Genomic DNA, 57,671 nt, shown 5'->3' with positions numbered 1-57,671 from the left:
CGGAAAGGGATTTAACACCTTCACCGCCGAATTCGAACACAACGCCTACGCCACCTTTAACGGTTTTGATTTCCAGCAGCTTGAGGATGATATCTTTAGCAGAAGCCCACCCGGACAGTTCGCCGCTGAGTTCTACCTTAACAACCTTGGGCATGGGGATGGAGTAAGGCTGTCCGGCCATGGCCAGCGCGACGGAAAGACCGCCTGCACCCATGGCGAGAGAGCCGAGGCCACCCGCAGTAGGAGTGTGGCTGTCAGAACCGATCAGGGTTTTGCCGGGTTTGGCAAAGTTTTCCAGATGCAGCTGGTGACAGATGCCTGTTCCGGCAGGGGAGAACACAACTCCGTGTTTGGCTGCTACAGTACGAAGATACTGATGGTCATCCGGGTTGCGGAAGCCCATCTGGAGGGTGTTGTGGTCCACGTAACTTACAGAAAGTTCGGTCTGGACTTTATCAATACCCATAGCTTCAAATTGCAGATAAGCCATCGTGCCGGTGGCATCCTGAGTAAGAGTTTGATCAATTCGCAGGCCGACTTCTGTGCCCGGCTCCATTTCTCCATTTAAAAGATGAGCGGATATGATCTTTTCAGTAATGTTTAAACCCATGATACCTCCGGTGTGATTGTGCTTTTCGTAAGCTGATTTGAAACTAAGTGTCCTGTGGTACGTGCATTCCCGCATACTTCATAAAGTGCCCGCTAAAGCTGTTATGAGGGGCGGGGTCAGTTATCCTTCCATTCCGAGGCGCATTCGGTTTATTTTTCGTTGACGGATGTCAATCTCTGCTTCCAGACGAAGTTTATCCTGCTGGGATTCGAAGATTTCATTGGCAAAAAAGATCCCTTCAGAAGGAACCTCACTCGCCATCAGCTTTCTAGTACGCTGCAGGCAGAGTTCAAGTTCCTTCTTGAAGTTCTCAATTTCTACTTCAATCTCAGGGATGCTAATCGATTTTGATTCTTCTTCGGGTTTTTGATTCATCTTTTTTCTTTACCTCAGGGTCTTTGAGTCCGTTGATTTCCGGCAGGCTGTTGTAGAGGGTCCAGTAACGAGGCCAGAGATCAGTGATGTCACCGGGGTTCTCGATTGAGATACCGGGGCGCATCCAGGCCATAAGACCGAGAGCAATACCGAAGAAGGGAGTAGGTGCGGACCATGCTTCATCCCATTTCAGACGTCCGGGGAGAACAGTAAGTTCATCCTCGCCGCGCTCATACTTGATGCCCAGTCGTTCGAGCAGTTCAATACCCTGTTCGAACATTACTGCGTCAGCGATGTTACTGATTTTGCATTCAGAGCGGGAGTTGACCGCAAGGGCCAGTCCGATGGGGAAGAGGTCGGTTGCATTGCCGAAGTCAAAGGAAGGTTTATCTGCTTTTTCACCCTTAGTTGCAGTGATGCTTCCTTTGGAAATTTTAATATCAACGCCGCCGGTCTTGAGAGTTTCGAGTGCATCAGCAGCAAGGGCGTTCTTGGGCCAGTCTCCGTTGATAGTTACCTGACCGTTGCTGAAAGCAGGCATAGCAAGCAGTGCAGAGCAAAGCTCCGGCTCCAGTGCGATAGCAGGTTCTTCCGGGACGGAGATTTCTTTTGTCGCGGGAACTGTACACTCAGTCTCATTGAGTTTGGCATTTACGCCACATTTTTTGAGAGCTGTGACAACTTCCTGCAGCAGGTCCATGCCGTGCCAGCCCTCTGCAAACTTAAAAGTAAGTCCCTGAGGGTATGTCCATGCCGCCAAAGCCAGCGCAGCAACAAATTCCACAGGAGTCTCATCTGAGATCTCGATGGAAGATGCCATGCGTCCGCCGCATTCGAGACGGGCAGGCAGGCCGTGGCTCTGGAGGTCAAGAGTGTTCAGTCGAGCGCCAAGCGGAGAAAGAATGTCAGCAAGTGGTCTGGAATCATATTGTTTAAGGATGGGGCCACCGGCAATTTTGAATTTGCCGACAGTTTTGAGACCGAAAGCAATGGCCAGAAACATGGTCATGGCATTGTCTCCGGCAAAAATAAGTTTTTCTTCAAAGTCGATCCCTTCACCTGCGCGGGATTCGACAGTTTCACCATCCCATGAAAGGTGTGCGCCGGCTTGGTTGAAAGCTTTGACCAGCTCAGTAATTTCGTCATTGATGCACAGGGGACCCATTTTGCTGTCAGTTCCGGCTGCTGCACTTAGTGCGATCCAGAATTTGGACTGCAGCAGGGAACCGGGACCGTCAAAGGTAACGTCCACTGCTTTCTGGGGAGGAGAAAGAACATAAGAAGAAAGCTTGCGTCTTTCAGGTTTGGCAACTGCTGCATAAGCAAGGTTATTCAGCTGGTCGAAAACGCGTCTCGCAGTTTTTACATCGAATTTTTTGTTGCCGGCTTCAGCGGTCCATGTCTCAAAGATGCGTCTTTCCATATCCGGGTCTCCAAGGGGCAGGCCTTTCTGCTTGCGCTTGGATGCAGCTTTACCCATGAGGTAGTTTCTGCGGGATACGAGGGAAAGAAGTCTTTCGTCCAGCTCTTTGATTTCGTCGAGCAGGGACTGTCTGCGCGGTGCGGAACCGCCGGAACGTTCAAATTTTTTATATTCGGGCATTTTTTTTATTTCCTGAAATGTGATATAGAGAAGTCCACCTTAATAGCGCGATTTGCTATAATGAGCAACCCCCGTAGCTGCAGTAAAAAATGCCATTAATTAGAGCCGTTTCTGTTTGATCTGTTGTGCTCTGGTAATGTTTCAGTCTGTATCTGCATTGCAGGTAGGGAAAAGAAAAAGGGAGGAAGCGCTAGGCGCTCCCTCCCTGAATAATCAAGTAGTGATACTACTCAAATTACATAGCGTCGCCGGAAGCTGCGCCCTGCATTTTGACTTCAACCTTTTCGGTGAGGCCTTCGTAGTATTCACGGAGCTGTACGAGAACTTCGTCACGACCGAAGTGATCAACGATTTCAGCGCCATCGGAGAGAGCTTTACGCAGTTTGGTACCGGAGAGGATAACGCGCTCTGCTTTATCGTGAGGGCAGGTTCTCAGGGAAGCCATGCCGTCGCACTTGTAGCAGTAGAAAGTCCAGTCAATCTTCATGGGCTCACAAAGGAGAGCTTTACCCGGCTCGGGGCAAGCTTCGGTTGCGTAAGGAATTTTGTCGAAGATTTCCTGTGCTTCGAACAGGCCGTAGAAGTCACCAACACCAGCGTGGTCACGACCGATCAGCATGCGGTTAACACCGTAGTTCTGACGGAAGGTAGCGTGGAGGAGGCCTTCACGGGGACCTGCGTAACGCATATCGAGGGGGTAACCAGCCTGGATAACGTTTTCTTTAACAAAGTAGTGCTCAACGAGAGTGTCAATTGCTTTAACACGAACTTCAGCAGGAATGTCACCGGGCTTGAGGTTACCGATCAGGGAGTGGATCAGACAACCGTCACAAACTTCGATGGAAATTTTTGCCAGGAATTCGTGAGAGCGGTGCATGGGGTTACGGAGCTGGAGAGCGGAAACAGTGGACCAGCCTTTTTCGTCGAACATCGCACGGGTTTCAGCGGGGCGCAGGTAAACGCCTTTGTACTGCTCAGGGTACTCACCTTCGGAGAGAACTTTAACAGGACCAGCGAGGTTGTACTTTTTCTGAGCCATAACCATCTGAACACCGGGGTGGTCTTCGAGAGCGGTTTTCCAGAAGATGGAATCTTCGGATTCTTCGCCTTCACCTTTGAAGACCTGGTAGCATTCCCATTTTTTGTCTTCTTCGGTCATTTCGTATTTTTCGGTGATCTGCATGGTAGCAAATACTTCACCGTTATTTACGAGAGCGATTTCGTCGCCAACTTTAACGTCTTCGTCGTCGGAGTCGAGGGTAACCGGAACAGGCCAGAAAGTGCCGTCTTCCATCAGGAATTTTTCACAAACGCCTTTCCAGTCAGCTTTACCCATGAAGCCGTTCAGGGGAGAGAAACCACCACATCCCATCATGATGAGGTCACCCTTTGCGCGGGCGGAAATTTCGATCTGTTTCAGACCTTCTGCTTTTTTCTGTTCAGCAGCGAGTTCTGCTCCTTCGAGCAGGCAGCATACAAGACCTTTACCACCGTGAGGGGCTACGAGCTTAGACATGTTTACGTCTCCTTGTAGTAATTTTTTTTTCAACACCTTGGCCCTTCCGCAAGACCTCCGGATTAAAATCTTCGGCCCCCGGGTATACTGTGGGGGCTGCGCTTCTAAGCAGAAGCGGGTCTGCGGAACGAAAATTCGTTAAAACCAATATCATGGAGCGGACGATCAGGATAGTCCTAAAAAACATTTTCTCCATGAAGCTTAAGAGGGGTTATGAATGGTTTGTGAAAGAAATGTCAAGGGCAAAATTGAAATAGAGTGAAAATTTTCACTTAGTGTTATACTGATATTGTCTATATTTAAACTCTGTATGAAAATTTAGTGAAAAAAAACAGTGTGTTGTTAGGTATGTAGAGGTGTGTGTCGAATGGTGTGCAGGGTTTTGGGGGTAATTGTTGAGTAAGAAAGTAAAGAAATATGAGTGTCTTCTGTTTGGTGTGGGGTTAGGGGTCGCATGGTAAAAGGGGTTTGTTACATATTATATGTAGATAAGGTGTGAAATTTCTCTAGAAAAAATCAGGTGAAAGTCTACGGTCTTGCTTTGTAAAATCGCTTTGTTACGGGGGTTGTGAAGAATATATCATTATCTTAAAAAAAGGCTTGCAATTAAAGGCTAGATTGAACTAAATACCAATCCATGATGGAACACATTATTGTTTTGCCGCAAACGAAAGAGTCTTGTTTTTTCGAGCTCGCCAGACTTGGCGGCAGTGTTTCAGAGCCATTTATGAAAGAAATTGAAATTAGCTTGTTCTAAATTTCACTTTCGCCTTGACACCCAGTGACGGGCTTGATAGTTACTAATTTCACGAGCCTTGAACATTAGGCAAGATTATAAATGGTTATAGGATGTCGGTGATTGATAACATTAAACCCTTTTAGGAGGACTAGGTATGCCGACCTTTGTCAATCCGGAAAAGTGTGATGGCTGTAAAGGTGGAGAAAAGACCGCCTGCATGTACATCTGCCCTAACGATCTTATGATCCTGGATCCCGAAGAAATGCGGGCTTACAACCAGGAACCCGAAGGATGCTGGGAGTGTTACTCCTGCGTCAAAATTTGTCCCCAGGGCGCTATTGAAGCACGTCCCTACGGTGACTTCGCACCCATGGGTGGTACTTCCATTCCCATGCGTTCTGCTGAAGACATCATGTGGACCGTTAAATTCCGTAACGGTAACGTAAAGCGCTTCAAGTTCCCCATCCGCACTACCCCTGAAGGTTCTATCAAACCTTATGAAGGTAAACCCGAGCCGACTGACCTCGACAACGAACTGCTTTTCACCGAAACTGAACTGGTTACCCCCAAAGAAGTTCTCGGACAGAAGTTTGACGTTGCTGATGCAGACAAGACTACTGCTTGGAAGGATCTGGATTAATCGCTGCTAAGCTTTTGTCTTAGGTGTATTAATTCACGCAATCTTAAAAACCTAATTAAGGAGGAAACATGCCTCTTCTCCCTAGTAAAGAAGCTTCCAAAGGTGTTGCACTCGCAGAACCTGAGCTTATAGAAAAAGACGTGGACCTGCTCCTCGTCGGTGGTGGTATGGGTAACTGCGGTGTTGCTTATGAAGCATGCCGTTGGATCGAAAAAGCTGGTGGCGACATCTCCATCATGCTCCTCGACAAAGCTGCCATGGAACGTTCCGGTGCTATCGCACAGGGTCTTTCCGCTATCAACACCTACCTTGGCGAAAACGACGCTGATGACTACGTACGCATGGTTCGTACTGACCTCATGGGCCTCGTTCGCGAAGACCTTATTTTTGACCTCGGCCGTCACGTTGATGATTCCGTTCACCTTTTTGAAGAGTGGGGCCTTCCCTGCTGGATCAAAAAAGACGGTAAGAACCTCGACGGTGCAGCTGCTAAAGCAGCTGGTCTCTCCCTGCGTAACGGCGACGCTTGCGTTCGTTCCGGTCGCTGGCAGATGATGATTAACGGTGAATCCTACAAGTGCATCGTTGCTGAAGCAGCTAAAATGGCTCTCGGCGAAGATAACTACATGGAACGTATCTTCATCGTTAAAATGCTCCTCGACGCTAACGAGCCTAACCGCATCGCTGGTGCTGTAGGTTTCTCCACCCGTGAAAACAAAGTATACGTTTTCAAATGTAACGCTGCTGTTGTTGCATGTGGTGGTGCAGTAAACGTTTACCGTCCTCGCTCCACTGGTGAAGGTATGGGTCGTGCATGGTACCCGGTATGGAACGCTGGTTCCACCTACACCATGTGTGCTCAGGTTGGCGCTGAAATGACCATGATGGAAAACCGTTTCGTACCCGCTCGTTTTAAAGACGGTTACGGTCCTGTTGGCGCATGGTTCCTGCTCTTCAAAGCTAAAGCAACCAACTACAAAGGCGAAGACTACTGCGAAACTAACCGCGCAATGCTCAAGCCTTACGAAGATCGCGGCTACGCTAAAGGTCACGTCATCCCGACTTGCCTGCGTAACCACATGATGCTCCGTGAAATGCGTGAAGGCCGCGGCCCCATCTACATGGATACCGCTACCGCACTGCAGAACACCTTCAAAGAACTGACCCCCGCAGAGCAGAAGCACCTCGAGTCCGAAGCTTGGGAAGACTTCCTCGACATGTGTGTTGGTCAGGCTAACCTCTGGGCTTGTCAGAACATCGAACCTGAAAACTCCGGTTCCGAAATCATGCCCACCGAACCTTACCTCCTCGGCTCCCACTCCGGTTGCTGTGGTATCTGGACTTCCGGTCCGGACGAAGAATGGGTTCCCGAAGATTACAAAGTTAAAGCTGACAACGGTAAAGTCTACAACCGTATGACCACCGTTAACGGCCTCTGGACCTGTGCTGACGGTGTTGGCGCATCCGGTCACAAGTTCTCTTCCGGTTCTCACGCAGAAGGTCGTATCGTTGGTAAGCAGATGGTACGCTGGGTTGTTGATCACAAAGACTTCAAACCCGCTCTGAAAGAAAACGCTGCAGATCTCGCTAAAGAAATCTACCAGCCTTGGTACACCTACGAAGAAGGTAAAGGCATCTCTACCGACCCCGTAGTTAACCCCAACTACATCACTCCCAAGAACTTCATGATGCGCCTTGTTAAGGCAACTGATGAATACGGTGGTGGTGTTGGTACCATGTACGTGACTTCCAAGTCCCTGCTGCACACCGGTTTCCATCTTCTCGAAATGCTCGAAGAAGATTCCAGAAAACTGGCTGCTCGTGACCTCCACGAACTCATGCGCTGTTGGGAACAGTTCCACAGACTGTGGACTGTACGCCTGCACATGCAGCACATTGAATTCCGTGAAGAGTCCCGTTACCCCGGTTTCTACTACCGTGGTGACTTCATGGGTCTCGATGACTCCAAGTGGAAATGCTTCGTCAACTCCAAGTATGACGTTGAAAAAGGCGAAACTACCGTCTTCAAGAAAGCATACCACCAGATCATCCCCACCTAAGCCGGGAATGATTATATGCGGCTGCGGGCTTAAGCCCGCAGCCGTTCTTTTACGGCTTGCACTGAAATGGTCTGAATCCGTATTGCGACCTAAGGTCGGTGTCCGGGTTTGGGCCATTTTATGGCTAAGGGCCTCAAAGAGTTCAGGAGGATAGAGAATGTCAAATAGCATACTTGTCGTAGGCGGCGGGTTCAGTGGTATCACTGCTGCACTCGAAGCCGCTGAAGTAGGCCATGAAGTCTTCATCGTGGAGAAGGCGCCGTATCTGGGTGGCCGGGTGATGCAGCTGAATAAATATTTTCCGAAGCTGTGTCCTCCTTCCTGCGGACTGGAGATTCAGTTTCAGAGAATCAAAAACAATAAGAACGTTAAGTTCTTTACCTTGGCTGAAGTGGAATCCATCAGCGGTTCCAAAGGCAACTACGAAGTCAAGGTTCGCATCAAACCCAGATATGTGGGTCCCGGCAGTGTAGAACTCACTGACGTCATCGAGAAACTGTCCAATGACATTACCGATGAATTCGAGTTCAAACTCTGCGACCGCAAGGCTCTTTACATGGATGTACCTTTTGCTTTTCCCGCAAGGTATGTTCTTGAAAAAGAAAATTGCACCGATGAAGACCTCAAACTCCTCGAAGATGTCGATGTTATCGACCTCAAAGACGAGGAAAAGGTCATCACACTTAATGTAGGTTCCATCGTTTACGCAACCGGCTGGAAGCCTTACGATGTTACCAAACTTTCCAACCTCGGTGCAGGCACCGTTAAGAACTGCATTTCCAACATGGCGATGGAAAGACTTGCAGCTCCCAGCGGACCTACCGACGGTAAGATTGTGCGCCCCTCTGACGGTGCACAGCCCAAAAACATCGCGTTCGTACAGTGTGCGGGTTCCCGCGATGAGAATCACCTCAACTTCTGTTCCTACATTTGCTGCATGGCTTCCTTGAAGCAGGCTGCTTATGTCCGCGAACAGTATCCCGATGCAAAGGTCACCATTTACTACATCGACCTTCGTACCCCGGGCCGTTACGACAAATTTGCCAAGCGCATTCTTTCCGATGACAAAATCAATGCCGTTAAAGGTAAAGTTGCTGATGTTATCGAAGAATCCGGTTCCGGCAATGTTCTCGTCACAGTTGAGGATGCAGAGTCCGGTATCAAGTCCCAGAACGAGCACGATCTCTTAGTTCTGGCTACCGGTATGCAGCCCAGCCTGGCAGGTACCCCGGTCCCCTCCGGCGTACAGGTTGACGATCAGGGCTTTATTGTCGGCGGTGAGGAACAAGGCATTTTCGCTGCCGGGTGTGCAAAGCAGCCTCTGGATGTCATGAAGACAGCCCAGTCCGGTACTGCTGCCGCTCTCAAAGCGATCCAAACGGTGATAGGGAGGTAAGTCGACATGCCCGAAAAAATCGGTGTTTATTTCGACCAAGCGAGCGTATCTCCTTACCTTAACGCTGAAGAAATGGCTGAACTGGTCGGTCGCGTTTACGCGAACGAATGTCCGGTCGTTAAGGTGCATCCGCGCCTGAACAGCGAGGAAGGAAGAAAGCTCATTCAGGAAGATATCGACGCTGGCAGCGTTGACGCAGTATGTATCTGCGGCACTAGCCCTCGCGTTGACTGGGATATTTTTGACTTCGATAACATCGCAGTCGAAAGAGTCAACCTGCGTGAACAGTGCATCAAGGTTTTCAGGAATCCCGACGGCACCATGCCTGATCCTAACGGCGAAGTTCCTGAGCTCCTCAAAATAATGGCGAACGAATACGTCAAAATGGGTGTTACCAAGCTGCTCAAAACCAACGAGCAGGAATCCCAGGCCTTTGATGCAACTAAAGTTGTTATGGTCATGGGTGGTGGTTTCACCGGTCTGACCGCAGCTATCTATGCAGCTAAGACCAACCACGACGTAATTCTGGTAGAAAAGGAAGCCAACCTCGGTGGTAAGGCTGCCGGAATGTACAAAACATTTCCTCTTTCCTACCCCTATACTGAAGCACATGAAACCGGAATTGAAGCACTGATCTCTGAAGTTCAGTCCAATTCCAGAATCAAAGTGCTTACCTCCGCACAGCTTGAAGCTCTCGAAGGCGCACCCGGACAGTACACTGCTAAAGTGAAAGTCGGAGGAAGCGTTGAAGAGATGGCTGTCGGTGCTTGTGTTCTGGCAACCGGTTGGGTTCCTCAGGATACAAAATACGTAGAGCCCATGGGCTACGGCTCTTCCAAGGTTGTTACTGCTGCTGAATTTGAAGCGATGGTCAAAGAAGACAAAATGACTGCAAAGTCAGTTGCTTTTGTTCTTGATACCCGTCTCAGTGAAGCTCAGTTTGCAGCTGAAGAAGATGCATACGCCAATCGCTCTGAAGAGCAGATTGCGGCTGATGAAGCTTCCGCAGCAGAAGCCGCTGAAGGAGAAGAGGAAGAGGATTTCGTCTATGAAGACATGGAATCCTACAAACACCTTCCTTACAGTTCCGAGCTGAACAGTCTTGTTGCTCTCAAGCAGGCTAACTACGTTCGCGAAAAGAACGACGACTCTGTTGCCTACATCATCTACGATCACATGATGGTGCCCGGCGTTAACGAGCGTTACTACCGCGCAGCACAGGATAACCCCGGCGTGATGCTGACCAAGGGTACTGTTACTTCCATCAAGGAAGAGGGTGCCGGAATGGTTGTTTGCGCCAGCAATACCCTGCTGGGCGAAAATATTGAAATCGAAGCTGAACTGGTTGTTGTGCCTACCGGTATGGTTCCCACCACCGCGCACGATCCGACCATCAACCTCGTGTACAGACAGGGTCCCGCATTCCCCGATCTCCAGCAGTTCGACGGTTATGCAGACTCTAACTACATCTGCTTCCCCTACGAAACACGCCGTACCGGTATTTATGCCGCAGGTTGCGTGCGTCAGCCCATGTCTATGGGACTGGCCCGTGAGGATGCAGCCGGTGCTGTCCTGAAAGCGATCCAGTGTATCAACTCCGCCAATCATGGCGTTGCTGTTCACCCCCGCTCCGGTGATAATACCTACCCCGTTTTCAACTTCATGCGTTGTACCCAGTGTAAACGTTGTACTGAAGAATGTCCCTTCGGCGCACTTGATGATGATGAAAAAGGAACACCAATGCCGAATCCGTCCCGTTGCCGCCGTTGCGGTACCTGTATGGGTGCCTGCCCCGAGCGTGTTATCGGATTCGACAACTACAATATTGACATGATCGGTTCCATGATCAAACAGGTCAACGTACCTGATGATATGGAAGCTGATGGTCCCCGCTTTATCGTACTGGCCTGTGAAAACGATGCCTACCCGGCACTCGATATGGCTGCTATGCGCGGTAAAGGCTGGTCTCCTTACGTTCGTGTCGTTCCCGTCCGTTGCCTCGGCTCTGTGAACACCATCTGGATTGCTGACGCTATGTCCAAGGGTATTGACGGAGTTCTTCTGCTCGGTTGTAAGTACGGTGAAGACTACCAGTGCCACTTTATGAAGGGTTCTGAGCTTTGTAACCGCCGTATGGAAAACGTCGCTGATTCTCTGAACAGACTTGGCGTTGAACCCGAACGTGTTGTTCAGGCTGAACTTGCCATCGATGAATACGACAAAGTTCCCGACATGATCGATAACTTTGTTAATGAGATGATCAAGATCGGTCCTAACCCGTTTAAGGGCTACTAGGAGGTAGACGCGATATGGAAAAAGATATTCGCATTAAACCGGATCTGGAGTTCATCAAAGAACTGCAGGAAGTCGGTGGCGAAAGCCTGAAGAAGTGCTACCAGTGCGCAACCTGCTCTGTAGCCTGTCCCCTCTCGCCTGCCGACAACCCTTACCCGCGTAAGGAAATGGTCTGGGCTCAGTGGGGCCTCAAAGATAAACTCGTAAATGACATTGATATATGGCTGTGCCACAACTGCGGTACCTGCTCCGACTTGTGCCCCCGCGGTGCTCGTCCTGCAGATCTGCTCGCAGGACTGCGTAACATGGCCTATCAGAAGATGGTAACCCCCTCCATTATCGGAAAATGGATGGCTTCTCCCAAACACCTGCCTAAGCTGATTGCTATTCCGGCAGCTATCTACCTGGTAATCTGGTTTATCATGGCGGGAGTTCGCGGTTCCTTCTTCCCTCTTAAAGATGGCGAAATCGTCTACGGACACCTTTTTCCCGGCGATTTTACTATTGACCCGATCTTCATGATTGCCTTCGGCTTCATGGTTTGGACCTTCTACAAAGGAGTGAAGAACCTGATTGCTTCATTTGCGGATCAACCGAAGGTCTTTGCTGTAGGTGACAAATCTGAAAAGCCCAGCATGATTGAGTGCTTCATCGACGTTTGCAAAAATGAACTGATGACACACTCTAAGTGGAAAGAATGCGGCGAAACCGACGAAGCTGATGAGCAGAAGTTCAACGGCCACCGTTTCATTATGGCTGCATTCCTCTGCCTGATGGTAGTTACCGGTGTGGTTGCTGTAACTCACTGGGGTGGAAAGATTATTCCTTTCCTCGGACCCATCGGTCATACCCCCATGCCGCTGTGGCACCCGGTCAAGATTCTGGCCAACGTCGGCGCAGTACTGCTGGTTTACTCACTGGTTCTGCTCACCAAGCGTCGCCTGAATCAGGACCAGGGCGTACACGGTTCCAGCTACTATGACTGGTACCTGCTCGGCCTGATCTGGACTATCGCTGTAACCGGTATCATGTGCGAAATCCTGCGTCTTCTCGGCGTCGCAGTGCTCGCATACCCCATGTACTACGTGCACTTGATCGCCGTATTCATGATGTTTGTCTATCTGCCGTGGTCCAAGCTTGGACACCTTGTCTACAGGACTGCAGCTTTAACTTATGCAAGATACATCGGCCGTCTGCCCATGCCGGTCCGTGAAGAAAAGACTTTTACTCTGTAATAGAGCAAGGAGGAACTAACCATGTCTGAAGCACGTAAAACTTTCCCCATGAGCACATTTGTGTCTTACATTAAGGGTGGAGAAAGCAACAACTCTGTTCAGGAACTTCTGGGCTACATGACTCAGAAAGACATTGACGCTGAATTCGAACCTTTTGCAGCAGCTCTTGCAAAAGCATGGATCTACGAACAGCATCCCGAACTGGCTAAAATGAAAACCGGTCAGGTTACCGGCCTTGGCGACAACGTTTCCGTTGGCGCACTTCCCGGCGACGTTATGACTCAGGTTGACGCTATCTTCGGTAAGCTCGCTGAGTACCGTTCCACTGTCTCTGAACAGGCTGCTAAAGTTCAGGATCTGGAAACCAAACTCGCTGCAGCTGAAGGCAAACTCGGTGAAACCGAAAAAGCCATGGCTGAATACAAAGGCAAATGTGAAGCTTTTGAAGCTGCTGGTAAAGACGAAGGCGACAAAGTCATCGTTACTTCCCAGGAAAAAGTTGAAGAGTACATCGGCAAAGTTGATGAACTCCTCAAAATGATCGAAGACGTTAAGAAGCACGGTGTTGTAACCGTAGCTGCCGGTGCTGTTGCTGAAGGCGCAGCTCCTGCTGCTGGTGACGCAGCTGCTGGCGCTCCCGAAACCGGTGGTGCTCCTGCTGAAGACTTCGGCTTCGGTTCCGATCCCTTCGGTGATGACAGCTGGTAGGCCGATTTAAGCCGCTCAGCTTCATTATATTGAAGTACGTAGGGCCCTGTCCGCATAGCGGACAGGGCCTTTTGTTATTTCAGTCACAGAATAAAATTTTTCTTCATAAATTTTACATAAGTGAGAACTTACTTAAAGTCGTAAACCAAGCATTGGAATGCATAGTTGCCAAAAGATAGAATTAAATTCACGAAAACTGCGAATTCAGCGACAAAATGTTCCATAACAGCCAAGAGTAAATGAATTAGGTTGAAATTAGCCAAATATGGAAAATAGTGCTAAATATATGGACAATTTTGTAAGCAAAAAAAGACTTTTATTAAGTGTTATAGTATGTATGATTAAATGTGAATCAGCTGTTGTACACACTAATATTAGGAAAAATGACTAGAATCCAGAATATGGTTAAAAAAGCATCTTGGTGTTTTTTGATCAGGTGATCAACTGTATTGTGTTGCAGTATGTTTACTGTTGATCATGCAATCAAGCATGTATTGTAGAATGTAGTAAAACATTACTGTTGCGAATATTAATTCTCTAGATCGAGTTAGTAAGGAATAAAAATCGTGTTCCGCCTTGATCTTAAGAAGAATAATGTGTATAGGTATGTCCAATATGGCAGAACTTCATTTACACGACGTGAGCGTCCGCTTTGGTGGACTGCAGGCTTTGGCAGAGGTTAACTTCTCTCTCATGCCGGGAGAGATTGTGGGACTGATCGGTCCCAATGGCGCTGGCAAAACCACGGTTTTTAATGTGATCACCGGAGTCTATTCGGCTTCCGGCGGGCATGTTGAATACAACGGTGAAAATCTCACCGGCCTCAAGCCCTATCAGGTCTTACATAAAGGCATTGCCAGAACCTTCCAGAATATTCGTTTATTCCAGAACATGACCGCCCTTGAAAATGTTATGGTCGCCCAGCATTCCCGTTCTTCTTGCGGGATTTTCGGTGCCATATTCCGTACCCCGGCCCAGAAGAGGGAAGAGGCACGTATCAAGGAAAAGGCCATGGAGGAACTGCGTTTCGCAGAACTTGACGAATATGCTGACGAGGTTGCGTCTAGTCTTCCATACGGTCATCAGCGCAGGCTTGAAATCGCGAGGGCGCTGGCTTCTGAGCCAAGTTCCATTCTCCTTGACGAACCTGCTGCGGGTCTGAACCCAGCTGAAAGCGCGGAGTTAATGGAAACTATCCGTAAAATCTCTGAAAGAAACATCAACGTTCTCATGGTTGAGCATGATATGAAAGTTGTCATGGGCATCTGTCAGCGGTTGGTGGTTCTGGATCACGGAGTAATGATTGCAAAGGGGAACCCTGAAGAAATTCAGAAAAATCCTGCTGTAATTGAGGCATATCTGGGTAACTAACTTTATTTATTTTAGGGAGGCTCATTTTATGAAACGTTCTATCATGACAGTTGTGCTTGCTGCTGCAATTCTTATGCTCGGCGCAGGTATGGTGTCCGCTAAAACCCTCAAACTTGGTACTATGGGACCGCTGACCGGCCCTTATGCCGCTGACGGTAACGACATCAAAAACGGCGTTCTTACTGCAGTTGAAGTTGTCAAAGCAAACGGCGGAATCCCAGGTTTCGATGAAATCGTGGTTTTGCCTCAGGATACTGCATGCGAACCGCGTCAGGCTGTTGCAACCGCAAACAAGCTTATCAACGAAGAAGCAAATGCTGTTGTCGGTGCGTACTGCTCCAGCGCAACCCTGCCCGCATCTGAAGTTCTTGATGAAGAATCCATCATCATGATCACCCCGGCCTCCACTAACGAAAAAGTTACCTCCCGCGGTCTGCCTTACATGTTCCGCATGTGCGGTCGTGATGATGACCAGGGCTCCATCGCTCTGAAATTCATGCAGGAGAAGCTCGGTGCCAAGTCCGTTTACATTGTTGACGATAAGACCGCATACTCTCAGGGTCTTGCCGACGGTGTTGAAAAGATGTGTAAGGCTGCCGGAATCAAGGTTCTGGGCCATGAGCACGTAAACCAGGGCGACAAAGACTTTTCCGCTATCCTGACCAAGGTTAAGACCAGCAACCCCGATGTGTTCTACATGTCCATGCAGAACTCCGCTACCGGCGCACTGATGCTTATTCAGGCAAAGCGCATGGGTATCAAGGCTGCACGTCTCGCCCAGGATGCTGTTTACCATCCCCAGTTGATGGAAATCGCAAAAGACGCTGCTGAAGATGTTTACCTGACTTTTGGTTACATCGACAACAACGCGCCTGCATACAAAGAATTCTATGCTCAGTACCAGCCCAAGTATGGTGAGCCCGGTGCATACTCCGGTTACGCTTACGACTCTGCAATGGCATACTTCAAGGCCCTCAAGGCTGCTGGTTCCACTGATCCCGAAAAAGTAAAAGCAGAACTCATGAAGCTGGATTACGATGGTGCTACCAAGCATATCAAGTTCAGACCTAACGGAGATTCCGGCTCCAACTACATTATCCGTAAAGTTGATAACGGCAAGTTCATCAACTATTGGAACCCCGTAACCGGTAAGCTCTACTAGAAGTCAAATTATGTCGGCCCCTGTCTCATGCAGGCAGGGGCCTTTACGTACAGCCCCCGGAAATCCATGGAATATTTTTTTCAACAACTCATCAACGGTATTACCCTCGGCAGTGTCTACGCGCTGATCGCTCTGGGCTATACCATGGTGTACGGCATCATCCAGCTCATTAACTTCGCTCACGGTGAGTTTTTTGCAGCTGGCGGTTATGTCGGTGTTATCTTCATGAGCTACCTGCTTTCACAGGGTGCTCCGGCATGGGTCTGCCTCTCCGGTTCACTCATTCTGGCAATGGCCTATTGCGCAATGCTGGCAATGGCCGTTGAAAAAGTGGCCTACAAACCGCTGCGCAGTTCATCAAGACTTTCGGTGCTGCTTTCGGCACTCGGTATGTCTATTTTTCTGCAGAACGGACTCATGCTCACACAGGGCGTTTATGACCGTGCTTACCCCACCGAGCTTACTCAGGGTGGATTCGAGTTCGGAACAGTAATGCTTTCCTACATGCAGCTGTTCATTGTCAGCCTTACCGCGTTCCTGCTGGTGGCCCTCAATTTTCTGGTCTTTAAGACCCGCATCGGTAAAGCCATGCGATCCACTGCGCAGGATAAGATCATGTCCGCGCTGGTGGGTATCAACTCCAACCGAATTATCAGTCTTACTTTTGCCATCGGTGCCGGCTTGGCTGCTGCCGCGGGGATCATGGTTGGTCTGTACTACGGTTCGGTTCGTTACGATATGGGGTTTGTTCCGGGCATCAAGGCTTTTGCCGCCGCCGTACTCGGTGGTATCGGTAACATCACAGGTGCTATGATCGGCGGATTCATTATCGGCATGGTTGAAATTTTTGCCGCAGGCTATATTTCCGGTGAATATAAAGATGTTTTTGCATTCCTGATCCTTATCGGAGTGCTTTATTTCAGACCTTCAGGAATTATGGGAGAGAACGTTGACGATACCAGAGTTTAAAAAACACTGGACTTCTTTAGGCGTTGGGATGATCTGGCTGTTCGTCCTGCTCTGGCCCCTGCTGGGGATTAAGCCTGAAGGATTGGAAGTGGCGAGAACCTTTTCGGTCTGGTGGAAGATTGCTGCGGGATGTTCATTTGTCCTTGTGCTTTACCAACTGAAGAGTATCGGAGCCTTTGATTTTATCACCAAACCGGCCGGAGCGGCTGTGGGCGAGGTAAAGAAAGCTACTTCAACTCTGCCTTTCGCAGTCTGGGCTTTCGCTATTCTGGCCTTTGCTGTTGCTTACCCCCACCTCTTCGGGCGTTATGCTCAGGATGTAGCCATCAACTGCATGATCTACATCTGCCTCGGTCTCGGCCTGAATATTGTTGTCGGCCTCGCCGGGATGCTCGACCTCGGTTACATAGCTTTTTACGGATTGGGGGCATACACTTATGCCTTGCTGTCTGTTTCCTATAAGCTCGCTTTCTGGATCTGCCTGCCGCTCAGTGCTGCTGTCGCAGGACTTGGTGCCTGCATCATCGGTTATTGCTCCATGCGGATGCGCGGTGATTATCTGGCTATTGTTACGCTCGGCTTTGCTGAAATCGTGCGTATGATCCTTAATAACTGGATGAGTCTGACCAACGGTCCTAACGGGATAACCGGTATCAAGGCTCCGGGTATCTATTGGCCTGATTTTGCCAACGGATTCACCCTTGAGCATCTTTGGCTGAAAAAACTTTCTCTGGTTTATTATGTTATTCTGGCGCTGGTGGTTTTCACCATCATTGCAGTCTACCGTTTGAACCACTCCCGTATCGGGCGTGCATGGGAAGCTATCCGTGAGGATGAGACCGCCGCCGAGGTTATGGGGATTCCTACATTTTATATGAAACTACTGGCTTATTGTTCCGGCGCCTGTTTCGGTGGTATGGCCGGGGCTTTTTATGCCGCACGCATGCGTTTTGTAAGCCCTGAATCGTTCACTTTCCTTGAATCCGCCATGGTCCTTTCCATGGTTGTTCTCGGCGGTATGGGGTCCATCCCCGGGGTTATTCTCGGTGCGCTGGCGCTCATTGCCCTGCCGGAGATTTTTAGGGATTTCGAGCTCTACCGCATGCTTGTTTTTGGTGGCGTCATGACATTGATGATGCTCTTCAGGCCGCAGGGGCTGCTGCCTCCCAAACGTAGAATGAAGGCAGGAAAGGATTAAGCCATGTCAGAACCTATTTTAGAACTTCGAGACATCCATGCTGGATATGGCAGTATTAAGGCCCTGAAAGGGATCAATATCAAGGTCATGGAAGGGGAGATTGTTTCCATTATCGGCGCAAACGGTGCCGGGAAATCCACAACCCTGATGACTATCTGCAATATCGTTAAAGCTACCGCTGGAGAGATTTACTACAAAGGCAAAAAAATAAACAAGGTTGCTTCTGACCGTTTGCCGTCCATGGGGCTTTGTCAGGTCCCGGAAGGAAGGCGTATCTTCCCACGCCTGACCATTGAAGAAAACCTTGATATGGGTGCTTTTTTTCGCAACGATAATGAGATTGCCGATGATATGGAGCGGGTATTCGCCATGTTTCCCATTCTGCGTGAAAGACGCAGGCAGGCCGGCGGAACCCTTTCCGGCGGGGAACAGCAGATGCTGGCTATCGGTCGTGCGCTCATGAGCCGCCCGAAGGTGCTGCTGCTGGATGAACCTTCTCTTGGACTTGCTCCGCTTATCGTTAAACAGATTTTTGATATTATCAATGAAATCAATGCTCTTGGCACAACGATTATTCTAGTTGAGCAGAACGCAAAGGTTGCACTGAGTATGGCCCACCGAGGCTATGTTCTCGAAACCGGTAATGTGGTTATGGAGGATGAGGCTAAGAAACTACTCGATAACCCGGATATCCAGAAAGCGTACCTTGGTGAATAAAAATCAAATAGTTTGTCGTTTTAAATCCCCTGAAGTTTCGATTTTAGGGGATTTTGATTTGTATCAAGTATTAATAATGGAATAAAAGGCCAGTGTGATTTTTTGATCCTTCATCTTGATTTTAGTTTAAGTAAATGCTTGCGCAAAATATAATCTTTGTGGTTAAGTTGTATCCAAAATAAAAGTAGTGATTGTTTGCTTAGAATTGGAGGCTGATTATGGCTAAAAAGGTAGTAATTGATCAGGACGAATGTATTGGCTGCGAAACTTGCGTGGAGCTTTGCCCGGAAGTCTTTGCTCTGGATTCTGAAGGAGAAAAGGCTGAGGTTATTAAAGAAGATGCCGTTGATCTGGACTGCGTGGAAGAATCAATAGATTCTTGTCCAGTGGAGTGCATTATGATTGAGTAAATTTTTTTTCATAGTTAATTTTTGAAAATGGCGCCTTTGGGCGCCATTTTTTTGTTTAGTAGCGGAGTAAAGTTAGTAATAATACAGTGTCATATAGACATAAATTATGATTTGTGCTTATTTGGATAGAGTGAATTGTTTTATACTGAACCTTTGGCAGGGAGTGTGCTACGTGAGGATAAGGACAAGAATGATAATGGCAATTGTGTTGCCGATGGTTATCTCTGTTGCTGTTGTTATGTTTACTGTTTCTATGCAGTTCGACAGTACTGCAGTAGAGTCATATCATAAAACTGCCAATCAGGAACTGAGACTCATCAACAATTACATTGCTGAAATCCTGAAGAAAGCTGAAAATGTGAGCCGATTCATGGCCGGTTTGGATGAGACTAGGGGTGCTATGGGCAAATGGACCAAGTATTTCGAGTTGGACGCACCTTCAAAGCCTGCACAGCATGCAACAGATTCAACTGAAATCATGGTTAACCGCCTTGCAAATGATCAGATGAAAGCCAACCCTGCGTTTGCATATGTCTATATGGGCTTTGAAGACGGGGGATACACTCAGGACGGTTCAGATACACTGGACAATAGTTATGATCCACGTCGGCGGCCTTGGTACAAAGAAGGTAAGAACTCTGCCAAGGAGTCATCTCTCCTTTCTGCGTATATGACTACCGAGGGCTTTCCGAATATCGGTTATGTCACCAAGATCAAGGACAAGGGAGGCCAGTTCATAGGTGTTTCCGCTGTTGATATTTCGCTTGGTGATCTGACTAAAATCATAAACAATCTCAAAATAGGTGAAACAGGTTTTGTAGTCCTCATTCAGGGGGATGGTACCATTCTGGCCGACCCTAAAACACCGGACAATAATTTCAAGAAAGTCGACGATCTGGATAACCCGGCTCTTGAGGCTGCGTACCATTCGAAAGAAGATTGGATCGGTAGTGTTGAATTTAAAGGAGCGAAATTCGCAGCTGATATTTATCGCTCCCCTGAAACAGGTTGGTCCCTGATCGCATTTATCCCGCACAAGGAAATATATGCGGCTTCTCAGGAAGCAGTCGTGACCATGATGATTATCGCTGCTGTTGCTGCTCTGATCTTCGGTGCTTTTGGTGCTGTGCTGGTAAATAGTCGGCTTGTACGGCCAATCCATGCCATGGGCGAGTTTGCCCGCCAGATTGCTGCTGGAAATTACAAAGCTGAGCCTGAAGCTGTTTCCTATCGGGCAGAGTTGCGCGAGCTTTTGGAACACCTGCAATCCATGACCATTGAACTGGTCAAGACTATTTCCCTAGCCGATGAAAAGACCCGTGAGGCCGAGGAGAAAACCTTGCAGGCTGAAGATGCGCTTGTTGAAGCGGAGGAAGCCACCCGCAGAGCAGAAACAGCCAAGCGTGATGGAATGATGCAGGCTGCAGGACAATTGGAAGAGATTGTCGAGCGTATTTCTTCTTCATCCACCCAGCTTTCCGCCAACGTAGAAGAATCAAGGCGTGGTTCTGAAATGCAACGTGAGCGGGCTGCTGAAAACGCAACAGCCATGGAAGAAATGAACGCAACAGTTCTTGAGGTTGCGGCCAATGCTTCCAAGAGCTCTGAGGAAGCTGAGCGGGCAAAGACTGAGGCTGACCGTGGATCAGAAATTGTCAGCAGGGTTGTTACAGCGGTAGGTAATCTCAAGAGCGAGTCTGAAAAGCTGGGCAGTGAAATGGGATTGCTTGGCGAAAAGGCCGAGTCGATCAGTAGTGTTATGGGAGTTATTACCGACATCGCGGACCAGACTAACCTGCTCGCTCTTAATGCCGCTATTGAAGCCGCCCGTGCGGGTGAAGCTGGGCGCGGATTCGCAGTTGTTGCCGATGAAGTCCGTAAGCTGGCCGAGAAAACTGTGAGCGCAACTTCTGAAGTTGGTGATGCTATCGGCTCAATCCAACAGTCATCCAGAAATTCCATCAATACTATGACGGAGACTGCGGAGATGGTTGATTCCACAACTACTCTCGTTAATGAGGCTGGAGAAGCACTGACTTCAATCCTGGAGATTATTGAGCTGGTGGCTGAGCAGGTCCGTTCCATCGCAACTGCGGCGGAAGAGCAGAGTGCTGCCTCCGAGGAAATCAATATGTCTACCTCGGAAATCAATCGCATTGCAGACGAAAACTTTAATTCCATGGAACAGTCGGCAGACGCCATGTCCAATCTTGCAGAGTTGTCCAATATGCTTAACAACTTGATTGATGACTTGAAGAACTCATAGTCGGAAATAGTATTACTAAATAGGGCCGGGGTGCTGTTGGCAGCATCCCGGCCCTCATTTTTGTCGTTGTATTGACAGTCCCCTTGCTTGATTCCTGCTGGTAGTGCCGCATCAGTATGTACTGTTGCTGAATAATGCATGAAGAGAAAACGGGTATCTATTTTGCTGTGGTGTTTGCAGGCTGTGATGTTTGCTTAACCCTGCGTTGGTGTATGTTTCAGCTGTTTTGCCGGACTTGCCAAGATGCAGATTAGTGCATAAATATGAATTACGAAAAATGAATAAAAACCCGCCGTAATGAGGTGGGAAGGTGTATAAAATATATGAAATTTATTATGATCCCGGATGCTTTTCGGGCGTTATCTCGAGTGCTTGTCCTGACCGTAGCTGTTATGGTTCCTTTCCTTCTTCTGGCTGCTGAAGGAGAGTGCTCCACTGCTCTCGGAGAGAAAAAAGATAAAAAGAAAGTAACGCTGCCGGTACAGGTGGACTCAGGACTCAACTATCTATTTTCTTTTTTGGCTAGTAGTGAGTCTGAACTTGATGCTTCAAAGATTGCTGGCCTGATCAAATTTGTGGATGACTCCCCGGCAACGAATAAAGTCATTAACCTGCCCAAACGTGAATCCTCAAATGGTGCGGCCATGCGCATGCAGGTGCATGCCGGGCTGAAAAGAATCCTCGAGTATACCTACAACCCGGAGATTCCAAACTACGCGATTTATCCTTCCGTGATCAGGGTCAGCGGTTGGCTTCCGGACAGTCAATTTGTCGCAGAAAAGGCCCAGCCTTGGAAATATCTGAATAATTGCGTTACCCCCCAAATCTGGCGCGGTAAGGAATTTGAGGTTAATACCCCCGATTCCTTTGGCGGTGCTTACTATCGGTACGATCTCGATCGTCTGCTGGTGCTGCTTGATTATGAAGGCCGCAATGTATTTTTGTCTGTTTCCAAACAGTTAGATAAATCCAGCGTAGGCATGAAAGGTCTGGTGGTCGATGACAACCAGTGGAACTATTTCTACAGCGGCATTCCCGGCTTGACATCCGGAGGCATGGGCTGGATGGATACTTTTATGTACGATTCCATGTCCGTGAATGTGTACGTTCAGGATAAGAATGATCCTGAGCAGACCGTAAGTTACCTCTTTAAATGGCTGCGCGCAGGATGGGCCGGGCTGAACGTTGTTCGTCCCAAGCATATTTTTGAAGGCAGCCAACGTTTCGGCCGCGCCTTTAATGCGCTGATGGAATCAAATGATCTGCCTGCACCTGATGTGTTTGCTGAGAAAGTCCGCGAAATCCAAGCCCTGTCCGATCAGGACATTGATCACTATATTTCCGAGTATTCAAAACAGGTTGAGAACATTGCTTCCGCGCATCCTGTCCTGTCCGACAAATTCCCTGAAGTGTACGAGAACGGTAAGTATGCCGAAAAGTTCACCCGTGAAGAGCGTATCGGCGTTCTGGTCAAGGAATACGTCAAGCAGGCCATGGGCAAGCAGTGCCTGATCTTTGATAAAGTCGTATCCAACTAGCAGCGAGGTATTCATGCTCTATTCTGAAAGCGAAGCTAAATTCAAATATTGTCCCTACCTGATGACCAGTGATGACAAAATGAAGTTCTGTCAGGGAACCATGTGCATGATGTGGCGTTACGCTGACGGGGATAAAGGTTATTGCGGTCTGGCCGGAAAGCCTGAAGAAAAGAAATAGTCTTTTAAGGTAGTCAATTTAGAATATGGCCAAGCCTTTTGTATTTAAGCTTGAAAAGGTTCTGGAGTTCAGAGAACAGGCGGAAGAGCAGGCTAGGCTTGCTCTTGCGGAAGCCATGCGTCTGCATCAGGAGCAGAAGAAAAAACTCTGGGCCGTAGAAGAATTGATGGTCGCCCACCGGAAAAAGAGATACGACAACCTCTCCGCCAATGATATGTGGCTTTGGCAGCAATATGATGCAGCTCTTAAAGAGGATTTGCATGCTGCCCAGAATCGCTTGAAGCAATTGGCCTTGAACTTGCAAAAATGTCGTGCAGAAGCTGTAAAAAAGTCAAAAGACCGTAAACTGCTCGAAAAGCTAAAAGAGAATCAGGCGAAGAAATATCATGAAGAAGAAAGTCTCAAAGAACAGAAAGAGTTCGACGAAATGGCAACAATTCGTTTCAAACCTGAAAATTTCTAAGATACTTGTCTGCCTGATTTTTCTGGCACTTTTCAAGCTTTCCCTGATCGGTTCAATCGGTTTTGACCTTACTGACCATCATAAGGAAGTTAAGCAGGTTGTTGAGGCCGTGGTCGAAAGCGGTAACGTTGTGCGTAGTGCAGTAACTCCCCCGCAGGCTATCGCTGCAGAAGCGGAAGCCAAGGATAAAGCCCAGCCTGCCCCCAAAGCATCCAAGCCATCCAACATGCCTGAAGCAGATTGGAAAGCGCTCAAAGCCAAGGAAGATGAGCTGGCCCGCAAAGAACGCTCCCTGCGTACCCTTGAGCAGAATCTTGATAAAAAACTTGCAGAGCTGAACGATCTCGAAAAGCGGCTCAAGAAAATGATCGCTGATGCTGACGTACTCAAAGATAAGAAGATCAAGCATCTTGTAGGCGTCTACACTGCCATGAAGGCAAAACAGGCCGCTCAGGTTATCGAATCCCTTGATACCGATCTTGCCGTCAAGATTTTGTCAGGCATGCGCGGCCGCAGCGCCGGGGCTATCCTCGGATTCGTGACACCCAAGAAGGCAGCCAAGCTTTCCGAAGAACTGACCAAGCTGCAGACTCCTCTGGACGAATAGTTTTTGTAAATTGCAAAGAATTAAACTTACCATAGCATACGACGGGACCGGCTTTTGCGGCTGGCAGTTGCAGCCTAAGTTGCGCACTGTGCAGGGCGAGCTGGAGAAGGCTATCATGCGTGTAACCGGGAGTCCGGTGCGGGTTCATGGGGCCGGGCGCACTGACAGTGGGGTGCATGCCTTGGGGCAGGTCGCTCATTTTGATGTGGACAGCCGTTTTGTTCCCGTCAGATGGCAAAGAGCGCTCAATTCACTCACGCCTGATGATGTGACCGTTCTGGATGCCGAACTTGTTCATTCCGATTTCCATTCCCGCTACACCAGGTCTCGCAAGACATATATTTACAATCTGTGGGTTGAGAACAGCTTCTTCCTGCCTTGGCGCAGGCACTTTGTCTGGAAATGCGGTCCTCTTGATCTTGAGGCCCTTGATAAGGGTATGCAGCTCTTTCTGGGCGAGCACGATTTTTCTTCGTTTCAGAATACGGGCACTGAGATTAAAACCACCGTGCGTACAATCTATGAGTTCAAACGTTACCCCGGCCAGACCGAGCAGGAAATGGTGCTCGAAGTCTGCGGCTCAGGGTTCCTGAAACAGATGGTCCGCAATATGGTCGGCTGTCTGGTGAGTATTGGGCGGGGTAAAGCAGAACCCGAAACTGTCCGATCATTATTACAGATGAAAGACAGAACTGCGGCTCCGGCAACGGCTCCTGCTCAGGGGTTATTTATGGCCGGTGTCGAATATGGAGAATCGGGCTGTGGCGGATTTGACACTGGACGGAACCAATCTGAGAATAGCGGAATCGACAGAGAAGTCTGATTCCCTGCAAAGAGTCTTCCCGGGATCATACTGGGCAGACCGGTTCAGTCGTGCCGCACGGAAAAATAAATACGAACTTACCGCTCCCTCCGTTGCCATGGAGGTGCAATCCAAAGTCAAATCACTGAGTGAAACCCTCGCTTCCTTCCGCTGGCCCGATCAGGGCTTCGGACTTTCCAGTTCCCGGCTGGTAGTCAATGATCCTCTTCTTGATAAGAATATTTCAGCTTCGCTCGTTCATAAGGATGATGTTCAGCGTTACTACCGCTATTACTCGCGTGGTTTCAGTGGAGAAGCTTTAACCTCACTTGATGCCGGCATTTATAAATTTGATATGTCACTTGGGTCTTCGTCTGATTCCCTGGAAGTGGATGTCAGTTCGGGCATGACCAATGATGAAGTGTTGGAAGCGGTGCGCGATGCGGTTAACGAAAGCTCTTTGCATGTACAGGCCCGTATTTTTAAACAGAATGCCATCGGTACAAATCCTGATGATCTGTTGGGAACCGGATCGGCTCTGGCATTCTCAGTAAACACCGCCTATGTGGTTACCGAGGAAAATCGCGGCGACAGCACGCAGGCCCTTGATTCAGCAAACCTTTTGTCCTTCAGTGATACCAGCGGACATCTCATTTCCAATCTTAAGCTTTACGCCACCCAAAAGCCGGTCGGTCCGGCGGATGAAGCTCGCTATGACCTGAACAGTGCTTCTGCCGGAGGCCCGTCACAGTTTCTGGGGAAAGCATTTGATGCTAACGCGACAACCACGCTGGCAACCGGGGATCATTCTATCGGCTACAGCATAGGGACCGAGTCCGGGACTATTGATTTTTACGTGGAAGATGGCGACGACTGGAATACGGTGTTGACCCGCATCGCCGACAGTGCGGCTTCAACTTCATCCAAAATTGACGCCGAGGTCGTTGATGGAAAGCTGGTTTCCCCGGTCTATACCGGAGACGATTATTACCTGATTGACGGCAAGGCGGTGAGCATCACTGCGGTTAATCCCAAGATAGGTGAACGGCTGGTCTTGGATCCGGGGAGCGGGTTGGAAGCTTTGGGGCTGAACGCAACTGCCCATCCCGGAGCGGATGCGGTAATGACCGTTGAGGGCTACCGAGAAGTGCGTGCCCCCGGTGAATTTGCCTTGGACCGGGGCCGGGTGACAGTGGAGCTTGAAGGAAACTTCGGAGAAAGTCTGCCGCTGCGGGTCGTCGACGCGGTTACGGAGATGGAAAAGAATGTCGGTCTGGTCACAGACGGCTACAATGATTTGCGCAAGGCCATACTGCCCGCCGAGGACCTTTTCCGTGAAGGTTTTACCGACCTCTGGCGCGATCCGGTTACTGATAATGAAGTTGATCTGGAATGGATGGGACTCAAGGAAGCGGAGGAAGAAAAGCTGCTCTGGTTTGATTCCGATGCTTTTTACGATGCTTTACTGTCCGATCCGAATAAGGTCCGTGAGTTGCTTGAAGATGAGGAAGACGGATTGTTTGCCCGCTGGCAGGTAGTCAACGATGAGGTCATTGAAAACAAGGTCAGTTCCTATCTGATCCCGGAAACTTCCCTGCCCGGACCGTGGCTTCCCGAACCTTCCCCACGTACGGAGTTGGAACTGGAAGTGAAACGGGAACTGGTTGACACTTTCGAGGACAGTTTTGATTTCGATTTTGATGAGCCTTCGGATGGAAGCGGGCGGCTTGTTTCTACCAAGGGGTGATTAAAACTTGGTGGCAATGATGGTCCGTTCTTCTGCATCGAAACGAAATTTCATGCGTGGAGTCGTCTTGCTGATCTGCACGGCCTTGCCGCCGATTCTGATTTCTACACCGGGATGGATTTTACGGTGTACCCTGATGGAAAGTAACTCCAGAGATTTGTAGTATTCGTTAAGATCTTTTGAAAGCTGAATGCGTATCTCTTTGAGTTTTAATTTGATGCGCCCTCGCAGCAACAGAATATCTTTCATCTGTTCCTTTTTTGCTGCAGGGGTAGATTGCATGATTGATTCGTTATCTCCCTGACCGACGGCGTTGTTTATTTTCAATAATCTTTCCCGCAGCGCATCCCTTTCTTTAATCAGTTCGTGGTTGATTTTTTGTTTAGCAGTAATGGCTATGATGGTTTTGACTCCTATTTCCGAGCCAATTTCATTGGCTTCAATGCCAACTTCCGAGGCAACTGCTCCGCCTTGAATAATTCCTTTGCCACCAAAGGCGGTTATCGGTCCTCTGCTGCGGATGAGACAATTGCTTATTTCATGGGTGATTATGACTTCGTCATCGCATTCAATGCGCGAATTGGAAGCGAACTGAGCTGTTATGCATCCACCAGCCTTGGTCAATCCTTTGTTGGACATGACCAGTCCACCCTTGACTTCAATGTCGCCCCCGGCGGTTACGTGTGCTCCTTCGATGGAATCCTTGACGACAATATGCGCCGGAGCTTCAACTGAAAATCCTTCCCTGATGGAGCCGTTTACATGGACCGAGCCTTTTTCCATTTTGATGTTGCCGGTGGTGTAGTCCACATCACCTTTTGTTTCCAACACATCTTTAATGGCAAGGACGTTATCCTGAAAATTTACAATTCCGGAGGCGGTGGCTTTATAGGTGATGCCGTCTGGCATAGGGGCAACATGGGAGCCTGTTTTTATCTCAAGGGGATGCCCGCCGGGTGGGGGAGTAAGTCTGCCGAAGACATCTTCACCGGCTTTGCCTTCAACAGGAGGATGGATTTTCCCAATGATGTCACCGGGGCTGACCATGGGGTGGACGCCGCGGTTCTTGAAATCAACACGACCGTCTTCTCCAGTAGTACCTATAGAGCTTGATGCCGTGTCTTCGCGGGCATATTCAAAATAGCCGTCACGTCCGGGAACCGGTTCCGTTCCGGTCACGATAACTGCTTCTTGAACGGATTTTGTTTCACGGGCGTTCTTAATTGCAGTTTGTCCCGCAACATGCTGCAACGGGCGGGCAATGTTCATCTCCTGCAGTGCCGGTTCCAAGGCACTCAGATCGTAACGCATCATGAAGCAGTCATGCGGGTAGATCTGGGCAACGACTTTCATTGCGTCTTCCGAAATGCTGATCAGCGGTTCTATCAGAATTTCATGATCTTGGATTTTTACCAATCCATATGTGTTGGATATGAGTCTGCCATTATTTGCATTCAGAGTGCAGTTGCAATCCGGGGCTAGGTCCAGCGGAGTGGGGGCGTGGGTATCCTGAGCTTCGATAACCACTCCGTTCAGGTTTTTTCCTGAGGAAGCGGGTATCGCTTCGTTGAGGGTTCCGAAATCCATCCCCGGAAGAACAGGAAAGTTCAGGTCGGCATCGGTAATGATTTGGCCATCAATGGCATTCTGCGGATAGACTGCCCTCACCAGCGCGACATTAATGATGCTTTTGCCTTCCCCGGCTCGTTTTAGGGCAAACATAGCCCCGTCATGGTCAAGTTTGCCGCTGATTCCGGCCCGTTTCAATTCGGATTTCATCAGATCAAGGGAAAGAGGAGTCCCGGATCCTTCAGCCGGAGTGTAGGCGGAGATAAATGCGGCCATCTTGTCCGGAGTCAGCTGGAATTTCAGCACGGCATCACAGCCTTCAGCAACAACTTCATTTCGTTTGTTGCGAAGATCTGCTCCCCGTGCAGATGTCGCTTTATCTGTCATCAATCATACAATCCGTCGGTTATGCCGTTGCAGTAATTACTTAACTGGAAACTAATTCTTGCTGCAATACTATATTAGTTTTTGCGAAGATACAAACATTGCCGGTGTCTATCTTCTCGGCATTTCTGCTATTTCTCTTTATGCATCACCCAGACTAAATCTTCGAGGGTGTAAAGCAGCTTTGCGTAAATCCCTCCCGCGCCGGGCGGTGGCCCGAAAAGACCGTTGCGTTGTTCGCGCAGGGCCTTGGGAAATATTGAGTGTGGTTCCAGAGTCCGCATAGTCATGGCAAAGCGTTCTGCAAGCAGATATCCGGTAACTCCTTCGTCGAAGATGTTCATATATTTCATGAATTCAGCCTTGCATGAATTCCACTTTTCAATGGAAGCATCGTCCGGTTCATGGGAAGTCACTTTGCAGATGAGTGCGTAAAGGCTGTTCAGTGCCGCACCGGGAATACCTCTTCTCCAGCCCAGCAGCCACGGATTCCGCCAGAAGAGCAGGAAATGGCCCTGTCCGGTGGCAATGATTTTTTCCAGAGATTCGCGTACGGAAATCAGGTCCGGGTCTTCCCATTTAATCGGGCTGTCGGCCAGTTCCCATGCCGGGAGAGTCGGACGCTGCTGTGTTTCCTGCCCGAGCATGCAGTCCAGAATATGCGAGAGCCAGAGGTTGGCATCAGCCGAGGCCGGGGTTTCAAGATGTGGATAACTTAAGATGAAGTTTCCTTTTCCGCTCTGCCCGGAAATAACCGCCGGACGGTCATGCAGGAATTCCGGCAGCAGGGAAATGCCGTACATGTTGTGCCAGTCATTGAGGGTTCCCTCCGGGAGTGAACTTAAGCACAGGTCGGCAACCCAGAAATCATTGCCCGGTTCGCGGTAGCGTCCCAGAGCTGTAGTGGAATCTTGTTTGTTCGGTGAAAATTGACCCGGCCACCAGACCGGAAGCAGAGCACTTTCTCCCAATGCTTCCGGAACCAGTGGGTTATTCTGGTCCAGTTGCACGTTTATGTGACCGCTTAAAAAATGATGAAGCCTGTTTTCAAAACCCTTACGTTGCCAGCAGCTTAAATTCAGGCCTCCGGCCCCGGAAAGGCCGAGTCCCGCCCCGCCGCAGAAGCCGAGGTAATTTCCGCCTTCACCTACAAATTTCTGAATTTCAAGAATACCAGGACCGCCGAGGTGCATGGCTTTTCCTTTGGCCCAGCCGCCGGGGACGATAAGTGCTGCCGGGGGCTTGCCTGAAAGAAGTCCTTGCGCTATTTGATGCCCACGCACCAATTCATGGTCGATATTCCATGATTCAAGGGCTCTTTTTACCAGCAGCCCCCAGATGTGGGAGTCATCCCATAATATATAGATACTTGACATGTTCGTGTCTCTTTATAAGTGTGTGTAGCGCAAGTTGATGAGGCGAGTGTTTTGTTTTTACCCCTGCCCCGTAAATACACGGAAAAAGAGGGCAGGCAAAGCACATCTTTTTTAAAAATATTATTATGAAACCAACTTAGCAGATATGTACGCATCGGGAAGCCGGGTTACGGTGACCCGCTACGTATTTTTTTGCTTAAGAATTTATATTTGAACAGGAGTCATGAAATGGCGGAATCAAACCTCCCCAAAGGCTATGAACCTTGGGATGTAGAAAAAAAGTGGCTTGACCACTGGGAAGAAAACAAAACCTTCACACCCGATCCCGAAGCAGACGGCGATCCTTACTCCATCGTGATTCCGCCGCCGAACGTCACCGGTGTGCTGCACATGGGCCACGCCCTGAACATCACCCTGCAGGACATCCTCTGCCGCTACCAGCGTCAGCAGGGTAAGAACGTTCTTTGGGTTCCGGGAACCGACCACGCAGGTATCGCTACCCAGAACGTTGTTGAGCGTCAGCTCAAGACCGAAGGTAAAACCCGTGACGACCTCGGCCGCGAGAAATTCATTGAGCGTGTCTGGGAATGGAAGGAAGAGAAGGGTGGTCACATCCTCAAGCAGATCCGCCGCATGGGTGCATCCGTTGACTGGGACCGCGAATGCTTCACCTTTGACGAGCAGCGAGCCAAGGCTGTGCGCAAGGTTTTCGTAAAGCTTTACGAAGAAGGTCTGATCTACAAAGGCAACTACATCATCAACTGGTGTAACCGCTGCCACACCGCGCTTGCTGACGATGAAGTAGAACATTCCCCTAAACCGGGCCATTTCTACAACATCAAATACAAACTTTCCGACGGCTCCGGCGAACTGATCATCGCCACCACCCGTCCCGAAACCATGCTCGGCGATACCGCTATCTGCGTTAACCCCGAAGATGACCGCTACAAGCACCTCATCGGCAAGACCGCTGTCCTGCCTCTCGTGGGACGCGAACTGCCCATCATCGGTGATTCCTACGTAGATATGGAATTCGGAACAGGTGCTTTGAAAGTTACCCCGGCCCATGATATGAATGACTGGGAACTTGGCCGCAAGCATGATCTTGAAGTGCTTCCCGTGTTCGATGAAGACGGGAATATCAATGAAAACGGTCCTGAAAAATATCAGGGCATGTACAAGGATGATCTGCGTAAAGTTATCGTCGAGGATCTCAAAGCGGAAGGTTATCTCCTTTCCATCGACGATCATGAACATTCCGTTGGTGAATGTTACCGCTGTAAGTCCGTCATCGAACCCCATGTTTCCGAACAGTGGTTTGTTGCCATGAAGCCGCTGGCAGAAAAAGCCCGCGCTGCTGTTCCTTCCGAGACCAAGATCTTCCCCGCCAACTGGGAAAAGGTCTACTACGAATGGCTGGACAACATCCGTGACTGGTGTATCTCCCGTCAGATCTGGTGGGGACACCGCATCCCGGCATGGACTTGTGAAGAGTGCGGTGAACTTATTGTTTCCAATGAAGATCCCACCAAGTGTACCAAGTGCTCCTCTTCCAAGCTCGTGCAGGAAGAAGACGTACTTGATACATGGTTCTCTTCCGCTCTCTGGCCTTTCTCCACACTGGGCTGGCCTGAAGAGACCCCGGAACTGGCCAAGTACTACCCCACATCCGTGCTGATTACCGGATTCGATATCCTTTTCTTCTGGGTAGCACGCATGATGATGATGGGTATCCACTTTCAGGATCAGATTCCTTTCCACCATGTTTATATTCATGCTCTCGTGCGTGATGAACACGGCAAGAAGATGTCCAAATCCACCGGTAACGTTATTGATCCGCTGGAAATGTCCGACAAGTACGGTACTGACGCACTGCGTTTTACCCTGACTTCATTTGCCGCCATGGGCCGCGATATCAAGCTCTCAGAGCAGCGCATCGAAGGTTACCGCCATTTTGTTAACAAAATCTGGAACTCCGCTCGTTTCGCACTCATGAACCTTGACGGCAATAAGCCCGAAGCATCCCTCGACGATGCAACCGGACTCGCCAACCAGTGGATTCTGCACCGCCTCGAAGAAGTAAAGGACACTATGCGTGAAGCTGTTGAATCCTATCGCTTCAACGAAGTTGCCCAGACCATGTACAGGTTTATCTGGAACGAGTTCTGCGACTGGTATCTTGAAATGATCAAGCCGGACCTCTACAGTGATGATGAGTCCCGCAAAGGCGCAACCCTCAAGGTTCTGTGGACCGTTCTCTCCGAGACCATGGTTCTGCTGCATCCGGTAATGCCTTTCGTAACTCAGGAAGTATGGTCCGTACTGCCCGGTATTGAGAACGACGACATCGCAACCGTTGCTTTCCCCGAAAAGCGTGACAACTGCCGCAACGCACAAGCTGTGGAGCAGATGGAACTTTTTCAGGGACTCGTTTCCGCAGTACGTAACATCCGCACCGAACTGCTCATCGCTCCCTCCAAGAAGCTTGAGCTTATCGTTCGCACTGCCAACGACGAAACCGCAGAGCTGGTCAACTCCAATGTTGAGCTGATCAAAGCCCTCGCTCGTCTGGACAGCGTAACTGCCGGTCCTGACGCAGAAGGACCAAGCGCATCCGGTACCGCAGTTGTACAGGGTAACGAACTCTTCGTACCGCTGGCAGGCGCAGTTGACTTCGAGTCCGAGCTTGCCCGTCTGGACAAGGAATTTGCCAAACTGGACAAAGATCTCGTTGTGATAGAAAAGAAACTCTCCAACAAAGGTTTTGTCAGCAATGCTCCCGCAGCTGTTGTTGAAAAGGAAAAAGCCAAGCTGGAAGAGATCAACGATAAAAAAGCAAAGCTTACCGAGCTGAAAGATCGTCTCGTGAGCGTAATGGAATAAAGTTATGCCTCCGGCAGCCTCGCGGGGCGCCCAGCCGGGGGCCTTAAACCCTTTTCCAAAAGGGTTTAAGAATCCCAAAACGTTTTGGTAAGGCTTCGCCGTGTGGATTTGTTTCTACGGCGTTAAATATAATTTTAAGACGGTTCTCTGCTTACGCAGCCAAAGCTTAATGAAAGTTTTAGGAGAGGCCAGAGAACCCTTTTCCAAAAGGGTTCTCTGGCCCCCGGAGGGCCGCCGGAGGCATATTTTATGGGTTTAGTATATCTTATTGGTGCGGGTCCCGGTGATCCCGGTCTGCTGACTGTTAAGGCTAAAGAGGTGCTGGAAACCGCAGATGTTCTCATCTACGACTATCTGGCAAACATTGAATTTCTGAACTACTGCAAAGCCGATTGCGAGATTTTGTATGTAGGTAAAAAAGGCGGCGACCACACCCTGCCGCAGGACAAGATCAACGAACTTATCGTTGAGAAAGCGAACGAAGGAAAAGTCATCGCGCGTCTTAAGGGCGGCGATCCTTATGTCTTCGGTCGCGGCGGTGAGGAAGCTGAAGAGCTGGTCGAAGCCGGAATCGACTTTGAAGTCATTCCCGGTATCACTGCCGGTGTTGCTGCTCCCGCTTACGCCGGTATCCCGGTAACCCACCGTGATTTCACTACTTCCGTATGCTTCATCACCGGACACGAAGATCCTACCAAGGAAAAATCCGGCCACAACTGGGAAGTATACGCCAAGTCCACCAGCACACTGGTTTTCTACATGGGCGTGAAAAACCTGCCCATGATCGCGGATAACCTGATCAAAAACGGTCGCGATCCCGAAACCCCGGTAGCACTGGTTCGCTGGGGAACACGTTGTAACCAGCAGTCTTTTGTTTCCACCCTTGAAAACGTTGCCGAAGAAGCAAAAGAGCGCAAGTTCAAGGCTCCTTCCATCATCGTGGTCGGCGGTGTCTGCTCCCTGCATGACAAACTGGCATGGTTTGAGAAACGTCCTCTGCTTGGTAAAGGTGTTGTGGTTACCCGTGCCCGTGAACAGGCCAGCGGCCTTGTTTCCACTCTCGGCAAACTCGGTGCCTGTGTACACGAGTTCCCGACCATCAACATCGAGCCTGTTGCTGACTACTCCGATGTTCAGGCTGAAATTAAAGCTCTTTCCAGCTGGGATTGGCTGATTTTCACTTCCGTAAACGGCGTGAAGCATTTCTTCAACCAGCTTGATGAAGCAGGTCTCGATGCCCGTGTATTTGCCGGAATTGAAATCGCCGCCATCGGACCCGCAACTGCCGATGCTCTGGTTGCTAAAGGTATCCGCCCCGACTTCGTGCCTGAAAAGTACGTTGCAGAAGGTGTTGTTGCCGGGCTGCTCGAAAAGGGCATCAAGGGTAAGAAAGTGCTCATTCCCCGCGCTAAAATCGCCCGCGAAGTTCTGCCCGAAGAACTGCGCAAGGCCGGAGCCGAGGTGAAGATTCTGCCCGTTTACGAGACCGGACTTTCCGAAAATGATCCCGGCCCCATCGCCGAGGCCCTCGAAGCAGGAAAGATCGATTACCTGACTTTCACCAGCTCCAGCACCGTTGAAAACTTCTTCAACCTCATCGAGCCGGAAGTTTTTCATAAATATAAAGATAGTGTGAAAATCGCCTGTATCGGTCCCATCACCGCCAAGACCCTTGAAGGGTTCGGTTATGAGCCGGATATACAGCCCGAAGATTACACCATACCCGCACTGGTCGACGTTCTGGTGCAGGAAGCTTCTGAGTAATTAATGAAAAGGAGGACCTTTGCGGTCCTCCTTTTTGTTTGCCTCCGGCGGCCTCGCGGGGCGCCCTGCCGGGAGCCTTAAACCCTTTTGGGAAAAGGGTTTAAGAATCCCAAAACTTTTTGTTAGGGCTTTGCCGGTAGGTATATTAAAGTTGTTGTTAATATCTGTGTCTCGCTTTGGGCTATGTTGCTAAATCTGTTGATAGGCGACCTATCAGGCGAAGCGGCGAAGCCTTATTAAAAAGTTCTTTGGCCCCGGAGGGATCTTGAGTCTTCCAATAGCAGTTCTTATTTCTGGCGGTGGATCAAATTTACAATCCATTATTGAAAAGATGGAAGATAATGTTCTGGATGTGGACATCAGGATGGTTCTATCCAACAAGGCTGGCGCCTATGGCCTGAAGCGGGCCGAAGCTTACGGCATTCCCACTGCTTCATTGAGCCACAAGGATTATTCCTCGCGTGAGGAATTTGATGCCGAGATGGTGCGTATTCTCAAGGATGCGGGAGTCGAGGCTGTGGTCATGGCCGGATTCATGCGTATCATCACTCCGGTTTTCCTGAACGCATTTCCCGGCAAGATCATAAATATCCATCCGGCGATCCTGCCCAGCTTTCCCGGTGTGGACGGACAGGGCGATGCCGCAGCTTACGGTGTGCAGCTGGCCGGATGCACGGTTCATTTTGTGGACGAGAAAATGGATCACGGCGCAGTGATTATTCAGGCCGCTGTCCCGGCCTATCCCGGTGAAGATGTGGATGAACTTCGTGAGCGTATTCTTACTCAGGAACACCGCATCCTGCCGCAGGCCACCCAGTGGTTGGCAGATGGGCGTATCTCGGTTGAGGACCGCTTTGTGAGGCTTGCTGAAGCTGATGTTGAGTTGGCTCCGACAGACGGGAAAAGTCTGGTTAATCCGCCGCTTGAGAAAGGTTTTTAGGTTGCATTAATTTGTTTTGATATACGGTTTTAAGCCTTTTGTTTTCAAAGGCCCCATGATTTGTCTTCATGGGGTCTTTTGCTGTTTTTGAGTTGTTGCGCTTGTGATATGTTTTCCCCGTGTAATCTGAAACATACTTTGTAATCAGCCTTAAATATTAGAGGAGGGACCATGCGGAAAATAGCGTTGAGTTTGCCACTTTACATTTTGTCTGTGTTTTTTCTTGCTGGAATTGTTCAGGCAAAAGAACCGATAGATATTATCAAAGCCAATTTGCAGAAGCGCACCGAACAGCTTAAAAAGGCGGTCCCTTCAATGTCGGTGCAGGAATTCAAAAAACAGCTCGATGCAGGGAAAGATTATGCCGAAATCATTGATGTGCGTGGACCGGATGAATTTGCTGCCGGGCATATTTCCGGGGCGGTAAACATCCCGCGCGGCAGGGCTGAATGGGTTGTCCCGGAAACGGTCGCTGATCCCGGTCAAAAGATAATTGTGTATTGCAGATCAGGTTCCCGTGCGGCTTATGTGGTCAAAATGCTGCTGGATGTCGGTTATAAGGACGTGACCAACGTGCAGGGCGGATTTAAGGGCTGGATTAATGCGGGGTATCCATTTGAGAACATGCACGGCGAAAACATAATGGTTAAGGGCGGAATGGCCAAAAGAATGCAAACTGAGTGTTTCTAAATTAAAACGTGGAGCACAGTTCATGTGCTCCACGTGTTTTTCTATCCCATAACCGCCAGCAGAAGCTCCATGAATTCCAGCTCCATTTCAAGCATTTCATGATCCTTTTTGCGTAGCCATTCGGAAAGCCATGCAAAGCGAAGTGCCGGGATGTAGGCCGGCAGTGATTCGTAGCTGTCGTCGCTGATATCAGTGTTGTCGTAAAGACCGTCCATGAAAGCAGGGATCAGGCCTTCGCCCAAAGCACCGGGGTTCTCAAAAGCGACACAGCCGATCATGTTCGCAGCGTCATAAATTTCAGGGCGTATGCCGGAAAATTCCCAGTCGATGATTGCACCGATTGTTTTGCCTTTCCAAAGCACATTCAAAGGATGGAAATCCCCGTGGCAGAAAGCCTTGGGCAGTTGTGTGAACCGCTCCATCTTGGGGAACAGCCGTGCGCAGATCGGTTCCAGACGTTTGTATACTTCCGGCTCCCGGTCCTTGACCGTATCAACAAGCCGGCGAGCATATTCGATCAGCGCAAAAGACTGATCAGGCCCTTTCATTTCCTTGCCTTTGGTGTGTTCACGCAACTGGGAGATGAATTTTGCCAGCTCAGTGCCTCGTTCAGCGTCGTAAACAAATTCCGGTCTAGGCAGTTCGTCTGACTGATAAAAAGGCGAGAGCTGCCACGGAAAGCCCATCACATCGGAAGTCAGCCGGCCCTCGGTATCCTTTTGGTAAGGCAGCAGCCATTCCATGCCAGATTCCTGCAATGTAATCAGGTTCCCGCCAATGTTGGTCCGTGTTTCGACTTGAGAAGTGGCAATGCGTTCCATCAGCCAGAGCCGATTCTCTGTGTCCTCAATCACCGAACGGGAAACAGCACGTTCCGGGCTTCCGGGAATATTTTTATCGTTATGTCTCTCAAGTGTTTCAAGTCCCCAAGGGGAAAGAGCGTCTATCATATTTGTATGCCTCAAGTGCCCTCGCAAGAATGGGGGCTTGATGCGCTTCCGCGCTATTTAAGAATGAATAGGTATACTTTCGGCGACCCTGCCGGGGGCCTTAAACCTTTTTATTAGGGCTTCGTCGTTTCATATTTCAAAGCCGTCTTGGGGGGCTATCTGCGAAGCATAATTAAAACGTCTTTGAAAGAGAGGGGATGGGGTCTGGGGAAGGCAACCACTAAAATACTTCAGCTTCGAACCAGAAAATATTGGTTGCCGGGTCCTGCCATGCGCTGGGCTCCATTCCTGCTTTCTGGCAGGTCTGGGCGAGGAACTGTTCTCTGTCCCATTGCCAGTCAACGGCCACCTGCGGCAGCAGCAGGCCGGACTGGTGTCCGCGCTGCATGATCAGGCCATGCCGTCCGACCACAATCTGTTCCACATCCTTGCAGACATCAATGGGGCTGAGGATGGAAATTTCAATCTCGATTTCGGGGAACTCCTCTGCGCTGAGCGGTGGAAATCGCGGATCTTCGAAAGCTGCTGCGCGGGCCATTTTCCAGATGGTTTTATAGAGAGGACCTGTGCCTTGGACATTGCCGATGCAGCCGCGCAGATGTCCGTCCTTATTCAGGGTTACGAAAGCCCCGAAATTTTCACGCAGATGCTCGGTTACTGGTTCGGGCACGGATTCTTCCTGCTGATTGAAGCGGCAGGTGATGCTTTTGCGGACCAGACCTTTGAGATAGTCTTTTTCTTCCTGAGAGAGGGCGAATGTAAAATTATCTGACATGGTTACTCCGGGCTTATTTCTCGTTTGCTTCTTTAAGCTTCTTGATGACGTAGTCGTAGCCTTCCGGGCGATGCGGAATCTTGCAGTCGGTACAATCCTTTATTCCTTTGGCGGTCAATTTGAACCGGCCTCCGCAATCTTCCAGCAGGTAGAGCGGGCAGAAGCAGAATAAGCAGTTGAAAGAAGTTTCGTCACTGACCTGATGGCAGGGGAAATAGCGACAGTCGATGTTTCTGAAGAAGCGGTGGCTGTTTTCCATGGCTGTACCTTTTTAGGATTCCTTGGGCCTGTTAAATTCATTTACTTTGATGATGACCAGGGTGATGTCATCTTCCTGCTCCATGCCGTCCTGAAATTTGTAAACGGCGGCGATGATTTCCTGCTGGATTTCGGCTGCACTGCGCTGGGCGTTGGCAAAAATGACTTGGTCGAGGCGTTCGCGGCCGAACATTTCGTCCTTGGTGTTGCGTGCTTCCCAGATTCCGTCTGTGCCGATGAAGATGATCTCCCCTTCGTGCAGGTCGATGTCAAATTCATTGTATTCGGCTTCATCAAAGATACCCAGTGCCAGCATAGGCGACCCCATGAGTTCGCGGGTTTTGCCGCTGGCGGGATCGTAGATAGTGGCCGGGTCATGTCCGGCGCGGACGTAAGTAGCTTCGGAGTTGTCCGGTGACATTTCAAGGCAGAACAGGGTCATGAACCGTCCGGTGTCCCCGATGTCGGAACAGAGAAGCCTGTTGACTTCTTCAATGCGTGTGGCAAGCGGTTCGCTGTGTCCTGATGCATGCTTGAGATGCGCGCGTCCGGTGGTCATGAGCAGTGCTGCTGAGACTCCGTGTCCGGTAACGTCGCCGAGCAGAATCCCTGTTCCCCCGGAACCGGGAGGGGTGTAGTAGTCGAAATAGTCGCCCCCGGTTTCATCGCAGGAAATGCTGACACCGGAAATATCCAGCCCCTTGGCTTGCGGAGATTCCATGGGCAGCAGATTGGTATGGACTTCCTGCGCCAGCTCAAGGGATTTACTGATCCGTAAGTGATCCTGCAGCTTGGGTATCATCTGGTTGAAGGCCCGGGCAAGGGTTTCTCGCTCATCCCCGGTCTTGACGTCAACATGCACGGAGAGGTCGCCTTCGGAAATTTTTTCAGCGGCATCGGTCATGGCCAGAAGCGGTTTGAGAATTTTACGGCTGCCGACAAAGGCCACCAGCGCAACCGTGAGCAGGGTGAAAAATGATGCAGCACCAACAGCAACGTAAAGATTCTTGCTCAGGTCCAAAGCCTGTTGAGCCGCTCTGTCCGGTACTCTGGTAATGATCCGTTCAGGAGTTATCAGCACGTAGCTGCCTTCACCTCGAAATGGTGCAAAGGACCAGACTGAATCAACACCGTTGAACGGCATGCGGATTACTCCTGATTCTCCTTTGCTTATGGAAGCGATCATCTTGTTCAGGAGTTTTTTGTTGGTGGATTGTAGATAGCGCACCTCGTTTGGCAGTCCGGTCATCCATGAAATATTGGTTTCATCGTGTCCGCCTTCGGCCCAGATTTGCAGCTCTACTTTATCGTCAGTCCTTACCGGGCCGACCACAAAGGTCTGGATGGCGTTGGACCATTGTGATGAGAGATCCTCTTTACGCAACAGTTCCACCAGCTGGATATCAATGGCAACTACGCCGATGATTTTGTCGCGACGGTCCCGGATAGGCTTGGAAAGCGTGTAGACCTGCTGTCCGGTGCTGGCATCAATGAATTTATCCCAGTTGATGGAGCCTTTTGCTATTGCTTCGGAGAACCATGCCCTTTTGCGCGGATCATAGTTCTCGGGATAGTTTCCGTGTCCGGGGTAGGCCATGTGCAGGCCGGAATTGAGGGTAATGTATATGCGGTGCAGCGCGGTCCCGGCTTCGTTGAAAAAGGATTTGAAGTCGGATTTGAGCTGATAGAGTCTAGTCAGGTCAGGGCTTTTCATCAGGCGTTCTTTGCCTTTGGGGTAGAAAAATACGGGTTCCTCAAGACTGACCAGTGACGGTGTCTTTTTACCTTTTTCGCTGAGTACGAAATATTGTGAAGAAGGTCCGAAGTCGTCTGGCTGACGTCCTTTGATATTGAAATCTTCAGCGAAGTAGACTTTCGGTTTGCCCTGCACCGGGTCATTAAGCATGTCCTCGGCTTCTGCACCAATGGCTTTTAGCGCAAATTCGAGTGATACGGCTTGCTGCTGCACCAGTTTAGCCGAATCCTTGGCGGACTGATGCATTTCATCTGTCAGGATTTTGATCATATCTACCCGGAGGTTCTGGGACTGGATTTTGCCCAGTTCCTGAATGCCCTGACGGCTTATGACTGAAACTACCAGGAGTGGAATAAGGCTGAATGTCAGCAGCAGGATGAATAATTTTATGCGCATGCTCATGTTTTTTGTGTATTTTTTAGCCAGATATGCGTTTTGGGGGTCGCTTCCATGCACTGACAATGATATACTGAAAGTGACTTCCGCAATTATTACCGTTTGTTTCACTTTTCAGTGTATCTGCTTTATTGCCGGACGGCAACGAAGGATTGGAAATTGCATCAGAACTTGTGACGGGCAGTTGTGTGCCGGATTTCCGGCATTGTTGACCATCAAACATGGTTCAAAATTACTTCGGGGGTGGCAAATGAACACCGCATTGCTGGAAGAGTTGCTCAGAAAGAAGGCTCAGCGTTTGCACAGGCAGGGATTAACAGTAGCCGAGGCCATTGACCTTGCCGGGGATGAAATTCTAAACTGTGTTTCTGCCGGCGGCGGACACGGATCCCGCTTTTGCTTGCGTATGGTGCTAAACGGTGCCAAGAAGCGGATCAGCCCTGAAATTTGTCCTTGCTCCATTTCGGAGGGGGACAAAATGAATGAACTGAGCAGATGTGTAGGGATGTGTTAGTTTTTTAAAGGTAAGTGTAAGGTTATAGATGTTTTTGCTGCCGGAAATTGCAACTGAGGAATGGGTCATGTTTACCGACATTGACCCATATATTTATATTTTTTGCGTCACAGCTATAGCTACGATTATTTATATCTGGATCAGCTATCGGGTTACCAGCTTTAGAAAGAGCAGGGTGGACCGCATTGAGAAACTGATCAAGAAAGACCCGGAAACCACTTCGGCTATCCCCACGGATGTTCTGAGTGCCAAGGAAGAACGTCAGGAACGCAGAGATATAGTCAAAGGTGTAAAAAGCCGTTTTACGGTTATTCGCCGTACACTGGTTATTTTTTTGGTGGCTGTCTGGTCTTTGGCTATGCTCTTGCCGTTTGTCGGCAAATTGCCCAGTACAATGATTTCCATCATTGTGGCCGTCTCTACTGCTGTAGTAGGTATCGCGGCCCGTCCGTTGGTGGAAAATATGATTTCCGGCATTGTTATTTCATTTTCCAAGCAGCTGCGGGTCGGGGATACACTGGTAGTTGACGGGCAGTACGGTACTGTCGAAGACATTTCCATAACCCATACAAAGATCAAGACCTGGGACTGGAAACGTTACATCATTCCCAACAGCCGTATGTTGAATAAGGAATTTGCAAACCTTACCCTGAATGACAGCCTGCTCTGGGCTTATGTCGAGTTTTCTGTCTCATACGAATCAGATATTGATGAGGTAAGGGAAATCGCCATTGATGCAGCATCCGAAAGCGGACATCACAATGATCAGGACATTCCGCAATTCTGGATTAAAAGTATGGAAAAGGAGAGCGTGGTCTGCTGGGTTGCGGCCTGGGCTGATTCTCCTGCTGAAGCGTGGAATCTTAAGAGTGATGTGTCTATGAGACTCATTCGTAAGTTCAGGGAAAAAGGAATTACAACCCATCTTTCATATGTAAATCTTGCTGAAGGCATGGCAGAGACAAAGAAAACCCTTGCAGAATAGCATTTTCGTTTCTTGCCATCTCTCAGTCGCAGGTGTAGCGTACGCTACCTATTAAATTTGATCTGCAATACTGCTCACTTCTTACAGGATATTTTCTGATGAAAACATTTCCTATGGGGCAGTATGTTTCCTGCCTTTTTATTATTCCCAATATGTCGCATGCTGTCCGCAGGGGTGGTATGCAGCTTGTCCGGTAAGCCGTGCGTAGGATGCGGCTGGTGTTGTCTTTCCGATCCCTGTGAGGTTTCGCATAGAAAATACGGTTATACCCGTAGATGTCCCGACCTGTTCTGGAGTGATGAACAAGGTCGGTATCTGTGTTTGCTTATGGGCCACCCGGAAGAAGGGCAGGATGCCCGAAAACAGCTTTTCGAAGGACAGGGATGCTGTGCTCCGTTGATGACCTGGCGGGATGATGTGCGTAACAGGGATAATGATTGATCAGCCTGCGGGCATGAACTGCGCCCAGAGCTTGCGGCTGCGCGGTCCGTCAAATTCGCAGAAGAATATGCGCTGCCACGTGCCGAGCATGACTTCTCCGTCTTCGATTATAAGCATCTGGTCGGGACCGAACATAGAAGTCTTTATGTGGGCGTCGGAATTGCCTTCCATGTGATGGTAATCCCCGCGGTGGGGAACCAGTTTGCGCATATTCACGGTGATGTCGCGCACAACATCGGGGTCGGCTCCTTCGTTTACGGTAACCGCTCCGGTGGTATGCGGGCAATAGAGTAGCAGTGCTCCAGATTGCCAGCCGTTATCTTTGACCAGCTGGCGAACTTTGCCGCTGATATCGATCATTTCTTCACGACTGCCGGTTGTTATGTGCAAAGTCTCCATTCTTCTACTCCTTTTCTGCAGTGTTCTGTATCTCGGCAAGTACAACTTTGTTGCGCCCGGAATCCTTGGCTTTGTACAGGGCTTTGTCCGCACGGGCCAGCATGTCTTCATAGGCATCAAGTCCGAATATGATGTCTGTTGCGTAGTGGGCCACGCCGATGGAAATGGTACAGTGCAGAGGCTGTTTTTCATTGTTAAACGGACGTGATTCTATACCCTTGCGTAATCTTTCAGCCAGAATTTTACTCGACTCAATCCCGGAACCGGGAGCGACCACAACAAATTCTTCTCCGCCGTAGCGGGAGACAATGTCCGAGGTGCGCACGATTTCCTGAAAGGCTTTCCCCATCTGCTTCAGGACGGTGTCCCCCACGGTATGCCCGTATGTGTCATTGATTATTTTGAAGTGGTCAATGTCAATAATCATCAGTGAGCAGGGCTGTCCGGCGCGGATGGCAATATCCACCAGCCGTGTTCCTTCTTTCATGAGATAGCGGCGGTTGGGGAGCTGGGTCAGCTGGTCGGTGATGGCTGATTTCTGCAACTCCTGCACTGTGCTGTCGACCTTATTCTGCATGGCACAGAATCCGTCCATAAGTTTTATAACTTCTTCCGGTGGTGAAATCTCTTCAGGTAGACGACATTCACAGTTGAAAATGCCTTTGGTCATCTGACCGGCAATAAGGGTTAAGTTTTTCAGCGGAACATTGATGGAATGGACCATTCTAACGGATAATGGAATAAGGATCAGCAGGGTCAGCGCAGCACCCGTAAAAACAATCCATACGAAAGAATATATGGGGGCCATGACTTCGTTGTAGCCTAGTTCAGAGATGATGAGCCAGTTTCCGTCTTTAACCCATCGGCTGGCGCCGATGACCTCGGTTCCGCGGTAGTCTATGTATGTTCCGTCTGGCTGCTTGCCTACCAGAGCCGCTTCAAGGTTGCGGGTGCTGGTTTTTACCTCCATGATAGTACTGTCTTTGACCCGGCCTTGTGCTTTAAGTTCATTGAGATATCTGGATTCAGTAAGCATATACCCGTCGCGGTTGAGGATATATGTTTCCCCTGAATTCCCGAAACGCAGGTTTTTCATCAGTTTGTCGATGGCGGTCAGTCGGGCAGCCAGAAAGACAACACCTCCGAATTTACTGCCTTTTGTAGTCACGGGGTGGGAGAAGAGGATTAGCGGTTTTCCGGAAGCCCGCCCAATCAGAACTTTGGTCACATGCGGATTGCCCGCACGGCCTTGAATGAAATATTCGCGGTCGGATACATCAATGCTTGGGAGGCCGGCGCGTTCTCTGGTAAATCCGGTGGGATCGACCCAGACAACCCCATTGATATCATCATGGGTGTTATCAAACTTTTGCAGCATAGGAATGATAAGGCTTTTGTCGCCACTGCGTACTGCCTCAGTTTCGGCAAGAAATTTAACATCGTCCTGCCGCTCTTTTAGCCATTCTTCAATAACAATCTCATGCGAGGCCACCTGCTCCGCCAGTTCCGTTCTTGCCGTTTTGAACGTTGTCGATTTGATGAAAAAGAGCAGCGTGGCGGTGATAAAGATCAGGGGAACCAGAACCATGAATATGGAATAGCATCTGATCCTTCCGCTGATCGTTTTAGGAAATAAAATAAAACTCATCACTTAATCCCCCCGCGTAAATGCTGAATGTAGTATTAGCAGGTGTGCGTTCAAAGCTCTATTTTTTATTGTGACGAGAAAAATTATTCCCGGAACATATGGCTGAATCCGGAGTCATACAGCAGGGACTCGCTGTCACTGTCTTTGCCGGGCAGGATCATGAAAATTGTCTGTCGGGTAAAGTTGTTCTGTTCTGCGGTCTGGGCAAGCTTGTCCAGTGTGGTTTCCACGGATTTTTCTTCCGGCCAGCCTATGCGGTAGCCGAGAATTACCGGAGTGGATAGTTCCATTCCTCCGGCAAGAAGTTCTTCCTGAATGCCCATAGGGTTTCCGGCGGAAAGGTAGACGGCCATAGCCGAATTGTGGGCTGCCAGCTTTTGCAGGCTTTCCGACTCCGGCACAGGAGTCCTGCCGGCCATGCGGGTCAGGATCAAGGTCTGGGTTCCTCCGGGAACGGTGAAGGAAGCCGATGATGCCGCAGCGGCTGCACAGGCTGATGTAACTCCCGGGATTATCTCATATTCAATGCCGGAAGCCTTGAGTAGGCGGGCCTGTTCCTGCACAGCACCATAAAGGGCCGGGTCCCCGGTATGGACACGGGCTACAATTTCGCCCTTTGCTGCATATTCCTGCATGATGCGGTCTGTTTCTTCCAGTGACATGGATGCTGAATTCTCAATGCGGGCATCCGGGCGCGCTTCCGCGATTACGGCTTCCGGCACGAGGGAACCGGCATAAAGAACCAGCCCTGCTTCGCGGATGATACGCTGGCCTTTTACGGTAATCAGTTCCGGGTCGCCCGGTCCGGCGCCAATGAAATATACTTTGTTCATTTGTTATCCTTCGGGTTTGTCGGCCCAGAGTATGGTTACCGGATTATGTGCTTTGTAGCGGATGTCTCCGGCCAGTTTATCGGAAGTGGAAGCCTGAATCTGCATGGACTGCCATGCCCAGCCAAGCTCTTCAAAAAGATCGCGTGTTCTCTGGATACTGCCCATCAGGATGGCGTGGACAACCAGCCTGCCGCCGGGGACCAGCCGCTTAGCAGCTTTGCGGATGACGGAATCATCGCGCCCGATTCCCCCGCCCATGAAGATGCGGTCCGGGTCGGGCAGATTCTGCAACGCCTGCGGCATTTCGCCACGAACAACTTCCACTGTCCAGGCCCGTAAATTGCGGACGTTTTCTTTAATCATTCCCACCCGCCGGGGATCTTTTTCCACAGCGAAAAAGCGGGCGCCTTCCCCGATGAATGAAGCTTCGATGGCAACGGAGCCGCAACCGGCGCCGAGGTCCCAGACGGTCTGTCCGCCACGAAGGTCAAGCAGGGCTATCCCGGCAGCCCGGACAGGAAATTTGGTGATCAGTCCCTTTTCCTTAATGAAGCTTTCATCTGTCCTGCCGAAAAGCGGGGTACTGTGTTCTTTATTTTCGGCAGTGAGTATTACTATGTTCAGGTCGGTGCAGTCGAAATTCAGGAAGGATTCCGGGGAACCTTGTGCGACCACTTCGTCCGGGGTTTCCAGTTGGGCCATGACAGCCATGGAATAGTTGTCGATTCCTTTATCAACCAGCCGTTTGGATATGACCTGCGGAGTGTTGATGCTATCGGTGTACACTGCGCAATCCTTTTTGCACTGCATGGCCCCGAAAAGCGGGGAGTAATCATCCCGCCCGTGCAGGGAGACAATCTCAAAGTTTTTCCAGCTCATACCCAGCCGCGCAGCTCCGATCTGGACGGCTGAAGGTGCGGGAGTGATTGTGACATTCTGTTCTCCAAGCAAGGGGATGAGCGAGGCGGCAATTCCGAAAAGCAGCGGGTCCCCATCTGCCAGCAGCACTACTTTTTTGCCTTTTTGCAGCTGCTTTTCAAGGGTCCGGGCGTAATCTTTCAGTGGTGATGCAAAGGGGATTTTCTTTCCTTTGAATTCTGGAAAATTTGCAAGCAACCTTTTCCCTCCGCTGAGAATATCAGCGGTGGAAATAAGTGCGGCTCCATCTTTCGGAGCATCAAGACTGCCCGGATGCAATCCTATTATTTGCAGGGGATGTTTCATTCTATGTTTCATACAATGTATTGGCTGGATATTAAAGGAAGATTTTTAATATGAATTTTTTTTCAATATTAGTTAGCAAAAAAATAATATTCTGTTATTATGAAATTGACCCCTTCCATACTTTTTGCGGAGGTGAAGAGATATGAAAAAGTTAATTGCCATAGCCCTTCTGATCGGTTCCTTCATTACTGCTTTCTACGGATTCTCTCTTACTGTGCCCATGCTAGCTGGAAAAACAATGTCCGATGTGAACGACATTATGGGCAATATACAAATCGAGTATGAGGTCAATAATTATACTGCCGGAACTGAGAACCGTTGCGTTCCTTTTTACGTGGTGGCCCTGCTGGCCGGCGCGGCAGGAATATACGTTCTCCATTCTCTTGGCGATCATGATGAAGAAGATTATTTCTGATTATTGGATGCGTAGAGAATTCGTCCTTCAAAATCAAAGAGGACGTATTCCACGCATTGATGATGGGCTACCTCCGAGTTCCCGCTGAATTGGCGGGCGTTCTCGCGTGCTTTACGGACCAGCATGCGAATGAAAGCCTTGCGCGATTCTTCGGGGACCATTTCATATATATGCCGGGCCGTTATCGCGGCCCGGATTCTTTTTGTCAATTCTTCGGGCATTCCCAGTTCTGTGCACCAGCCTGCCAGCAGGTCGAAGTCAATAGCCCAGTCTTTGGCATGGGTATACGGAAAGCCCATGGCATGTTTGACCAGTTTGCCGATGAAGATGGCCCAACGTATTTTACGCATCTTTTTCAGTCTGGCCTGCTGCATGGAAAATTTGAAGAAGTCGGCGGCCTGAATCAGGCTGATCTGCGGTGTTTCGGAAAACTGGTCCAGATAGAAGCGTTCGCTACGCCGCCCGGTAGTAAAGATTATCTCATCCAGTCCGGCAGCACGGGCCACGTTCAGGGACTGGGCGATGGAAGCTTTCCATGAAGCATGGCTGTATGGCCGGACTATGCCCTGAGTTCCAAGTATGGAAATTCCACCCAGAATTCCCAGCCGTGCGTTCATGGTTTCCTTGGCGATAGCTTTACCCTGCGGGACTTCGACAGTAATTTTCAGCAGGCCGCAAAAATCAGGAGCAGTGCGGCCTAATTCTTCCAGAACCCCGGCAATGACCTGTTTGCGCGGAGCGGGATTGATAGCCGCTTCACCAACGGCAACAGGCAGTCCGGGCAGAGTTACCCTGCCGACCCCTTTGCCGCCGTCCAATTCTACGCGCAACTCTTGTCCCGGAATACTTGTAAGCACTGCATGGATCTCGTGCCCGTGGGTGGAGTCCGGGTCATCCCCGCCGTCTTTGACAACTACTGCACGGATGGCTTTGGTTTCTGTTTCCACCCGCGTTACGGGGATATCCAAAGTCCCTTTGACCGGAAGGGGGATGTTTATTTTGTCCGGCACTTCTCCACCGAGTAGAACCCGCACGGCAGCCATGGCAGCAGCAGTTGCGGCTGACCCGGTGGTGTAGCCCTCGCGCAGTTGTTGCTCTTGGTTTATTCCTTTTTTACTCATCTTCGAGCAACCTGCCGCGGGTCAGTATGTCTTTGCCGAACTTGAGGCGGACCTGATCGATAGCTTTGTCGAGCTTATCGAGCTTCTTGCTGTTCTTGGTTTCGCCGGGATCATCAAGCAGGGAAAGCTGTCTGCTTCGCTCTTCAAAATTTGAAATACCTATTCCGATCAGCCGGATAGCACCGATAGGCAGCTCTGCATCAAGCAGCTCGCACCCTGTATTATAAATAGTTCCTGCGTGGGATGTCCTTGAATCAATGGTTCTGCTGCGGGTAATCTGGCGGAAATCAGGAAATTTGATTTTCAGGGTTACGGTCCGGCCTTTAAGCCCATGCCTCCTGATGTCGCTGGCTATGCGTTCGGACTGTTTCAGCAGCAGGGTTTTCAATGTGTGAATATCTGAGACATCTTCACCGAAAGTGTTTTCCGCGCTGGAAGACTTCATGGCTCCGCCCTTGGTGACCGGGCTCGGGTCGATGCCTGCACCCTTGTCATAAAGAACCAGCCCCCGCTCACCGAACCGTTCTTTCCAGAATTCGGGAGGATAGCGGCGCAGGTCTGCGGCATAGGTAATGCCGAAAGAGCGCAGTCTGGGCAGAGCCTTCTTGCCCACACCGGGGATTTTTTCCACCGGAAGGGTCTTCAGGAAATCTTGGACCTGATCGGCTTCAATTATGGAAATGCCGTCCGGTTTGTTGAGGTCCGAGGCGATCTTAGCCAGAAATTTAACCGGGGCAATACCCACCGATGCCGTCAGTCCGGTTGATTTGCGGATACCTTCCTTGATGGATTTTGCGATTTGTAGCGGGGTTCCGAATAGTTTTTCTGTTCCGGTGATGTCTATGTAGGCTTCGTCAATGGAAGCCTGTTCCACCACCGGAGAGAAATTGGAAAGCACTTCCATGACCTTGCGGGAAATTTCTTTGTATCTGCCTCTTTTCCCGGAAACCACCTGCAACTGCGGGCATAGTTTCAGGGCCTGATGTACAGGCATGGCCGAGCGGACACCGAATTTGCGGGCTTCGTAGGAGGCCGCGCTGAGCACGGAGCGTTCGTGGAGAGAGCCGACTCCTACCGGTTTACCGCGCAGTTCGGGGTTATCCAATTGTTCCACGGATGCGAAAAAAGCATCCATGTCTATGTGCATGATGAACTTCTGCATGGGCTGACCCGTATTTGCCGTGCGTTGGTTAAATATCTTCGGTGCGGGAATATTCTACGCAGGCGTTTACGAAGTTTTCTGCAACCTGCGGGTTGCTGGCAAAATGTAGATGAATGTAACTGCCCAGCGTATTGTTGTTGGCAGCAAAGCCTTCATCTTCGCTAATTCCTTTCTTGCTGGTTACCTGATAAGATTTTTTGATTTCGTCAGGGATTCCGTCCAAAGCGGAGTAGTGGAATTCGTGACCGCGTACGGTGGTTCCGGTTTCGCCGAGAAAGGTGTCGGAGGTGAATTGTATTTCCCGGTAGCCTAGAGCCTGAAAACGGGACTTCATTGAGCTGCGAAAGGGAAATATTCCGCACATGGGGAAGACCCGGTCGTCTTTGTTGATGGATTCCATGAGATACATGAAACCGCCGCACTCGGCGTAAACCGGATGTCCTGCTGCAGAGAAATCTGCGATAGCACGGCGCAGCTTGGTGTTCTGGGCAAGGTCAAATGCTGCCAGTTCCGGGTAGCCTCCGCCAATATACAGGCCGGAAATTCCTTCGGGCAGGATTTTATCGTCGATGGGTGAGAAGGGAATCAGTTCTGCTCCGGCTTCGCGCAAAAGGCGCAGGTTTTCTTCATAGTAAAAAGAAAATGCATAGTCCTGTGCCACCCCGATTCTTGTCTTGGGAATCATGGGTACTTCATCGAAGCGGGGTTGCAGGGGGATGTCCGGCAGGGCTTCCATGATCTGTTCCAGGTCAAGGTTTTCTTCAACCCAGTCGGCGAGAGCACTGTATCTGGAGTCGAGATCCTGAAGATGATCAGCGGTTACAAGCCCCAGATGGCGCGAGGGCGTGGCTATTTCTTCCCGTCTTGGCAGGCAGCCGACAAGCGGAACGCCGGTCAGTGAAATTGCTTCTTCTAAAATCTGGGCATGGTTGCTGCTGCCCACACGGTTGAATATGACCCCGGCGACTGCGGTTTCGGGGTCGAAATTACAGAATCCCTGCACCAGGGCAGCCGCGGACCGGGCCATGGAACCGGCGTCGACCACAAGTATGACCGGGAGATTCAATTCTTTGGAAAGGTGGGCGGTGGACCCTGTATCATCCAGCGCGGAGTAGCCGTCAAAAAGGCCCATTACTCCTTCTACAATGCAGGCATCGGCATTTTGGGTGTAGCGGGAGAAAATATCACGCAGGGTTTTGCCGGACAGCATCCAGCCGTCCAGATTGTGGCAGGGCCTGCCCGCAGCCCGGGTATGATGTCCGGGGTCAATGAAGTCCGGCCCGGTCTTGAAGGGCTGAACTTTCACATTACGACGGGCAAGGGCAGCCATAAGACCCAGTGTTACCGAGGTCTTACCGCATCCACTGTGTGTTCCTGCTACAATGAATCCTTTGATTGAGTTCATTAGAACTCTATAAAGCTTTTTTGCTGATCAGCCCAGCTTATTTTTATCCAGATAAGCGACGAATTTCTTGGCTTCCACAAAATCAGGATTGATTTCCAGACACTTGGCGAGCTCTTCTCTAACCTTTTCGTACTGCTTGTCCTCGAAGTAGGCACGGGCAAGGTTGTAGCGCAGGTGCTCATCGTCGGAGCTGAGCTTGATGGCTTTGGAATAGTATTCGATAGCCTGCAGGATCATCTTTGATTTACGGAGGTTAATGCCGAAATCGTTGAACATATGCTTGTGCTCTTTGGCAAAAGGCGCGTCCATGGAAATAAGACGGGCGAAAATGTCGTTAGCCCGTTCTGTTTCACCGCGCTGCATCAGGCAAAGGCCGACCCCAAAGTTGCCGCGCACGTTCATTTCGTCAATTTTAAGGGAGTTGTTGTACTCCATTTCGGCACTGAAGGAATTTCCCTGCTGGCGGAGACGGTCCGCGCGGGCGAGGGTCTTCTGCAGCTCTTTCATATTGGGAAGAACCTGCTTGTGGTACATTTCAGGCTCAGGGGTATAGTTTTCCAGAAGTTCATCTCTAGTGATGCTTTCCGGGTCACCTGTAGGCACGAAATTACTGTTCAGGGGACGTACTTGAAAAAGGTCGTCGGCCATTTGTTCAACAAAATAATAGCCTATCTGGGCTACTCGGCGGGTGGTGGTTCCGGTGCCGACTTTGGCTATCCTTTGGCGGGAGAATACACCGCTTAGATCTTTAATCTGGTTTTTTTCAGACATTTAGAGGCTCCGCAGGGCTATGTTTATTCACTATACTTTAGCGTTCTTTCAAGAAATTGAGAAGGGGATCAACTCAGGATTTGATTATTTTTTGCCTGCCTGCCCGGCAATCCATTTGATTTGGCGGCAGATTCCCATGAGCAGATTGAATTCATTACGTTTAATATCAATTCTGGACATGAATCGCCTAACCGGCATCATCCAGTAATCAGGATTGTCGGCTTTCAGGAAGTCGATAGCGAGCAGTGTTTCCTGAAGATTAGAAGCCAGAATTTCCTGTTCTTCAAAAGAGGTGGAGCGTTCGTCAGGTGGGCCGGCAGGAGTGAATGGCTTATCCAGTGCGTTTCGGAAGCATTCATAAAGAATTATGAGCACTGCCTGGGAAAGGTTCAGCGAGCTGTTGTCCCGGCTGGTGGGGATATTGATTAGTCTGGAACAGAGCTGGGTTTCTTCGTTGGTCAGTCCCCGGTCTTCGGGTCCGAATACGACTGCAACTTTTTCTCCGGCCCGGAGTTGTTCCACGATTCGCGGTGCTGCGGTAGAGGGAGTCATGACTCCTTTGCGCCAGCCCCCTGTGCGGGCGGTGGTTCCGTATACCCTTGTCTGGTCTTTCAACGCTTCAGCAAGGTTATCCGCAACCATTGCTTTCTCCACAATGTCGCGGCCTTTGACTGTTGCCAGCGGCAGGGCTTTTTCCATATTCCATGATGCCGGGCGTACAAGGGTCAGGTTGGTGCAGCCCATATTGGTCATGGCCCGTGCCGATGATCCGACGTTTTCAGGGTATTTGGTGCCGAAAAGTACTATATTCAGGTTGTCCAGCATTTTTGCTCCGAAAATTTTTTTTCAAGTGCCCAGTGAAGTGGAATTATTTTTTCACAGTGCTGATGAAGTGCCTTAATAGAGACATCTGTGCATGATGTCCAGTTTCGTCTGGAGCGGAAAACCATTTTTGCAAACTGCTGGAGGAGTGTGTAAAAACGTTTTTATGAATGAAACTGAAATTTCCGAAAAAATATTGGCTATTGCTGAATCTGCGGGGCTGAGCCCTGAAGAGGTGTGCAGGCTCTTAGACGGTGGTGATATCCCGGAAGCGCTGAAGGATGTATTTGAGAGCGTGGCGGATGAAGTCTCCGGCGAGTGCGGGAAAAATTAATCCCGGCTTCGCCTACAGGGAAAGACGCGAAGCCGGGAGGGGTGAAGTTAATTTAATGTGTAACAACCTTGGGAGAGTTTTCGGTTGTTTAATTGGCCTTGGAGGAGGGGATGATCGCTCCGTCGGCACCAACTTCACCGAGTAATTCGAAATCTGGGAAAAGGCTGGGATCGAAAGTGTACGAATAGTAGTCCTTGAACTTGATAAGGTAGGTTTTCCATCCGTATTTGTTCCGCATGCGTGTTGCTTCTCTTATAACATCTGACATTTGATGCTCCTTGTATAAAATTTAGGAACTTTTTTTGCTATAAATCAGTAGTGTTTTCCGGTCAGGACCGCTCGATGTCCTTTGCGGTAGCAGGGAGAGCCTGATGCTCCGGATCTTTGTTTTTCCTCTCTGCCTGAACACTGAAACTCTTGAAGGCTTTTTTCAGAAACTTTTTCTTGTTGATCGAAGAAATGCTGGCTGTCTGGGTCATGGTATAGCTCCTGTGTTTTTGGTTGCCTGAAAATAGCAATAGTGAATTTGAAAATCAGTTTCAAGTAAAAAATGCACTTCAAATAAAAAAAGTGGCGGAAATAAGATTCCGCCACTTTTAAGTTCTTGTTTTATATAGGTAAGTTTTATACGTCCTTCAGTTCTTCAATAAGCTTCTGCAAATCAGCGGAAAGTCTAGCGAGGTCAGAAACTGCAATCATAGACTGCTGCATTGCTTCAGCGGTTTCCATGGCAATACGGTTTACTTCGTCGGTTCCACGGTTGATCTGTTCACTTGCAGCGGACTGCTCTTCACTTGCAGTCGCGATTGCCCGGACCTGATCAGCTGTGGAGTCCACGTTCTGTACGATGGTTCCAAGGCTCTCACCTGCCTGTCCAGCATACTCGGTACTTTTTGAAACCATGTTAGCGGCGTTGTTCATTTCTTCGATATTTCTGCGGGTCTCGGCCTGAATGGCATGAACCGCCTGCTCGACTTCCTGAGTTGCCTGCATGGTCTTTTCAGCCAGCTTGCGGACTTCGTCGGCAACAACAGCGAAACCTCGTCCTGCCTCACCTGCACGGGCTGCTTCGATAGCCGCGTTCAGTGCCAGCAGGTTGGTCTGGTCCGCAATGTCGGTAATCACGGTAATGACCTGCGAGATGCCTTCGGCCTGTGTTCCCAGCTCATTGAGTCCGCTGACCATTTTTCCGGCGGCTTGGTTTACTGAGTCGATGGAAGAAACAACATCGCCGACAATACGTCCGCCATTTTCAGCATTCTTTTTGGCGTCCAATGCACTTTCCGCTGCCTGTGACGCATTCTGGGCAACTTCAAGCACGGAGGCATTCATCTGCTCCATGGCGGTTGCTGATTCGGAAGTACGTTCTCGCTGGATTTCAGAGCCTCGAGCGGACTCTTCAATCTGGGAGGACAGTTCTTCGGAAGCGGAAGTTACCTGCTCGACAATACCTTCCAGTTGGTGGGCAGCCTGCAGCATACCTTCAGCCTTGGCTCGTTCGGCTGCTTCTTTGGCCTGCCTGGCTTCTTCAAGAGCTTCGTTGGCGGCTGCAGTCTGTTTTTCAGCTTCTTCGGATTTTTCTTCTGCAGTGGAGATGAATTTAACCAGGCTGTTTACCATGGTGCTCAATGCTTCATGCAGGGTCTTCAATTCGCCGCTGAAAATGCTGGCGTCCATTTCTGTGTCAAAGTTACCTGCCGCGATTTCTTGCGCACCACCGACCAGCACTCCGATAGGCTTGGAGATGGAACGGGCAATCAAGAGGACTACGCCAATTACCAGCAGGATAGCCAGTATGGAGATACCGACAATCAGTTTAAAGAAGTTGTTGGCTTCAGCGTAGATTTTGTCTGTGGGGATAGCGATACCGATGGTCCACGGAGTGGAAGTTCCGTTGATGGTAATCGGTTCCAGCATGTAATAATATTCTTTCCCGTCAATAGGGGAAACCATTGCTTTTTGAACTTTATTGCCGTTTTCAATTGCGTTGCGAATTGCGCTTCTTTCGTTCTCCGGGAAAGCTTCGGTGATGTTTTTGGTGACAATGTTTTTATTAGGATGGGCCACGCAATATCCTTTGTTAGAGGCAATAAATGCGTATCCGGTTTCCATTGGCTTAATACCGTCCACCATCTGCTGGAAGGCACTGAGAACAAAGTCGATCCCTACGATTCCGATGAAACGCCCTTCCTTAAAAATAGGAGCACTTACTGTAGCCATATTGGTTTTGGCTACCTCGGTGTAATAGGGTTCGGTCAGGATAGGCCCTCTAGTGTCACGGGGGCCCATGTACCATGCTCTTGTTGTGGCTGGTTTATACTGGATGAGGTCTTCTACTTTAAGGGTTCCGCCTTCGCGCCAGTAGTAGGGGCCGTATTCCCCGTTGGGGCCATATTTTTTAATCCCTTTATATTCGGAGTCGCGGCCATCAAGTGCATTGGGCTCCAGAACAGCCTGTGTCCCGAAGAACATGGGGTCGGACAAAGTCAGTTTTTGGATGAAATCGTCAGCCATTTCGCGGTTAAAGCCGGGGCCATGATCACTGAAAGCATTAAAAGCAGCAGCTCCTGCTTTTGAAGCATCAAGTGCTTTTTCAATTATCCCTTTGACTTCGTTGCCGTATTTACCTGCCATCTCGTTAGCGATTTCCTGCGCGGATTTAATTGAAGCCTCGCGAGTTTTAGTAACGATGATGCTGGTGAATGCGATAAAAATGAGAATCATCAACGCGCTAATACTTAACGCTATTTTAGTACCGATGCGCATGTTTTTGAACATGTGTCTCTCCCCCATGTTATTGTGACAGGTTTGTTCTTTGGACTTAATATTTTATCGGATTTGTTGAGTAAATATTTAGATCCTGTCTTATATTCTATAATATTTTTTTAAAGGAATCCATAAAATCATATAGAAGTTCTAGTCTTAGTTTGTTTATACAACAAGAAAAACCGTCAGTCCTGCATTAGGGCTGACGGTTTTTCGTGTATAGTGCTGAAATGCTGTTGTTGAAGCAGTGATCAGGAGAAATCCAATTCGATTCCGATGGGGCAGTGGTCGGAACCCATGACATCGGATTCGATCCATGCATTTTTGACTTTATCTTTGAGTTCTTCGGAGACAAAGAAGTAATCAATACGCCACCCGGCATTGTTTTTACGGGCATTAAAGCGGTAGCTCCACCATGAGTATTTTCCGGGGCTTTCATCGAACATGCGGAAAGTATCCACGTAGCCGTGCTCAATGAATTTATCCAGCCATGCGCGTTCAATGGGCAGAAAGCCGGACCTTTCGGAGTTGGCCTTGGGATTTTTGAGGTCGATTTCCTTGTGGGCTGTGTTGAAATCCCCGCCGACTACAATGGGCTTCTTTTTGCGCAGTTCTTCGGCGTATTCGAGAAAACTGTCGTAAAATCCCATTTTATACTCAAGGCGTTCATCGTTCATCTGCCCATTGGGGTAGTAGATATTGAAGAGGTAAAAATGTTCGTATTCCATGAGTACAACCCGTCCTTCACCCTGAAATTTTTCATCAGTCAGGCCGAATGAATGGGAAAGCACCGCTTGGCGGGAAAAGCAGGCTGTTCCAGAGTAGCCTTTTTTGACTTTGGACCAGTTCCAAAAGGATTCGTAGCCCTCATAGTCGCGGTTGTTGTCCGGGATCTGGTCAGGGTGGGCTTTGGTTTCCTGAACCATGACCACATCGGCGTTGCTCTGCGCAAACCATTCATTGAAATTCTTTTTAATTACAGCGCGGTATCCGTTAACGTTCCATGAGTATATTTTCATATTCTATCCTTATTTAAAACATTCAAAACAAGCCTGACCGAAAGTTATATCGGTGGAGGACACATTCTTCCAGCCCGATTGTATCGCCATTGATTGCAGCTCACCCATACTGAAATCATTGAATATGCCCGCTGCCCTGCGTTTTTTGGGATCTGCTCCGGGCAGAAGCGGGTGGTAAGTAAAGATTAATTTTTCAGAGTTCTTATAGGACCAGTTGAAGAAAAGTTGCGGTTCGTGGATGAACTCGAGCAGGAAAAGAGCGCAGATTACGTCATAATCCTGATCCGGGAATTGCTGCTGGTTGAGGTCCGCAATAATCGTGTGCCTGTTGCGGGCAACAATATCCAGCGGGGTGTAGGTACAGCTCGCGGGAATGTAGTCGCGCAGGAGCATCAGCCCGGCCCCGGCATCGAGAACACTGCTTCCTTCGGGGACAAGCTGCCCGGCCATGCCGGCGCGCAGGTCCGCTTCATTGCCGAGTAGATTCCAGCGGGACCAGCGTCCGCAGTCAGTTTTTTTTTCTTTGATGAGTTCTTCGGTGAAGCCGATCATGAAATTCTCGGAAACCGGGGGGCGCATCCCGGCAGACATAACCGCATGCGCAGCCCACGGTTGTTCGTAAACCTGTTGCGGCTTCAAAGATCTGTCCAGACTGATGACGTTGCAGAGTTCATGGCTCGGTGCGTAAGGGACCAGCGGCCCCCCCATGTCCTCGTGAGGAAATCGGTAGGAGTCATAACCCATATCGCGCAGTAAGCTCATAATCCCTGAGAATTCTTTTATGCCTTTCTCGGAATTATGAAAGTGTCCTTTCTCCCAGATGATCGCGGCTACACGGCCTGTTTTGAGCAGCTCCAAAGCACCGGTCAAGGTTGCCAACTCATGTCCTTCAGTGTCGATTTTAAGAAAAATACGTTCGTCTGATTCCATGTATCCGGCAGTGCGCACAATATTGTCCAGCGTCTCGACCCTAACCGTAAGCGGCTGTCCCTGACTACGGTTTCCGGGTTGGGGAACAAGGCTGTGGCCCATGGATGAATTCTGGATAAGTTCGCTCTGCCCGCTTCGGGAGGAGGCTGCGCATTGGGCTATCTTCACCTGTTCACGGCATTCGTTGAAATCGCACCAGAGGTGCAGACGTTTGAGATTAGCCGGGTGCGGTTCAACGGCAAGAACCTGTACTTCGCCGGGAAATTTCTTGGCTGCGGTCAGGGTGTAAAGCCCGAAGTGCGCGCCGACATCAATGAACAAGTCGCCCGGTTTCAGATGGGCGTGCAGAAAAGCCCGGGACGCATATTCAAAACCGCCGCAACGGGTTTCCCGGAAATTGAGTGAAGCCGTGCCGGGGTCATTCATTTCCGCATTGGCCAGCAGCATTTCAAATTCAGGTTCGCCAGCATCATCTTTGACCGCGCTGGGGACGATGCGCCATGCGTCTTTGTTCTTATTAATCTGTTCCAGTATTT

Annotated in this window: 52 protein-coding genes (2 of these 52 running past the window's edge); 28 read left to right on the top strand and 24 right to left on the bottom strand. The window is 49.7% G+C overall.

Annotated features, from left to right (window positions below; translation table 11 throughout):
* The 4 genes from ACNI29_RS06165 to sat form a co-directional block, all read right to left on the bottom strand.
* Positions 1-610, bottom strand: partial view of an aconitate hydratase gene (locus tag ACNI29_RS06165; RefSeq protein WP_419781325.1) — the start only. 1,307 nt of this gene lie to the left of the window's left edge; the window shows 610 of its 1,917 coding nt (coding positions 1-610); it begins with the start codon at positions 608-610; the stop codon falls past the left edge of the window.
* A 120-nt stretch (positions 611-730) separates the two neighbouring features.
* Positions 731-985: a hypothetical protein gene (locus ACNI29_RS06160; protein WP_419781324.1), complete on the bottom strand. Its 255-nt coding sequence runs from the start codon at positions 983-985 to the stop codon at positions 731-733.
* Positions 948-2,588, bottom strand: coding sequence for a carboxyvinyltransferase (locus tag ACNI29_RS06155; protein WP_419781323.1), 1,641 nt, complete (start codon positions 2,586-2,588; stop codon positions 948-950). The genes ACNI29_RS06160 and ACNI29_RS06155 overlap by 38 nt, the downstream gene beginning before the upstream one ends.
* A 235-nt stretch (positions 2,589-2,823) precedes the next feature.
* Positions 2,824-4,104, bottom strand: coding sequence for a sulfate adenylyltransferase (sat, locus tag ACNI29_RS06150; RefSeq protein ID WP_419781322.1), 1,281 nt, complete (start codon positions 4,102-4,104; stop codon positions 2,824-2,826).
* Between the two features lie 893 nt (positions 4,105-4,997).
* Between sat and aprB the strand changes: the two genes are divergently transcribed.
* The 19 genes from aprB (at position 4,998) to ACNI29_RS06055 (ending at position 26,605) form a co-directional block, all read left to right on the top strand.
* Positions 4,998-5,483 carry an adenylyl-sulfate reductase subunit beta gene (gene aprB, locus ACNI29_RS06145; protein ID WP_419781321.1) on the top strand — a complete coding sequence of 162 codons (486 nt, stop codon included), beginning with the start codon at positions 4,998-5,000 and terminating at the stop codon, positions 5,481-5,483.
* Positions 5,484-5,551: 68 nt separating this feature from the next.
* On the top strand, positions 5,552-7,543 hold the full coding sequence (aprA, locus tag ACNI29_RS06140) for an adenylyl-sulfate reductase subunit alpha (RefSeq protein WP_419781320.1): 1,992 nt from the start codon (positions 5,552-5,554) through the stop codon (positions 7,541-7,543).
* Between the two features lie 157 nt (positions 7,544-7,700).
* Positions 7,701-8,939: a CoB--CoM heterodisulfide reductase iron-sulfur subunit A family protein gene (locus tag ACNI29_RS06135; RefSeq protein WP_419781319.1), complete on the top strand. Its 1,239-nt coding sequence runs from the start codon at positions 7,701-7,703 to the stop codon at positions 8,937-8,939.
* Positions 8,940-8,945: 6 nt separating this feature from the next.
* A complete protein-coding gene (locus ACNI29_RS06130) occupies positions 8,946-11,234 on the top strand; it encodes a hydrogenase iron-sulfur subunit (RefSeq protein ID WP_419781318.1) in 2,289 nt (762 codons plus the stop codon).
* 14 nt (positions 11,235-11,248) lie between these two features.
* Positions 11,249-12,469 (top strand): quinone-interacting membrane-bound oxidoreductase complex subunit QmoC, encoded by a 1,221-nt coding sequence (qmoC, locus tag ACNI29_RS06125; RefSeq protein ID WP_419781317.1) that lies wholly within the window; start codon positions 11,249-11,251, stop codon positions 12,467-12,469.
* Positions 12,470-12,490: 21 nt separating this feature from the next.
* Positions 12,491-13,177: a hypothetical protein gene (locus ACNI29_RS06120; RefSeq protein ID WP_419781316.1), complete on the top strand. Its 687-nt coding sequence runs from the start codon at positions 12,491-12,493 to the stop codon at positions 13,175-13,177.
* Between the two features lie 615 nt (positions 13,178-13,792).
* The gene (locus ACNI29_RS06115) at positions 13,793-14,548 is read left to right on the top strand and encodes an ABC transporter ATP-binding protein (RefSeq protein ID WP_419782093.1); all 756 of its coding nucleotides are present in this window, start codon (positions 13,793-13,795) and stop codon (positions 14,546-14,548) included.
* Positions 14,549-14,576: 28 nt separating this feature from the next.
* Positions 14,577-15,710 carry a branched-chain amino acid ABC transporter substrate-binding protein gene (locus ACNI29_RS06110; protein WP_419781315.1) on the top strand — a complete coding sequence of 378 codons (1,134 nt, stop codon included), beginning with the start codon at positions 14,577-14,579 and terminating at the stop codon, positions 15,708-15,710.
* A 66-nt stretch (positions 15,711-15,776) separates the two neighbouring features.
* Positions 15,777-16,679, top strand: a complete 903-nt coding sequence (locus tag ACNI29_RS06105; RefSeq protein WP_419781314.1) for a branched-chain amino acid ABC transporter permease — start codon at positions 15,777-15,779, stop codon at positions 16,677-16,679.
* Positions 16,680-16,707: 28 nt separating this feature from the next.
* Entirely contained in the window at positions 16,708-17,877 is a 1,170-nt protein-coding gene (livM, locus tag ACNI29_RS06100; protein ID WP_419782092.1) for a high-affinity branched-chain amino acid ABC transporter permease LivM, read from the top strand.
* A 3-nt stretch (positions 17,878-17,880) separates the two neighbouring features.
* Positions 17,881-18,594, top strand: coding sequence for an ABC transporter ATP-binding protein (locus tag ACNI29_RS06095; RefSeq protein ID WP_419781313.1), 714 nt, complete (start codon positions 17,881-17,883; stop codon positions 18,592-18,594).
* A 218-nt stretch (positions 18,595-18,812) separates the two neighbouring features.
* On the top strand, positions 18,813-19,004 hold the full coding sequence (locus ACNI29_RS06090; protein WP_419781312.1) for a ferredoxin: 192 nt from the start codon (positions 18,813-18,815) through the stop codon (positions 19,002-19,004).
* A 190-nt stretch (positions 19,005-19,194) separates the two neighbouring features.
* Entirely contained in the window at positions 19,195-21,270 is a 2,076-nt protein-coding gene (locus tag ACNI29_RS06085; RefSeq protein ID WP_419781311.1) for a methyl-accepting chemotaxis protein, read from the top strand.
* Positions 21,271-21,593: 323 nt separating this feature from the next.
* A complete protein-coding gene (locus tag ACNI29_RS06080) occupies positions 21,594-22,808 on the top strand; it encodes a hypothetical protein (RefSeq protein WP_419781310.1) in 1,215 nt (404 codons plus the stop codon).
* A gap of 13 nt (positions 22,809-22,821) precedes the next feature.
* Positions 22,822-22,986: a hypothetical protein gene (locus tag ACNI29_RS06075; protein ID WP_419781309.1), complete on the top strand. Its 165-nt coding sequence runs from the start codon at positions 22,822-22,824 to the stop codon at positions 22,984-22,986.
* 25 nt (positions 22,987-23,011) lie between these two features.
* The gene (gene fliJ, locus ACNI29_RS06070; protein ID WP_419781308.1) at positions 23,012-23,449 is read left to right on the top strand and encodes a flagellar export protein FliJ; all 438 of its coding nucleotides are present in this window, start codon (positions 23,012-23,014) and stop codon (positions 23,447-23,449) included.
* Positions 23,373-24,056 carry a MotE family protein gene (locus ACNI29_RS06065; RefSeq protein ID WP_419781307.1) on the top strand — a complete coding sequence of 228 codons (684 nt, stop codon included), beginning with the start codon at positions 23,373-23,375 and terminating at the stop codon, positions 24,054-24,056. The genes fliJ and ACNI29_RS06065 overlap by 77 nt, the downstream gene beginning before the upstream one ends.
* Positions 24,057-24,066: 10 nt before the next feature.
* Complete coding sequence (gene truA / locus ACNI29_RS06060) at positions 24,067-24,879, top strand: tRNA pseudouridine(38-40) synthase TruA (protein WP_419781306.1); 813 nt, start codon at positions 24,067-24,069, stop codon at positions 24,877-24,879.
* Entirely contained in the window at positions 24,818-26,605 is a 1,788-nt protein-coding gene (locus ACNI29_RS06055; protein WP_419781305.1) for a hypothetical protein, read from the top strand. The genes truA and ACNI29_RS06055 overlap by 62 nt, the downstream gene beginning before the upstream one ends.
* Here ACNI29_RS06055 and ACNI29_RS06050 read toward each other — a convergent pair whose 3' ends face one another.
* On the bottom strand, positions 26,606-28,561 hold the full coding sequence (locus ACNI29_RS06050) for a flagellar assembly protein A (protein WP_419781304.1): 1,956 nt from the start codon (positions 28,559-28,561) through the stop codon (positions 26,606-26,608).
* A gap of 128 nt (positions 28,562-28,689) precedes the next feature.
* Entirely contained in the window at positions 28,690-29,934 is a 1,245-nt protein-coding gene (locus ACNI29_RS06045; RefSeq protein WP_419781303.1) for a BPL-N domain-containing protein, read from the bottom strand.
* A 228-nt stretch (positions 29,935-30,162) separates the two neighbouring features.
* Between ACNI29_RS06045 and ACNI29_RS06040 the strand changes: the two genes are divergently transcribed.
* The 4 genes from ACNI29_RS06040 (at position 30,163) to ACNI29_RS06025 (ending at position 36,211) form a co-directional block, all read left to right on the top strand.
* Complete coding sequence (locus tag ACNI29_RS06040; protein WP_419781302.1) at positions 30,163-32,817, top strand: valine--tRNA ligase; 2,655 nt, start codon at positions 30,163-30,165, stop codon at positions 32,815-32,817.
* A 249-nt stretch (positions 32,818-33,066) separates the two neighbouring features.
* Entirely contained in the window at positions 33,067-34,581 is a 1,515-nt protein-coding gene (gene cobA / locus ACNI29_RS06035; protein WP_419781301.1) for a uroporphyrinogen-III C-methyltransferase, read from the top strand.
* A gap of 265 nt (positions 34,582-34,846) precedes the next feature.
* Positions 34,847-35,521 carry a phosphoribosylglycinamide formyltransferase gene (gene purN, locus ACNI29_RS06030; protein ID WP_419781300.1) on the top strand — a complete coding sequence of 225 codons (675 nt, stop codon included), beginning with the start codon at positions 34,847-34,849 and terminating at the stop codon, positions 35,519-35,521.
* A gap of 171 nt (positions 35,522-35,692) precedes the next feature.
* Positions 35,693-36,211 carry a rhodanese-like domain-containing protein gene (locus ACNI29_RS06025; protein WP_419781299.1) on the top strand — a complete coding sequence of 173 codons (519 nt, stop codon included), beginning with the start codon at positions 35,693-35,695 and terminating at the stop codon, positions 36,209-36,211.
* Positions 36,212-36,252: 41 nt separating this feature from the next.
* On the opposite strand, the gene ACNI29_RS06020 is transcribed toward ACNI29_RS06025, so the two are convergent.
* From ACNI29_RS06020 to ACNI29_RS06005, 4 genes are all read right to left on the bottom strand, one after another.
* Positions 36,253-37,161, bottom strand: a complete 909-nt coding sequence (locus ACNI29_RS06020; protein WP_419781298.1) for a phosphotransferase — start codon at positions 37,159-37,161, stop codon at positions 36,253-36,255.
* Positions 37,162-37,381: 220 nt separating this feature from the next.
* Complete coding sequence (gene amrA, locus ACNI29_RS06015; protein ID WP_419781297.1) at positions 37,382-37,936, bottom strand: AmmeMemoRadiSam system protein A; 555 nt, start codon at positions 37,934-37,936, stop codon at positions 37,382-37,384.
* Positions 37,937-37,949: 13 nt separating this feature from the next.
* Positions 37,950-38,195: a cysteine-rich small domain-containing protein gene (locus ACNI29_RS06010; protein WP_419781296.1), complete on the bottom strand. Its 246-nt coding sequence runs from the start codon at positions 38,193-38,195 to the stop codon at positions 37,950-37,952.
* Positions 38,196-38,207: 12 nt separating this feature from the next.
* Entirely contained in the window at positions 38,208-40,346 is a 2,139-nt protein-coding gene (locus ACNI29_RS06005; protein WP_419781295.1) for a SpoIIE family protein phosphatase, read from the bottom strand.
* 250 nt (positions 40,347-40,596) lie between these two features.
* Between ACNI29_RS06005 and ACNI29_RS06000 the strand changes: the two genes are divergently transcribed.
* The 3 genes from ACNI29_RS06000 (at position 40,597) to ACNI29_RS05990 (ending at position 42,286) form a co-directional block, all read left to right on the top strand.
* Positions 40,597-40,860, top strand: a complete 264-nt coding sequence (locus tag ACNI29_RS06000) for a hypothetical protein (protein WP_419781294.1) — start codon at positions 40,597-40,599, stop codon at positions 40,858-40,860.
* 67 nt (positions 40,861-40,927) lie between these two features.
* A complete protein-coding gene (locus ACNI29_RS05995) occupies positions 40,928-41,845 on the top strand; it encodes a mechanosensitive ion channel family protein (RefSeq protein WP_419781293.1) in 918 nt (305 codons plus the stop codon).
* A 186-nt stretch (positions 41,846-42,031) separates the two neighbouring features.
* Positions 42,032-42,286, top strand: a complete 255-nt coding sequence (locus ACNI29_RS05990) for a hypothetical protein (RefSeq protein ID WP_419781292.1) — start codon at positions 42,032-42,034, stop codon at positions 42,284-42,286.
* Here the strand turns inward: ACNI29_RS05990 and ACNI29_RS05985 are convergent, their stop codons facing one another.
* From ACNI29_RS05985 to cbiE, 4 genes are all read right to left on the bottom strand, one after another.
* Positions 42,287-42,685 carry a secondary thiamine-phosphate synthase enzyme YjbQ gene (locus ACNI29_RS05985; protein WP_419781290.1) on the bottom strand — a complete coding sequence of 133 codons (399 nt, stop codon included), beginning with the start codon at positions 42,683-42,685 and terminating at the stop codon, positions 42,287-42,289.
* 4 nt (positions 42,686-42,689) lie between these two features.
* The gene (locus tag ACNI29_RS05980; protein WP_419781288.1) at positions 42,690-44,333 is read right to left on the bottom strand and encodes a sensor domain-containing diguanylate cyclase; all 1,644 of its coding nucleotides are present in this window, start codon (positions 44,331-44,333) and stop codon (positions 42,690-42,692) included.
* Between the two features lie 83 nt (positions 44,334-44,416).
* Entirely contained in the window at positions 44,417-45,166 is a 750-nt protein-coding gene (gene cobM / locus ACNI29_RS05975) for a precorrin-4 C(11)-methyltransferase (protein ID WP_419781287.1), read from the bottom strand.
* A gap of 3 nt (positions 45,167-45,169) precedes the next feature.
* Positions 45,170-46,402 (bottom strand): precorrin-6y C5,15-methyltransferase (decarboxylating) subunit CbiE, encoded by a 1,233-nt coding sequence (gene cbiE, locus ACNI29_RS05970; RefSeq protein WP_419781286.1) that lies wholly within the window; start codon positions 46,400-46,402, stop codon positions 45,170-45,172.
* Between the two features lie 130 nt (positions 46,403-46,532).
* Here cbiE and ACNI29_RS05965 point away from each other — a divergent pair, with 130 nt between their 5' ends.
* Complete coding sequence (locus tag ACNI29_RS05965; protein WP_419781285.1) at positions 46,533-46,805, top strand: hypothetical protein; 273 nt, start codon at positions 46,533-46,535, stop codon at positions 46,803-46,805.
* Here ACNI29_RS05965 and cbiD read toward each other — a convergent pair.
* From cbiD to ACNI29_RS05940, 5 genes are all read right to left on the bottom strand, one after another.
* On the bottom strand, positions 46,796-47,926 hold the full coding sequence (cbiD, locus tag ACNI29_RS05960) for a cobalt-precorrin-5B (C(1))-methyltransferase CbiD (protein WP_419781284.1): 1,131 nt from the start codon (positions 47,924-47,926) through the stop codon (positions 46,796-46,798). The genes ACNI29_RS05965 and cbiD overlap by 10 nt on opposite strands.
* The gene (gene dinB, locus ACNI29_RS05955; RefSeq protein ID WP_419781283.1) at positions 47,919-49,088 is read right to left on the bottom strand and encodes a DNA polymerase IV; all 1,170 of its coding nucleotides are present in this window, start codon (positions 49,086-49,088) and stop codon (positions 47,919-47,921) included. The genes cbiD and dinB overlap by 8 nt, the downstream gene beginning before the upstream one ends.
* 28 nt (positions 49,089-49,116) lie before the next feature.
* Entirely contained in the window at positions 49,117-50,493 is a 1,377-nt protein-coding gene (locus ACNI29_RS05950) for a cobyrinic acid a,c-diamide synthase CobB (RefSeq protein WP_419781282.1), read from the bottom strand.
* A gap of 27 nt (positions 50,494-50,520) precedes the next feature.
* On the bottom strand, positions 50,521-51,264 hold the full coding sequence (locus ACNI29_RS05945; protein ID WP_419781281.1) for a tetratricopeptide repeat protein: 744 nt from the start codon (positions 51,262-51,264) through the stop codon (positions 50,521-50,523).
* 84 nt (positions 51,265-51,348) lie between these two features.
* Complete coding sequence (locus ACNI29_RS05940; protein ID WP_419781280.1) at positions 51,349-52,089, bottom strand: RNA methyltransferase; 741 nt, start codon at positions 52,087-52,089, stop codon at positions 51,349-51,351.
* Positions 52,090-52,183: 94 nt separating this feature from the next.
* Between ACNI29_RS05940 and ACNI29_RS05935 the strand changes: the two genes are divergently transcribed.
* Positions 52,184-52,420 (top strand): hypothetical protein, encoded by a 237-nt coding sequence (locus tag ACNI29_RS05935; protein WP_419781279.1) that lies wholly within the window; start codon positions 52,184-52,186, stop codon positions 52,418-52,420.
* An 88-nt stretch (positions 52,421-52,508) separates the two neighbouring features.
* On the opposite strand, the gene ACNI29_RS05930 is transcribed toward ACNI29_RS05935, so the two are convergent.
* From ACNI29_RS05930 to ACNI29_RS05910, 5 genes are all read right to left on the bottom strand, one after another.
* Positions 52,509-52,688, bottom strand: coding sequence for a hypothetical protein (locus tag ACNI29_RS05930; RefSeq protein ID WP_419781278.1), 180 nt, complete (start codon positions 52,686-52,688; stop codon positions 52,509-52,511).
* A gap of 61 nt (positions 52,689-52,749) precedes the next feature.
* Positions 52,750-52,899 (bottom strand): hypothetical protein, encoded by a 150-nt coding sequence (locus tag ACNI29_RS05925; RefSeq protein ID WP_419781277.1) that lies wholly within the window; start codon positions 52,897-52,899, stop codon positions 52,750-52,752.
* Between the two features lie 145 nt (positions 52,900-53,044).
* The gene (locus tag ACNI29_RS05920) at positions 53,045-55,198 is read right to left on the bottom strand and encodes a methyl-accepting chemotaxis protein (protein ID WP_419781276.1); all 2,154 of its coding nucleotides are present in this window, start codon (positions 55,196-55,198) and stop codon (positions 53,045-53,047) included.
* A 239-nt stretch (positions 55,199-55,437) separates the two neighbouring features.
* Positions 55,438-56,205 (bottom strand): exodeoxyribonuclease III, encoded by a 768-nt coding sequence (locus ACNI29_RS05915; RefSeq protein ID WP_419781275.1) that lies wholly within the window; start codon positions 56,203-56,205, stop codon positions 55,438-55,440.
* Positions 56,206-56,214: 9 nt separating this feature from the next.
* On the bottom strand, positions 56,215-57,671 hold the 3' portion of the coding sequence (locus ACNI29_RS05910) for a class I SAM-dependent methyltransferase (protein WP_419781274.1). Its footprint extends 13 nt past the window's final position; the window shows 1,457 of its 1,470 coding nt (coding positions 14-1,470); the start codon falls outside the window, past its right edge; the stop codon is at positions 56,215-56,217.

Source organism: Maridesulfovibrio spiralis (SeqCode) (assembly GCF_048571135.1).
Taxonomy (GTDB): Bacteria; Desulfobacterota; Desulfovibrionia; order Desulfovibrionales; family Desulfovibrionaceae; genus Maridesulfovibrio; species Maridesulfovibrio spiralis.
The sequence above is the reverse complement of the archived record's forward strand: the minus strand, read 5'-3'. Positions and strand labels throughout refer to the sequence as shown.

Bases quoted from the DNA above. Each gene is read 5' to 3' on its own strand.
- amrA (WP_419781297.1), bottom strand. From the start codon at position 37,936: ATGTCAGATAATTTTACATTCGCCCTCTCTCAGGAAGAAAAAGACTAT.
- ACNI29_RS06080 (WP_419781310.1), top strand. From the start codon at position 21,594: ATGAAATTTATTATGATCCCGGATGCTTTTCGGGCGTTATCTCGAGTG.
- ACNI29_RS05925 (WP_419781277.1), bottom strand. From the start codon at position 52,899: ATGACCCAGACAGCCAGCATTTCTTCGATCAACAAGAAAAAGTTTCTG.
- ACNI29_RS05995 (WP_419781293.1), top strand. From the start codon at position 40,928: ATGTTTACCGACATTGACCCATATATTTATATTTTTTGCGTCACAGCT.
- fliJ (WP_419781308.1), top strand. From the start codon at position 23,012: ATGGCCAAGCCTTTTGTATTTAAGCTTGAAAAGGTTCTGGAGTTCAGA.
- cobA (WP_419781301.1), top strand. From the start codon at position 33,067: ATGGGTTTAGTATATCTTATTGGTGCGGGTCCCGGTGATCCCGGTCTG.
- ACNI29_RS05950 (WP_419781282.1), bottom strand. From the start codon at position 50,493: ATGAACTCAATCAAAGGATTCATTGTAGCAGGAACACACAGTGGATGC.
- ACNI29_RS06130 (WP_419781318.1), top strand. From the start codon at position 8,946: ATGCCCGAAAAAATCGGTGTTTATTTCGACCAAGCGAGCGTATCTCCT.
- ACNI29_RS06105 (WP_419781314.1), top strand. From the start codon at position 15,777: ATGGAATATTTTTTTCAACAACTCATCAACGGTATTACCCTCGGCAGT.
- ACNI29_RS06000 (WP_419781294.1), top strand. From the start codon at position 40,597: ATGAACACCGCATTGCTGGAAGAGTTGCTCAGAAAGAAGGCTCAGCGT.
- ACNI29_RS06155 (WP_419781323.1), bottom strand. From the start codon at position 2,588: ATGCCCGAATATAAAAAATTTGAACGTTCCGGCGGTTCCGCACCGCGC.
- ACNI29_RS06115 (WP_419782093.1), top strand. From the start codon at position 13,793: ATGGCAGAACTTCATTTACACGACGTGAGCGTCCGCTTTGGTGGACTG.
- ACNI29_RS06010 (WP_419781296.1), bottom strand. From the start codon at position 38,195: ATGGAAAACAGCCACCGCTTCTTCAGAAACATCGACTGTCGCTATTTC.
- cbiE (WP_419781286.1), bottom strand. From the start codon at position 46,402: ATGAAACATAGAATGAAACATCCCCTGCAAATAATAGGATTGCATCCG.
- ACNI29_RS06110 (WP_419781315.1), top strand. From the start codon at position 14,577: ATGAAACGTTCTATCATGACAGTTGTGCTTGCTGCTGCAATTCTTATG.
- aprA (WP_419781320.1), top strand. From the start codon at position 5,552: ATGCCTCTTCTCCCTAGTAAAGAAGCTTCCAAAGGTGTTGCACTCGCA.
- aprB (WP_419781321.1), top strand. From the start codon at position 4,998: ATGCCGACCTTTGTCAATCCGGAAAAGTGTGATGGCTGTAAAGGTGGA.
- ACNI29_RS06050 (WP_419781304.1), bottom strand. From the start codon at position 28,561: ATGACAGATAAAGCGACATCTGCACGGGGAGCAGATCTTCGCAACAAA.
- ACNI29_RS05940 (WP_419781280.1), bottom strand. From the start codon at position 52,089: ATGCTGGACAACCTGAATATAGTACTTTTCGGCACCAAATACCCTGAA.
- ACNI29_RS05935 (WP_419781279.1), top strand. From the start codon at position 52,184: ATGTCCAGTTTCGTCTGGAGCGGAAAACCATTTTTGCAAACTGCTGGA.
- cobM (WP_419781287.1), bottom strand. From the start codon at position 45,166: ATGAACAAAGTATATTTCATTGGCGCCGGACCGGGCGACCCGGAACTG.
- livM (WP_419782092.1), top strand. From the start codon at position 16,708: ATGATCTGGCTGTTCGTCCTGCTCTGGCCCCTGCTGGGGATTAAGCCT.
- ACNI29_RS05915 (WP_419781275.1), bottom strand. From the start codon at position 56,205: ATGAAAATATACTCATGGAACGTTAACGGATACCGCGCTGTAATTAAA.
- ACNI29_RS05920 (WP_419781276.1), bottom strand. From the start codon at position 55,198: ATGTTCAAAAACATGCGCATCGGTACTAAAATAGCGTTAAGTATTAGC.
- ACNI29_RS06090 (WP_419781312.1), top strand. From the start codon at position 18,813: ATGGCTAAAAAGGTAGTAATTGATCAGGACGAATGTATTGGCTGCGAA.
- ACNI29_RS05930 (WP_419781278.1), bottom strand. From the start codon at position 52,688: ATGTCAGATGTTATAAGAGAAGCAACACGCATGCGGAACAAATACGGA.
- ACNI29_RS06160 (WP_419781324.1), bottom strand. From the start codon at position 985: ATGAATCAAAAACCCGAAGAAGAATCAAAATCGATTAGCATCCCTGAG.
- ACNI29_RS06025 (WP_419781299.1), top strand. From the start codon at position 35,693: ATGCGGAAAATAGCGTTGAGTTTGCCACTTTACATTTTGTCTGTGTTT.
- sat (WP_419781322.1), bottom strand. From the start codon at position 4,104: ATGTCTAAGCTCGTAGCCCCTCACGGTGGTAAAGGTCTTGTATGCTGC.
- ACNI29_RS06065 (WP_419781307.1), top strand. From the start codon at position 23,373: ATGAAGAAGAAAGTCTCAAAGAACAGAAAGAGTTCGACGAAATGGCAA.
- ACNI29_RS06040 (WP_419781302.1), top strand. From the start codon at position 30,163: ATGGCGGAATCAAACCTCCCCAAAGGCTATGAACCTTGGGATGTAGAA.
- ACNI29_RS06120 (WP_419781316.1), top strand. From the start codon at position 12,491: ATGTCTGAAGCACGTAAAACTTTCCCCATGAGCACATTTGTGTCTTAC.
- ACNI29_RS06045 (WP_419781303.1), bottom strand. From the start codon at position 29,934: ATGTCAAGTATCTATATATTATGGGATGACTCCCACATCTGGGGGCTG.
- ACNI29_RS05980 (WP_419781288.1), bottom strand. From the start codon at position 44,333: ATGAGTTTTATTTTATTTCCTAAAACGATCAGCGGAAGGATCAGATGC.
- ACNI29_RS06005 (WP_419781295.1), bottom strand. From the start codon at position 40,346: ATGCGCATAAAATTATTCATCCTGCTGCTGACATTCAGCCTTATTCCA.
- dinB (WP_419781283.1), bottom strand. From the start codon at position 49,088: ATGCAGAAGTTCATCATGCACATAGACATGGATGCTTTTTTCGCATCC.
- cbiD (WP_419781284.1), bottom strand. From the start codon at position 47,926: ATGAGTAAAAAAGGAATAAACCAAGAGCAACAACTGCGCGAGGGCTAC.
- ACNI29_RS05985 (WP_419781290.1), bottom strand. From the start codon at position 42,685: ATGGAGACTTTGCACATAACAACCGGCAGTCGTGAAGAAATGATCGAT.
- ACNI29_RS06095 (WP_419781313.1), top strand. From the start codon at position 17,881: ATGTCAGAACCTATTTTAGAACTTCGAGACATCCATGCTGGATATGGC.
- ACNI29_RS06085 (WP_419781311.1), top strand. From the start codon at position 19,195: ATGATAATGGCAATTGTGTTGCCGATGGTTATCTCTGTTGCTGTTGTT.
- ACNI29_RS06075 (WP_419781309.1), top strand. From the start codon at position 22,822: ATGCTCTATTCTGAAAGCGAAGCTAAATTCAAATATTGTCCCTACCTG.
- qmoC (WP_419781317.1), top strand. From the start codon at position 11,249: ATGGAAAAAGATATTCGCATTAAACCGGATCTGGAGTTCATCAAAGAA.
- ACNI29_RS05965 (WP_419781285.1), top strand. From the start codon at position 46,533: ATGAAAAAGTTAATTGCCATAGCCCTTCTGATCGGTTCCTTCATTACT.
- ACNI29_RS05945 (WP_419781281.1), bottom strand. From the start codon at position 51,264: ATGTCTGAAAAAAACCAGATTAAAGATCTAAGCGGTGTATTCTCCCGC.
- ACNI29_RS06135 (WP_419781319.1), top strand. From the start codon at position 7,701: ATGTCAAATAGCATACTTGTCGTAGGCGGCGGGTTCAGTGGTATCACT.
- ACNI29_RS06020 (WP_419781298.1), bottom strand. From the start codon at position 37,161: ATGATAGACGCTCTTTCCCCTTGGGGACTTGAAACACTTGAGAGACAT.